51 protein-coding genes, 1 tRNA gene and 1 riboswitch (2 of these 53 cut by a window edge) are annotated in these 57671 nt (G+C 58.1%); of the genes, 15 read left to right on the forward strand and 37 right to left on the reverse strand.

Translation table 11 applies throughout. The features are described from left to right. The 20 genes from NHF56_RS13020 to mscL form a co-directional block, all read right to left on the reverse strand. Nucleotides 1–566, reverse strand: the 5' portion of a protein-coding gene (locus NHF56_RS13020; RefSeq protein ID WP_252805199.1) for a LuxR C-terminal-related transcriptional regulator. The gene continues 154 nt to the left of window position 1, outside the view; only the first 566 of its 720 coding nucleotides appear in the window; it begins with the start codon at nt 564–566; the stop codon falls past the left edge of the window. A 60-nt stretch (nt 567–626) separates the two neighbouring features. Beyond that, the gene (gene visN / locus NHF56_RS13025; protein ID WP_252805201.1) at nt 627–1358 is read right to left on the reverse strand and encodes a transcriptional regulator VisN; all 732 of its coding nucleotides are present in this window, start codon (nt 1356–1358) and stop codon (nt 627–629) included. A 242-nt stretch (nt 1359–1600) separates the two neighbouring features. Continuing rightward, on the reverse strand, nt 1601–3319 hold the full coding sequence (fliF, locus tag NHF56_RS13030; protein ID WP_252805203.1) for a flagellar basal-body MS-ring/collar protein FliF: 1719 nt from the start codon (nt 3317–3319) through the stop codon (nt 1601–1603). Between the two features lie 110 nt (nt 3320–3429). Further along, nucleotides 3430–3822 (reverse strand): hypothetical protein, encoded by a 393-nt coding sequence (locus tag NHF56_RS13035; RefSeq protein WP_252805206.1) that lies wholly within the window; start codon nt 3820–3822, stop codon nt 3430–3432. 24 nt (nt 3823–3846) lie between these two features. Further along, nucleotides 3847–4404 carry a chemoreceptor glutamine deamidase CheD gene (cheD, locus tag NHF56_RS13040; protein WP_252805208.1) on the reverse strand — a complete coding sequence of 186 codons (558 nt, stop codon included), beginning with the start codon at nt 4402–4404 and terminating at the stop codon, nt 3847–3849. Next, on the reverse strand, nt 4401–4790 hold the full coding sequence (locus NHF56_RS13045) for a response regulator (protein WP_252805209.1): 390 nt from the start codon (nt 4788–4790) through the stop codon (nt 4401–4403). Before NHF56_RS13045 ends, cheD begins: the two co-directional genes overlap by 4 nt. Beyond that, complete coding sequence (cheB, locus tag NHF56_RS13050; RefSeq protein ID WP_252805211.1) at nt 4790–5854, reverse strand: protein-glutamate O-methylesterase CheB; 1065 nt, start codon at nt 5852–5854, stop codon at nt 4790–4792. The genes NHF56_RS13045 and cheB overlap by 1 nt, the downstream gene beginning before the upstream one ends. Continuing rightward, nucleotides 5851–6753 (reverse strand): protein-glutamate O-methyltransferase, encoded by a 903-nt coding sequence (locus NHF56_RS13055; RefSeq protein WP_252805213.1) that lies wholly within the window; start codon nt 6751–6753, stop codon nt 5851–5853. The genes cheB and NHF56_RS13055 overlap by 4 nt, the downstream gene beginning before the upstream one ends. Next, nucleotides 6750–7217, reverse strand: coding sequence for a chemotaxis protein CheW (locus NHF56_RS13060; RefSeq protein WP_252805215.1), 468 nt, complete (start codon nt 7215–7217; stop codon nt 6750–6752). Before NHF56_RS13060 ends, NHF56_RS13055 begins: the two co-directional genes overlap by 4 nt. 15 nt (nt 7218–7232) lie before the next feature. Beyond that, nucleotides 7233–9533 carry a chemotaxis protein CheA gene (locus tag NHF56_RS13065; RefSeq protein ID WP_252805217.1) on the reverse strand — a complete coding sequence of 767 codons (2301 nt, stop codon included), beginning with the start codon at nt 9531–9533 and terminating at the stop codon, nt 7233–7235. A 17-nt stretch (nt 9534–9550) separates the two neighbouring features. Then, complete coding sequence (locus NHF56_RS13070) at nt 9551–9916, reverse strand: response regulator (RefSeq protein WP_252805219.1); 366 nt, start codon at nt 9914–9916, stop codon at nt 9551–9553. A gap of 13 nt (nt 9917–9929) precedes the next feature. Then, a complete protein-coding gene (locus NHF56_RS13075) occupies nt 9930–10211 on the reverse strand; it encodes an STAS domain-containing protein (RefSeq protein ID WP_252805221.1) in 282 nt (93 codons plus the stop codon). 58 nt (nt 10212–10269) lie between these two features. Next, nucleotides 10270–11886 carry a globin-coupled sensor protein gene (locus NHF56_RS13080; protein ID WP_252805223.1) on the reverse strand — a complete coding sequence of 539 codons (1617 nt, stop codon included), beginning with the start codon at nt 11884–11886 and terminating at the stop codon, nt 10270–10272. Nucleotides 11887–12340: 454 nt separating this feature from the next. Then, nucleotides 12341–13102, reverse strand: coding sequence for an ABC transporter ATP-binding protein (locus NHF56_RS13085; protein ID WP_252805909.1), 762 nt, complete (start codon nt 13100–13102; stop codon nt 12341–12343). Between the two features lie 5 nt (nt 13103–13107). Further along, nucleotides 13108–13881, reverse strand: coding sequence for an ABC transporter ATP-binding protein (locus NHF56_RS13090; protein ID WP_252805225.1), 774 nt, complete (start codon nt 13879–13881; stop codon nt 13108–13110). A 5-nt stretch (nt 13882–13886) separates the two neighbouring features. Further along, on the reverse strand, nt 13887–15041 hold the full coding sequence (locus tag NHF56_RS13095) for a branched-chain amino acid ABC transporter permease (protein WP_252805227.1): 1155 nt from the start codon (nt 15039–15041) through the stop codon (nt 13887–13889). 1 nt (nt 15042) lies between these two features. Beyond that, nucleotides 15043–16068, reverse strand: coding sequence for a branched-chain amino acid ABC transporter permease (locus NHF56_RS13100; RefSeq protein ID WP_252805229.1), 1026 nt, complete (start codon nt 16066–16068; stop codon nt 15043–15045). A gap of 79 nt (nt 16069–16147) precedes the next feature. Then, the gene (locus NHF56_RS13105; RefSeq protein WP_254007715.1) at nt 16148–17497 is read right to left on the reverse strand and encodes a substrate-binding protein; all 1350 of its coding nucleotides are present in this window, start codon (nt 17495–17497) and stop codon (nt 16148–16150) included. A gap of 130 nt (nt 17498–17627) precedes the next feature. Further along, nucleotides 17628–18794: a pyridoxal phosphate-dependent aminotransferase gene (locus NHF56_RS13110; RefSeq protein WP_252805231.1), complete on the reverse strand. Its 1167-nt coding sequence runs from the start codon at nt 18792–18794 to the stop codon at nt 17628–17630. 134 nt (nt 18795–18928) lie between these two features. Continuing rightward, nucleotides 18929–19351 carry a large conductance mechanosensitive channel protein MscL gene (gene mscL, locus NHF56_RS13115; RefSeq protein ID WP_252805233.1) on the reverse strand — a complete coding sequence of 141 codons (423 nt, stop codon included), beginning with the start codon at nt 19349–19351 and terminating at the stop codon, nt 18929–18931. A 227-nt stretch (nt 19352–19578) separates the two neighbouring features. Between mscL and NHF56_RS13120 the strand changes: the two genes are divergently transcribed. Then, on the forward strand, nt 19579–23070 hold the full coding sequence (locus NHF56_RS13120) for a PAS domain-containing hybrid sensor histidine kinase/response regulator (protein WP_252805235.1): 3492 nt from the start codon (nt 19579–19581) through the stop codon (nt 23068–23070). Nucleotides 23071–23084: 14 nt separating this feature from the next. Here the strand turns inward: NHF56_RS13120 and NHF56_RS13125 are convergent, their stop codons facing one another. The 4 genes from NHF56_RS13125 to NHF56_RS13140 form a co-directional block, all read right to left on the reverse strand. After that, entirely contained in the window at nt 23085–23366 is a 282-nt protein-coding gene (locus tag NHF56_RS13125; RefSeq protein ID WP_252805237.1) for a hypothetical protein, read from the reverse strand. A gap of 181 nt (nt 23367–23547) precedes the next feature. Next, entirely contained in the window at nt 23548–24042 is a 495-nt protein-coding gene (locus tag NHF56_RS13130; RefSeq protein ID WP_252805239.1) for a hypothetical protein, read from the reverse strand. A 252-nt stretch (nt 24043–24294) separates the two neighbouring features. Next, on the reverse strand, nt 24295–24579 hold the full coding sequence (locus NHF56_RS13135; RefSeq protein WP_252805241.1) for a hypothetical protein: 285 nt from the start codon (nt 24577–24579) through the stop codon (nt 24295–24297). Between the two features lie 103 nt (nt 24580–24682). Then, nucleotides 24683–25273: a bifunctional transcriptional activator/DNA repair enzyme AdaA gene (locus tag NHF56_RS13140; protein ID WP_252805243.1), complete on the reverse strand. Its 591-nt coding sequence runs from the start codon at nt 25271–25273 to the stop codon at nt 24683–24685. A 117-nt stretch (nt 25274–25390) separates the two neighbouring features. On the opposite strand from NHF56_RS13140, the gene NHF56_RS13145 reads away from it, so the two are divergent. Next, nucleotides 25391–26311 (forward strand): DMT family transporter, encoded by a 921-nt coding sequence (locus NHF56_RS13145; protein ID WP_252805245.1) that lies wholly within the window; start codon nt 25391–25393, stop codon nt 26309–26311. A gap of 59 nt (nt 26312–26370) precedes the next feature. On the opposite strand, the gene NHF56_RS13150 is transcribed toward NHF56_RS13145, so the two are convergent. The 3 genes from NHF56_RS13150 to NHF56_RS13160 all read right to left on the reverse strand — a co-directional run bounded on the left by NHF56_RS13150 (nt 26371) and on the right by NHF56_RS13160 (nt 31701). Then, nucleotides 26371–28584, reverse strand: a complete 2214-nt coding sequence (locus NHF56_RS13150; protein ID WP_252805247.1) for a 3-hydroxyacyl-CoA dehydrogenase NAD-binding domain-containing protein — start codon at nt 28582–28584, stop codon at nt 26371–26373. An 18-nt stretch (nt 28585–28602) separates the two neighbouring features. Then, complete coding sequence (locus tag NHF56_RS13155) at nt 28603–29811, reverse strand: acetyl-CoA C-acetyltransferase (protein WP_252805248.1); 1209 nt, start codon at nt 29809–29811, stop codon at nt 28603–28605. Between the two features lie 93 nt (nt 29812–29904). Then, nucleotides 29905–31701 (reverse strand): acyl-CoA dehydrogenase C-terminal domain-containing protein, encoded by a 1797-nt coding sequence (locus tag NHF56_RS13160; protein ID WP_252805250.1) that lies wholly within the window; start codon nt 31699–31701, stop codon nt 29905–29907. A 450-nt stretch (nt 31702–32151) separates the two neighbouring features. On the opposite strand from NHF56_RS13160, the gene NHF56_RS13165 reads away from it, so the two are divergent. The 3 genes from NHF56_RS13165 to NHF56_RS13175 all read left to right on the forward strand — a co-directional run bounded on the left by NHF56_RS13165 (nt 32152) and on the right by NHF56_RS13175 (nt 37775). Then, complete coding sequence (locus NHF56_RS13165) at nt 32152–35805, forward strand: peptidoglycan-binding protein (RefSeq protein WP_252805251.1); 3654 nt, start codon at nt 32152–32154, stop codon at nt 35803–35805. A gap of 234 nt (nt 35806–36039) precedes the next feature. Next, nucleotides 36040–36963 (forward strand): TSUP family transporter, encoded by a 924-nt coding sequence (locus tag NHF56_RS13170; RefSeq protein ID WP_252805252.1) that lies wholly within the window; start codon nt 36040–36042, stop codon nt 36961–36963. Beyond that, nucleotides 36963–37775, forward strand: a complete 813-nt coding sequence (locus NHF56_RS13175) for a TIGR02186 family protein (RefSeq protein ID WP_373456312.1) — start codon at nt 36963–36965, stop codon at nt 37773–37775. The genes NHF56_RS13170 and NHF56_RS13175 overlap by 1 nt, the downstream gene beginning before the upstream one ends. Here the strand turns inward: NHF56_RS13175 and pdeM are convergent, their stop codons facing one another. The 5 genes from pdeM to NHF56_RS13200 all read right to left on the reverse strand — a co-directional run bounded on the left by pdeM (nt 37776) and on the right by NHF56_RS13200 (nt 43427). After that, entirely contained in the window at nt 37776–38498 is a 723-nt protein-coding gene (gene pdeM / locus NHF56_RS13180) for a ligase-associated DNA damage response endonuclease PdeM (RefSeq protein ID WP_252805255.1), read from the reverse strand. 29 nt (nt 38499–38527) lie between these two features. Then, nucleotides 38528–41023, reverse strand: a complete 2496-nt coding sequence (locus NHF56_RS13185) for a ligase-associated DNA damage response DEXH box helicase (RefSeq protein ID WP_252805258.1) — start codon at nt 41021–41023, stop codon at nt 38528–38530. Between the two features lie 60 nt (nt 41024–41083). Further along, nucleotides 41084–41713, reverse strand: coding sequence for a YitT family protein (locus tag NHF56_RS13190; protein WP_252805260.1), 630 nt, complete (start codon nt 41711–41713; stop codon nt 41084–41086). 15 nt (nt 41714–41728) lie between these two features. Next, a complete protein-coding gene (locus tag NHF56_RS13195) occupies nt 41729–42385 on the reverse strand; it encodes a YitT family protein (RefSeq protein WP_373456305.1) in 657 nt (218 codons plus the stop codon). A 97-nt stretch (nt 42386–42482) separates the two neighbouring features. After that, complete coding sequence (locus tag NHF56_RS13200) at nt 42483–43427, reverse strand: methyltransferase (RefSeq protein WP_252805262.1); 945 nt, start codon at nt 43425–43427, stop codon at nt 42483–42485. A 150-nt stretch (nt 43428–43577) separates the two neighbouring features. Between NHF56_RS13200 and NHF56_RS13205 the strand changes: the two genes are divergently transcribed. From NHF56_RS13205 to NHF56_RS13215, 3 genes are all read left to right on the forward strand, one after another. After that, entirely contained in the window at nt 43578–43844 is a 267-nt protein-coding gene (locus tag NHF56_RS13205; RefSeq protein ID WP_252805264.1) for a DUF6460 domain-containing protein, read from the forward strand. A 3-nt stretch (nt 43845–43847) separates the two neighbouring features. After that, complete coding sequence (locus NHF56_RS13210) at nt 43848–44339, forward strand: CAP domain-containing protein (protein WP_252805266.1); 492 nt, start codon at nt 43848–43850, stop codon at nt 44337–44339. 116 nt (nt 44340–44455) lie between these two features. Next, a complete protein-coding gene (locus tag NHF56_RS13215; protein WP_252805268.1) occupies nt 44456–45775 on the forward strand; it encodes an MATE family efflux transporter in 1320 nt (439 codons plus the stop codon). Here NHF56_RS13215 and NHF56_RS13220 read toward each other — a convergent pair. Further along, on the reverse strand, nt 45760–46845 hold the full coding sequence (locus NHF56_RS13220; protein ID WP_252805270.1) for a quinone-dependent dihydroorotate dehydrogenase: 1086 nt from the start codon (nt 46843–46845) through the stop codon (nt 45760–45762). The genes NHF56_RS13215 and NHF56_RS13220 overlap by 16 nt on opposite strands. Next, nucleotides 46845–47195 (reverse strand): DUF952 domain-containing protein, encoded by a 351-nt coding sequence (locus NHF56_RS13225; RefSeq protein ID WP_252805272.1) that lies wholly within the window; start codon nt 47193–47195, stop codon nt 46845–46847. Before NHF56_RS13225 ends, NHF56_RS13220 begins: the two co-directional genes overlap by 1 nt. Before the next feature lie 111 nt (nt 47196–47306). Here NHF56_RS13225 and NHF56_RS13230 point away from each other — a divergent pair, with 111 nt between their 5' ends. The 4 genes from NHF56_RS13230 to NHF56_RS13245 all read left to right on the forward strand — a co-directional run bounded on the left by NHF56_RS13230 (nt 47307) and on the right by NHF56_RS13245 (nt 49745). Continuing rightward, nucleotides 47307–47726, forward strand: coding sequence for a hypothetical protein (locus NHF56_RS13230; RefSeq protein WP_252805274.1), 420 nt, complete (start codon nt 47307–47309; stop codon nt 47724–47726). 71 nt (nt 47727–47797) lie between these two features. Beyond that, the gene (locus NHF56_RS13235; RefSeq protein ID WP_252805276.1) at nt 47798–48442 is read left to right on the forward strand and encodes a response regulator; all 645 of its coding nucleotides are present in this window, start codon (nt 47798–47800) and stop codon (nt 48440–48442) included. A gap of 139 nt (nt 48443–48581) precedes the next feature. Further along, the gene (locus tag NHF56_RS13240) at nt 48582–49247 is read left to right on the forward strand and encodes a helix-turn-helix transcriptional regulator (RefSeq protein WP_252805278.1); all 666 of its coding nucleotides are present in this window, start codon (nt 48582–48584) and stop codon (nt 49245–49247) included. A gap of 84 nt (nt 49248–49331) precedes the next feature. After that, nucleotides 49332–49745 carry a tellurite resistance TerB family protein gene (locus NHF56_RS13245; RefSeq protein ID WP_252805280.1) on the forward strand — a complete coding sequence of 138 codons (414 nt, stop codon included), beginning with the start codon at nt 49332–49334 and terminating at the stop codon, nt 49743–49745. Here NHF56_RS13245 and NHF56_RS13250 read toward each other — a convergent pair whose 3' ends face one another. Continuing rightward, nucleotides 49746–50561, reverse strand: coding sequence for a transporter substrate-binding domain-containing protein (locus tag NHF56_RS13250; protein WP_252805282.1), 816 nt, complete (start codon nt 50559–50561; stop codon nt 49746–49748). It abuts the gene before it with no gap. Nucleotides 50562–50838: 277 nt separating this feature from the next. Between NHF56_RS13250 and NHF56_RS13255 the strand changes: the two genes are divergently transcribed. Continuing rightward, nucleotides 50839–52629, forward strand: coding sequence for a glycosyltransferase (locus NHF56_RS13255; RefSeq protein ID WP_252805284.1), 1791 nt, complete (start codon nt 50839–50841; stop codon nt 52627–52629). 35 nt (nt 52630–52664) lie between these two features. On the opposite strand, the gene NHF56_RS13260 is transcribed toward NHF56_RS13255, so the two are convergent. Next, nucleotides 52665–52738, reverse strand: a tRNA-Gly gene (locus tag NHF56_RS13260). A gap of 228 nt (nt 52739–52966) precedes the next feature. Here NHF56_RS13260 and NHF56_RS13265 point away from each other — a divergent pair. Continuing rightward, nucleotides 52967–55201 (forward strand): methyl-accepting chemotaxis protein, encoded by a 2235-nt coding sequence (locus NHF56_RS13265; RefSeq protein WP_252805286.1) that lies wholly within the window; start codon nt 52967–52969, stop codon nt 55199–55201. A 10-nt stretch (nt 55202–55211) separates the two neighbouring features. Here the strand turns inward: NHF56_RS13265 and NHF56_RS13270 are convergent, their stop codons facing one another. Then, the gene (locus NHF56_RS13270) at nt 55212–56306 is read right to left on the reverse strand and encodes a 2'-deoxycytidine 5'-triphosphate deaminase (protein ID WP_252805288.1); all 1095 of its coding nucleotides are present in this window, start codon (nt 56304–56306) and stop codon (nt 55212–55214) included. A 69-nt stretch (nt 56307–56375) separates the two neighbouring features. Next, nucleotides 56376–56454, forward strand: a riboswitch (SAM riboswitch). Between the two features lie 43 nt (nt 56455–56497). On the opposite strand from NHF56_RS13270, the gene NHF56_RS13275 reads away from it, so the two are divergent. Then, nucleotides 56498–57671, forward strand: the 5' portion of a protein-coding gene (locus tag NHF56_RS13275) for an O-succinylhomoserine sulfhydrylase (RefSeq protein ID WP_252805290.1). It continues 11 nt past the right edge of the window; 1174 of the gene's 1185 nt are visible here — the first part of the coding sequence; its start codon is at nt 56498–56500; its stop codon lies beyond the right edge, outside the window.

The following is a 57671-nucleotide window of genomic DNA, read 5'->3' on the forward strand; positions in this document are numbered from 1 at the left end:
GCCATCTGCAGACAGGCAATCTCGCGCTCCGACAGAAGCTCGGTCGCCTTGCTGTAGCGGACATCGCTTTGCAGGAGCGCGACCAAAACCCGGACGGCCTGCGTGTGAAGATCAAGGATCACATCGGCATTGAGGTCCAGATAGGCCGAGGTAAAAACCACGTAACCGTTTCCGGCAGCCCCCAGTTTCACCGGAAACGCAATTCCCGAAAATGGCAGCAGGCGCTCTTTCAGCCGTGCCACGAAATGGTTCATGTCGGGGGTTTCCGCCGTATTGGCATCCTCAGTCCCGTTCCACATCAGCGGCAGCGTTGACTGTTCCAGGTGGTTGGCAAGCTGCTCACCGTAGATGCCGATGATTTTGGCCGAGGCCGCTCCGCCGGCCGGAAAATTGTCGATCAGGGGCGTTATCTTGCCAGTGCCGCTTTGTGCGCCCCGACCCGTCTTGAAGATTGCGTGGTTGCGGGCTCCGGCCTTTTGCTGAAGCAAGAAAAGGTCATGCTGAATGTCGCGCGACACGGCATCATTGCCGGACCAAGGATGTGTCGGTTCTTTCATGCCCGGCATTGTGCGCACCCTTTTCTGTTGACCGAAAAGGCAGATAGAACGCCCGGGAGGCGCCTTCGCTCAAACAAGGTGGTTGCGAACGGCATATGCCACAGCCTCCGGGCGGTTTCGTGTTGCCGTCTTGCGCATGATACTCGTGATGTAATTGTTGATTGTATTACGTGATATGCCCAGTATTAGCGCGATTTCCTCGCTCGTCTTGCCTTCAGCAATCCAGTAGAGGCACTCGATCTCCCGGTCCGTCAGGTCCGCGTCCCGGTCGGTCGATGTCTTGCGGGAAACCACGATACTCATGAGGTAGGAGGCCAAAAGGCCTGCCTGGCGAATGCGTTCGGCAGATGCAATCACGTTTTCCGGCAGCAGGAATAGCAGCCTGTAGCGCATATGCCCAACCACGAAATCCACCCAGCAATGCTGGCGGCTGATGTTTTCCGGCAGTGCTGCACCATCGGGCAGAAGGCCAAAACCCGGCTGCAGCGTTGCGGTGCATTTCTCGATTTCGGTCGTTCGACCGCAGATCGCGAGAATCTCGCCATCGATCAGGCGAACGATATCAAATGGCCAATTGGAGGAGATGATATTTGCCAGGTTCTGCTCTGTCGCAAGGTCGTAACGCGCCAGAAGAAACGCGCTGGCACCGGCATAGGCTGTGATATCGGCGAGACCTGCACTGAAACCGCTTTCGTCACGCACCAGAGCCAACTGCGTGAGAAGTTGCTCCTGCGTCAAAAGCGCCGCCATCGATGCCTGTACAGGCGACGATTCGGCCTCTTTCGGGTTTTGGTACACCATTGTTACCGTATCCAGTTTCCTCGTACCCGGTTTCATACCGGGCATGTCGATCAGAATCTCTGGACCTCCCGCATCAGAAAGAACCATTCATAACAAGGACCGTCCGCATAATCCCCGCGGCATCTGAGCCGACTCCTTATTTGTAAGACAGTTTGTCTCAGAAGTGAAACAAACAATCGAACAGTTTCTCAAAAATAGGATTTTTTCGCCTTGTGTTTGAGGCAGCGCCGAGGCAACCCCAATCAAGCAGCGCGATCAACCGCCCATTTGCGCAGGATCTTGGCGGCGCGCTCTTCGCTGATTTCAACCATCTTTGACAGGCGGCGCTCAGGGCCTTGCTTGACCTTGCGATTGAAATCTGTCTGCTCATCATCGCCAACGCCAAGGATGTCGTCGGTGCTGTCAAAGCCAAAGTCTGCGCCGAAGCCTTCCATGAGCTGCCCGCCGGGGCCGCCCACTGCTGCGGGGGCAAAGTCGGGCAGTTCGAGACCGAGCGAATCCGACTCTCCATCAAGACCGGGAAGAGTGGCACCGCCGGCCGGTGCAAGGGCACCGCCACCCATGGAGCGCGCCAGCGGACGGAAGCCAAACCAGACGATGAGGAAGGCGACCGCAATGAATGCCAGGGCATTGATGATTGTACCCAGATAGCGGTTCATCATATCGCTGAAGCCGGATGCGGCCGCCTGCTGATCGAGAATTTCGCTTTCCAGGAAGTCCATGACCTGGATTTCCACCTGATCGCCGCGGTCGGCATTGATGGCGGCCGCCGTCTGAACGATTTTCTTCATCTCTTCGACATAGGCGTCGATAGCGGCCTGGTCGGCGTTTTCACCGATCAGCTTCAACAGACGCGCCTTGTTGACGACAACCGCGACCGAGATCTTCTCGACCGAATAGGTGTTGCGCGTCGTGGCAATCGTCTTGCTGTTGATTTCGTAGTTGGTAAGCTCTTCTTTCTTCTCGGCCTGATCGGCGGAGGTCGGACCACCGGCTCCACCCGCGCCTCCAGTCGGTGCCTGGGGAACGTTCTGCTCCACGGTCGTGGCAGCATTGGCTTCGGTGCTCTGCGACTTCTGTTCTTCCTTGGTCACACGCACCGAGCGCTCGACGCGGGATTCAGGATCGTAGATCGTTTCCTGTATCTGCTGGGCATCCGTGTTGAGCTTGGCAACCACACTGGCCCGGAAATTATCCATGCCCAGGAAGGGCGCAAGCGCCTTGTCGATATTGCTTTCGATGTCTTTCTGTACCTGCTGCTCGGTGCTGAGCGAGCGGCTTGCGCCGGAATTGCCATATTCCTCGCCGGACGCCAGAAGCTGGCCGGTGGAATCAAGCACTGTTACATCGTCGGGGCTGAGACCCGGAACGGAGGCGGCAACGAGGTGACGGATGGAAGCGGCCGATCTGCGACCGGTGTTGGTGCCGGCGCGGATCATGATGGAGGCGGTCGGCTTCTGTGCGCCGCGGCGGAAGCTGCCGGCATCGGGCAGAACGATGTGCACGCGCGCAGCGGTAATGCCGTCGATGGCCAGGATCGTGCGCGCAATTTCGCCTTCGAGCGCGCGCACCCGGGTGACTTCCTGCATGAAGGACGTCAGGCCGAGCGACCCGACCTTGTCAAAGAGTTCATAGCCGGATGTGGTGCTGTTCGGCAGGCCGCGTTCGGCAAGGAGAAGACGCGCCTGGGCGGTTTTGCCCACAGCAACCTGCACCGATGTACCATCTGCGCTTGTCTCAAAGGGAATTCCGGCTTCAGCCAGCGCAATGCTGATCTGGTTTGCGTCCGTCGTCTCAAGCCCCACATAGAGCGTTTCCATAGTGGGTTTGTTGAGATAGATGGCCGCGCCGAGAACGACGGCTATGGTCAGGACAGCAACGCCGCCCATGGCGGCCAGTCGCGCAGGCCCCAAAGCCGCGAGATTTCGCCCAACTGCCATCAATTGATTCAACAGATTCATTCTGCCCGCACCGCCGATATTCATTCCGCCGGATTGAAGCCTATTGAATGAAACTTGCGCGAACGTTTCGAACGTCCGGCATCATCAGAATTGAGGATCGTGCTCGGCGATCAAAAGAACTCGAAGTCGCCGGAAGCCTTCGTGATGGGTTGAGAATGGCCGTGCCGCACGTGGCCAGCGGCGAGCGCCTTCTGCATGTCCGCAAGCTTGACCAGGCTGAGCGCAATGGTGGTGTCAACCAACCACTCTTCTGGTATAGCAGCCGTAATTGTATCGATGAATTCTGCAAGTCCGCGCGTCTTTTGAACGGCGAGATCGATCCCCTGCAAAACCTTCATGCGATCTTCCTCAGCAAGCACGCCCGGCTGACCGGATGTTGCCAATTGTGGCTCAATGCGCTCGATCAGATAGGCAACGTCGTGCAATTCCGACACAATGCGCATGAGAACCTCCGGAAGAGCTTCTTCACCGGGTGTATCCGTGACTTCTTTTTCCAAACGCATGCGGGTACCCCTTTGATACAATTCTCAGAAAAACTCGATTGATGTGTCTTCGGTCCGCTTCGGTGCGGGTGCCGGACGCTGCTCCATGGCAACTGTGCGCTGTGTCTCTGCGCCGGTCAGTGCGTGCTGACGTGCGCGGCCGGAAATCGGCCAATATTCCAGCTTTCGGCCATGCTCACCGCCTGTGCTGGAGCCAACAAGCTGAATGCGTTCGTCGCGCAGGAACTGTTCCGCGAAGGCTGCGTTTTGCGCGCCAACATTGGAGAAACTTGCAATGGTCTTCGCGCCGCCGAAGATCTTTGCTTCCATCCGATCCTTGCGCGCGCCCTGCTTCAAGAGACCGTTGATGAGAAGTTCCATAAGGTGAACACCGTAGCGTGTCGCATCACCACCGGCTGCCAGCGCCTCGACGCTTCCAGGCAGCAGGAAGTGGTTCATGCCACCAACGCCGGCGATGGGATCACGGATGCAGGCTGCAACACAGGAGCCCAATATCGTGGTCAGCACGACGTCCGGGTCTGTCGAGACCTTGTACTCGCCCTGAATAATATTAACGCGCTTGGGCGCCAGTCCAATTGTCATTTCAGCGATCCAAACACGGCTTCGATCGCCGCCTTCATTTTTTCAATGGTAAAGGGCTTGGCCAAAACGTTGTTTGCACCAAGCTGCGCAGCCTTCTGAACCAGCGCGCGGTCGCCCTGGGCCGTCAGAATGATGAATGCCGCCTTTTTCGTCTGCGGGTTTGAACGAACCGCTTCGAGAAGTCCGAGACCATCCATCTTCGGCATGTTGAAATCCGAGATGACCAGGTGATGCGGGGCCTGGGACATGATCTTGTATCCCTGCTCCCCGTCACCGGCGACGGTGATCTGTTTGAAACCAAGCTGAGTCAGCGCATCACTCAACAACAAACGGCTGGTGACCTGATCGTCAACAACGAGAACTTTGATTTTTTCGGCGATGGACATTAGTCGCTCCCTTCTTTGCGGGCGGCAGTTATTTTTAAAATCTCTTCACCGATAAGGCCCAGGGGGAGTTGGCGCTCCACTGCCCCCAGTTCATAGGCCACTCTCGGCATTCCATATACGACACAGGTTTTCTCATCCTGCCCGATTGTTTTGGCTCCGGCATAGTGCATCTTCAAAAGGCCGGCCGCGCCATCGCGGCCCATGCCTGTGAGGATCACACCCACTGCATTACGCCCTCCGACCTCGGCAACCGAATCGAACAGAACATCCACCGAAGGGCGGTGTCCGTTGACCGGCTCCTTGTCCAGAAGACGGCAGCTTGGAGCAGACTGGTTGACAACCTGCAGGTGACGATCCCCGCCAGGTGCCAGATAAATCTTACCAATTTGTAACCGCGCCCCGTCAGTTGCCTCTTCAACAACCGGTGCACACAGGCGATTGAGCCTCTCGGCGAAGCTTTTCGTGAAAGTTGCCGGCATATGCTGAGTGATGACGGTCGGCGGGCAATTGACCGGAAAATTCTGCAAGACCTGGATCAGCGCCTCGACACCGCCCGTTGACGAACCAATGGCGACAATCTTGCGACCGACCTTGTAGTCGGATGTCTTGTTGGCATTTGCCGGCTGCGGTGCGGTCGGCGCTTGCTTGTAGCCGCCTGCGGGCAAATAACGTCCACGCGCGCGGGCTGCAGCTTTGACCTTCTCGGCAAGTCCGGCAAACGGTGCTGCATCGCCGGGTGCGGGTTTGCCAATGCAATCGAAGGCACCGATTTCAAGGGCTGCCAGCGTGGCATCAGCCCCGCGATGGGTCAGCGAAGAAATCATGATGACCGGCATCGGGCGCAGTCGCATGATCTTGTCCAGGAAATCCAGGCCGTTCATGTTCGGCATTTCAATGTCGAGCGTGACCACGTCCGGGTCGAGACGTTTGATCGCCTCGCGGGCTTCCATGGCATCGCCAGCCTGACCGATGACGCTCACTTCGGGGTCAGCATTCAAGACCGCCGAAATAATGCCGCGCATGGTCGGCGAATCATCAACAACGAGAACGCGGGCTTCCGTCATGACGCCCTCCGGCGACTGTTGTAACGATACGTCGTGACACCAATGTTATCGAATTGATCCTTGGCGGGGCCGGAAACGCGTTCGGAATGGCCAATGTAAAGGTGGCCGTTATCCGTCATCAGATCTGCAAAACGCTGCCAGATCTTCACCTGTGTCGGTTCATCGAAATAGATGACCACGTTGCGGCAGAAGATGATGTCAAACTTGCCCTTGAACGGCCACTGCGCCATCAGGTTCAGCTCGTTATACGTGATGAGGCGCTTGACCTTGTCATCAATCTGCCATTTGCGACGTCCGCCATCGTCCACTTCCTTGAACCATTGGCGGCGCATTTCCGGGCTCACAGTCTCGAGCGCAGTTGCATCGTAGGCACCCTGGCGAGCGACAGCCAGGATTTTGGGATCGATATCCGTTGCCAAAATGCGGAAATCGTAATCCATGACATTCGGAAACATCTGCAGGACGGTGAGCGCAATCGAATAAGGCTCCTGTCCATCAGACGAAGCCGCCGACCAGATACGGACCCTGCCGCCTCTCTTGGCGCGTTCAATCAGTTCGGGCAACACATCGGTGCGCATATGCTCGAAATGATGATTTTCGCGGAAGAAGCGCGTGAAATTGGTCGTCAGATGCGACAGCATCTCACGCCTCTCGGCAGCGCCGGCAGGCGAAGCCACGAGCTCGCAATATTCACGAAAGCCGCTCAGCCCCAGCCTGCGAATATGCTTCGAAAGGCGCGAATAGACGAGCGAAGCCTTGCTCTCATTTAGATAAATGCCGGCGTCGGCGTAGATCATTGCGGAAATTTCGGTCAAGTCACGCCGTGTCAGCGGGAATTCGCCGCTGGCCAGGCATTCGTTACCGTTCAGTCTTTGATCCGTCGCCAAAGAAGTGGTCATGCAGCTTCGCTTTCCGTCGCATCGATAAGAGCATCAAGCTCAATTAAACAAATCATCCGCTTCTCGATTGCCAGGATCCCGCGGGCATAAGAGCGCTCGAGATCGGAGGAAACTTCCGGCGTTGGCTGTATATCTTCATCAGTGACAGTTAATATATCGGATACAGCATCGACCAGAAGACCAGCAATTCTAGCACCGACCTGCACCACTATGATCACGTGGCGTGCGGTCGGTTCCGCTGGTTTCAAACCCAATCGTGCCGCAAGGTCGATAATCGGCAGGACAGCCCCCCGCAGATTGATCACACCTTTGACGAAACTGGGCGCGTGCGGCATCGGAGTGGCCTTCGTCCATCCGCGAATTTCGCGCACGCCCATGATGTTTACGCAAAATTCCTGATCGCCAATGCGAAAGGCAATCAGCTCACGCCCTCCCGCCATCAGATTTTTCGCAACACTCGTCATCCCAATACGCGCTCCTTACCCCGCAACAGAAAGTGCTGTGTCTGCCTTCAACGACTGGCCGCGCGAGGCCGCGACGACCGAGTCGACGTCGAGAATGAGGGCCACTCTGCCATCCCCAAGAATGGTTGCCGCGGCGATGCCGGGAACATGGGTGTAGTTGGCTTCGAGGCTCTTGATAACGACCTGGCGCTGGCCCTGGATCGCATCAACCATGAGCGCGCGCTGGCCGCCGCCTTCGGATTCCACCAGAAGCGCAACACCGTCGGTGGGGTTGGCATTTCCGGGACGGAAGTTGAGAATACGGCCGACATCCACCAGCGGGCAGAAGCCGTCGCGGATCGCGATAAGCCGCTGCGAAGCGCCGAAGGAGTGAACCGACGAGGCTTCGGGCTGCAGGGTTTCCACAATGGCGGTGAGCGGCACCACCAGCGTTTGACCGGCAACTGTCACCACCATGCCGTCAAGAACGGCAAGCGTCAGCGGAAGGCTCATGGTGAAGGTTGAGCCTTCGCCCGGCTTCGACTGGATGGTGATACGACCGCCGAGGGCCTGAATGGAGCGCTTGACCACGTCCATGCCCACGCCGCGTCCCGAAATATCGGAGATCTTGTCGGCGGTGGAGAAGCCCGGGTGGAAGATAAGGTTGTCGATTTCCTCATCCGAGAGCTGGGTTTCGGTATTGATCAGATCGTTGTCGATTGCCTTCTGGCGAACGCGTTCGCGGTTGATGCCCGCGCCATCGTCGGAAAGTTCGATGACGATTCGGCCCGACCGGTGTTTTGCCGAAAGCTTGACGGTGCCTTCGGGGTTTTTGCCCTTTTCGGCGCGCTTTTCAGGCATTTCCAGGCCGTGGTCCACGGCATTTCGGATCATGTGCGTCAGCGGTTCGGCAAGCTTGTCGATCACTGTCTTGTCGACTTCGGTGTTTTCGCCTTCCGTGACCAGACGAACCGATTTGCCCGTCATGTCGGCGATTTCGCGAACGATACGCGACATGCGCTGGAAGACCGGCTTCACAGGCTGCGCGCGGATGGCCATCACGCTGTCCTGGATTTCGCGGGTCAGTTGCTGAAGCTCTTCCAGGCCGGTGTTGATGGTGGTTGCGCCCGGCTGGTCGTTGCCCGTCACGCTTTGGGAAAGCATGGCCTGGTTGATCACAAGCTCGCCAACGAGGTTGATCAGGCGGTCCACACGGTCGAGATCCACACGGATGGTCTGATTGGCCGTAGCGTTCTGGCCAGTTGCTGCCTGTTCCTGGACCGGTGCAGCTTTGGCTGCAGCGGCCGGTGAGGCCTTGGCGGCGGGTGATGCCTTCGTCTCACTGGCGGCAGAGGCGGCCATATTCACCACATTGGCGGCAACCGATGCAGCTTCGACGGCATCCGCAATATCGGAATGGTCGTCATCGGCATCGCTTTCGCCATCGAGAATGGACAGATCGAACGGCACCGGCTGCATCGGCAGCTCTTCGCCATCTTCACCTTCTGCCGTTTCATGGGCCGTGATTTCAAGATCGCAGTCCCACTCGGCAAATTCGAATACGGTTCGGATACCCTCTTCGCCCTTGTCAGTCTTGATTGTGATGTTCCAGGAGAAGTAGGCGCCTTCCGGGTCCATCTGATCAAGGCCCGGCAGATCATCCATATTGCAATAGATGGTCATCTCGCCAATCTTGGAGAGATCGCGCAGGAGAAGCGTTGCCTCATTGCCCTTCGAATAGAGTTCGGCGCGCGGCTTGAACGAAACGTCGAAGCTGGGCGCTTCCACTTTCTCGGCCTCGCCTTCTTCGCCGCCGAAGTCGTCGAATGAAAACGGTACAGGCTGGAAACCGCTTTCATCGGTCGCAGCCGGTGCAGGCGCTGCAGCTTCCGCAGGAGCGGCGGGAGCTGCCGGTTCGGCTGCGGCCGGTGCATCTGCTGCACCGGAGGGCCGGCCACCTTTTGCCAGAGCGTCCAGATCTTTCACCAGACCTGACGTGCGCGACGATTCCACCGTTCCGCCGTCACGGGCCGCCACGGTGAGGTCGGCGAGCACGTCGGCCGACTTCAGCATGACTTTCATGACCTCTTGATCGGGGTCGAGCTTCCCGGATCGAACGCAATCAAGAGTGGTTTCGAAGACATGGGCGAAGGCTACCAGGTCATCCAGACCGAATGCGCCAGCGCCCCCTTTGATGGAATGCACCGCACGGAACACAGCGTTGACTGTTTCCGGGTCGCGATCCCCATCATTCATGCTCAGAAGACCGGATTCCAGTTCAGCGAGCTGTTCCTCGCATTCCTGGAAAAAGATCTCTTTGATTTCGTTCATATCCATAGGAATAATTCCCGTTTTTAGGCGGTTACACGTTCAATAGCGTCGATCAGTTTTGTGGGATCGAAAGGTTTGACGATCCACCCTGTCGCACCGGCCTGGCGCGCGCGGTTCTTCTTTTCCGCATCGCTTTCCGTGGTCAGAACCAGGATCGGGATTGCACGGTAACGGTCGTTCTTGCGAACGCCTTCGATGAAGCCGAATCCATCAAGGCGCGGCATGTTGATATCGGTAACAATCACGTCCGGCATCGCTTCTTCGAGAACTTCGAGACCTTCAATGCCGTCTTCGGCCTGGATGGTCTCAAAACCAGCGTTGTTAAGCGTGACGAGCAGCATGTTCCGGATCGTCCGGGAATCGTCGACTGTAAGTACTCTTTTTTTCATCGCTATTTTGCTCCTATGCGATCAATGGTTCGAAATTGACGCCGGCGAGTTGCATTGTCGCCTTGAACGCGTCTGAAACTTTTTCAAATTTGATGCTCTTCTTATCTTCTTCCCAGCTCTTGGCAGCTGCGAAGATCACCTGCATGCACTGAGCGCCTGCGCGCTGAACCGCGGAAGCATCGATGGTGACATCCTTGCCGCGCATCGACATCAGCTTTCCGTGGAGTTCTGAAGCTTCGTTAAAGTCCAGCACCGCGGCGAGCGTGATGCTATTTCCGGTATCCTTGCCAGCCATTCTTTCTTCCTCTTCTTTCCAGCGGTTTCAGGTTTCTCACCCGCACCTGCCAAAACCCTTATCCGGACAGCCCGGCGAGATAGGCCGATTCAATCAGCCTGCCGCCATCCACTTCCCGGTGTTCTTCCTTTTCAAGCTTTTCACGCTGCCGCGGCGGTTCGTAGTGAACCCGGCTCGGCTCGCGACGCTGCATGTGAAATGCGCGAATGGTGTTGCCAAGCTCCACGATCACCGTGTGCAGATCGTCCGTTTGCGATCCGATTTCTGCGGCCTGACGTGCAGCACCGGAGGTCAGATCGGACAGTGCGGTAAACTCCGACGTTGCCGCGCCGAGACCGTCCGCATGACGTCCGGTTTCCGCAGCCACTTCGGTAATATCTTCGCTGATTGCGCCAATCTTTTCGACCACGCCGCCGATGGCCGACTGGGTGCGCCCCACCTGTTCGACACCATGTTCGACCTGGCTCTTGGTTTCGCTCACCAGATCCTTGATTTCGCGGGCCGCATCGGCAGAGCGCTGGGCCAGCGCCCGCACTTCCTGCGCGACCACCGCAAAACCGCGGCCCGCATCGCCTGCGCGGGCCGCTTCGATGCCGGCATTCAGCGCCAGAAGGTTGGTCTGGAAGGCAATCTCATCGATCGCACCGATGATCTGGCCGATTTTTTCCGCCGATGCCTCGATATCCGACATGGCCTCGATGGCCGCACCTGCGGCGGCACCGGTTTCGACGGCGGCCTGTTTCGTCTCACCGACGGCTCGGACAGTTCCCGAACTGCGTGCGGCATTGGCCTTCACACTCTCCAGAAGCGCATTCAAGGACTGTGTATTGCCCTGCAGGCGGTCTGCACATTCGGCAGCCTGGGCGGAAAAACGGGCCACACGGTTGGCCGTGTCTTCAAACGTCGTCTGTGCATTTTCCTGCGCTGCATCGGCACCGTTTAGAGCGTCGCAAATCTTGTCGAGCGCGGCGTTCAAGAGAGACCCGACTTCCGCAAAGGCTTCAGGCGCATTTTCCGGCACGCGTGCCGTCAGATCGTTTGCCGCCAGCGCCCGCACAACGTTGGAGAAGGTGGAAAGCGCTTCGTCTTCCACCGTGGCGCGCATCTCTTTCAATTCGCGCTGATGGGTGAGACGCAATTCATTGAAACGCAGCGAAACCGCGATTTCGAGATCCACCATCACAGTTCGGATGACCGAGGCAATCAGTTCGTTCACATCTTCAGGAACAGCACGTCTTCTGGAAAACATGCCGCCTTGGCGCAGCTTGGAGAGAACGCCTGTCACCAAATGTTCAAGAACCACCGCGTGGCCGGAAATATGCCAGCGCGGATCAAGGCCCATGCGAATCTGTGCGTCGGAAAGGACCTTCACGCGTTCGGCATAGAGGCTGTCGAAACGGGCATCGCTCAGCACGTCCCAATGGGAGGCGAGCAGATCATGCAGGCGCTCTGTCTGGTTTTCACTCACAAACTGGCGTGCTGCATCGGGATAGGATTGATAACGGACGAAGAGGTCGCGCAATGCGTCACGAACATGCGGCAGCAGGTCCTGGCGACGGGCGCGCAGGGCGTCGCACTGGGCAGAATCCAGCCCGGCAAAACGCAGGCGGTCACGCAGGCTGCCTGCCTGTGGCCTTTTCGCCTGTTCGTTTTCTGCGCCGCTTTCCAAGTTCATTGCCCCCGAAAATTCTCGTTGCCAGCCTATGCCGGCGAGGAATAAGCGGTCTTCAGTTACGCAGTACGCAACGGGTCATTGCCCCGTTTTCACAACCTGAATTTCAGCAATGTTGTAAATCGCGCCGCCGCAAATGATCGACCTGCATCTACATTCCGGAGTCCCGGCGAAGCGGAGTGGCGTCATGCCTGGGAATAAACGAATGATCCCATTTCCCACCGACCTTAATATTTATGGTTAATTCCTTGCCTGAAGGTTAACGTTTCCTGCCCCGCAGTGAATATACCCTCAAGATTAGGGAGAACATTTCTATGCTCGATAGCGCGCAAACCCGCAAATTCTTGAATAATCTATAGATAATAAAATGTTAAAGGCGCCCAGTGTCATTAAGAGACAGCCCGGCGCCCATGTTGGAAATTCCTGTTTTGGGCGCAAGCAAACGCCTCATGAAATCTCAGATTGCGAGATATTCGTTTCGCAGATCTTCGTTGTCCAAAACCTCCTGAGCGCTGCCGCTGAAGACCACCTGGCCGGTATCCATGATGACGGCGCGGTCGGATAGCCTGAGGGCGGCCACCGCGTTCTGCTCCACGATCACTGTGGTAATGCCGATATCGCGAATCTGGCGGACAATCTTTTCGATTTCCTGCACGATGACAGGTGCCAGCCCCTCGTAAGGTTCATCCAGGAACAATATCTTGATATCGCGGGCGAGCGCGCGGGCGACTGCGAGCATCTGCTGCTCGCCGCCGGACATTGTTGTTGCTTCCTGCGAACGGCGCTCAGCCAGGCGCGGGAAATGATCGTAGATCTTTTCGAGCGCCCATCCCTTCTCGCCCGAGACCTGCGCCAGGATGAGGTTTTCCTCAACCGTCAAACCGCCGATGATGCGCCGGTCTTCCGGCACCAGCTGCACACCGGCCTTGGCTGCCTGGAATGCCTTCTTGTTGTGAAGCGGCTCTCCGTCGAGCCAGATCTCCCCGCTTTTCAAGGCGGGACTGTCGACGCGTGCCAATGTGCGCAGCGTAGAGGTCTTGCCGGCCCCGTTGCGTCCCAAAAGCGAAAGCACCTCGCCTTTCTTCACATCAAATGAGACACCCTGGACGATATAACTTTCGCCATACCATGCATGGATGTCACGCACACTGAAAAACGCCTGGTTTGCCTGTTCGGTCACAGCCCCGATCTCTCCCCTGAATTCGGCTATCTCCGGCATCGCGCTCATTGGTGCGCCTCCCCGAGATAGGCTTCCTTGACCTTCGGACTACCCCTCACCTCGTCGGGCAAACCTTCGGCTATTATCTTGCCTTGCGCAAGCACGCTAATCTTGTCGGCGAGCGAGAAGACCACGTGCATGTCGTGTTCGATAATGACCTTGGTCATGCCGCGCGATTTGATGCGCTTTAAAAGGTCAATCGTCATGTTGGTATCGTGGCGCGCCATGCCGGCCGTCGGCTCGTCGAGAAGCAGCAGCTTGGGCTTTTGTATCAGGCACATGCCGAGTTCGAGACGGCGTTTGTCGCCGCGTGACAGCGCACCTGCAAGGTCAAAGCGCCGTTCATAGAGGCCAACGTCCTGAAGCACATACTCGGCCTCGTCGCGCACTGATTTCTCAGCAGCCACCGCTCGAACCGCGTTGAACTTGAAGGCCCCGTCGCGCTTGGCAAAGGCCGGGATCATTACATTGTCGAGGAGCGTCAGGTCGGCAAAGATTTCCGGCGTCTGGAAAACGCGCGACACGCCCAGCTGGTTGATCTCATGCGGCTCGTGTTCATCAAGCACCTGGCCGTTGAACAGCACATGTCCGTTGTCAGGCCGGATGCGTCCGATGCAGACATTGAGAAGGGTCGATTTGCCCGCACCGTTGGGGCCGATGATGGCGTGCACCTTACCCTCTTCAACCTTGAGATTGACTTCGGTAAGGGCGCGCAGCCCGCCGAAGCTCTTGTTCACATCTGCAACGTGGAGAACGATGTTCTTTTCAGCTGTTGTCATGATCCTTACTCCGCCGCTTGAGGATGGCCGCTGACGGCAGCATTTCCATCGCCTTTGTTTCCACCCTTGAAGAGCGATGCGATCCGTCGCACGCCTTCCATGATGCCGCCGGGCAGGAAGATCACGATGAGCATGAAGACCACACCGAGCGTCAGGCTCCATCCTTCGCCGACAAACAGGCCGGATACCGTAACAAAGGCTTCACGAACCGGCTCAGGCAGAAACGAGTAGAACTGGTTCAGTGTGTTGTCGTTGAACGACGAGAAGATGTTCTCGAAATACTTGATGACCGCAGCACCGATGACAGGACCGACAAGCGTGCCGACGCCACCGAGAATGGTCATGAGAACGACCTCGCCCGATGCGGTCCACTGCATGCGCTCAGCCCCTGCCAGCGGATCGGTGCAGGCCATGAGCGCACCGGCAAGACCGGCATAGACGCCCGAAATCACGAAGGCGGCAATCAGATACGGACGGGTATTATAGCCTGTGTAGCGCATACGGTTCTGGTTCGACTTGATCGCCTTCAACTGAAGACCGAAGGGCGAACGGAAGATGCGCATCGAGATATAAAAACCGATGATGAGCAACACTGCCGTGAAATAGAAGCCGGAAAGCCCACCACCACTGACATCGATGCCGAAGAAGTTGGTGCGCGGCAGGCCTGCACCAGGCTCGATGAACATGTGATCGATCACGCGCGGGTCGTTCAGCGAAAGCTGGAGACCCGTTTCACCATTGGTCAGCGGGGTCAGAACGGAATAGGCGAGGTTGTAGCTCATCTGCGCGAAGGCGAGCGTGATGATGGAGAAATAAATACCCGACCGGCGCAGGCTGATAAAACCGATCACGGCAGCAAAAAAGCCGGCGAAGATGATCGCCAGTATCACGGCTGGGACGACATTCATCGTGAACAGCTTGAAGGACCAAACTGCTGCATAGGAACCGACGCCGAGAAAGGCTGCATGGCCAAAAGAGAGATACCCCGTGAGGCCGAACAGAATGTTGAAGCCGATGGCAAAGAGCCCGAAGATGCAGAATTTCTGCAGGATGGCCGGATAGGCAGCGCCAATTGGCTGGAAGAGAACCGGAGCGGCCAGAACGACACCTGAGAAGATGAGGAACATCGTCCAGTCCCGGCTTGAGAGATTGCTGAACATATTAGTCCTCCATTACGCCTTTGCGGCCCATGAGCCCGCGTGGCATCGTCAAGAGAATGACCACGGCGACAAGGTAGATGATGATCTGGTCAATGCCGGGAAAGATGCTCTTGACCTCGTTCATGGATGCGAATGACTGCAGAATGCCGAGAAGGAAGCCTGCAGCAACGGCCCCGCCAAGCGAGCCCATGCCGCCGACAACCACCACCACGAATGAGAGGACCAGGAAGTCCATGCCCATGTGGAAATCGGGCGGCAGGACCGGCGTGTACATGACGCCGGCAACCCCTGCTACGACGGCGGCGATACCGAAGACCACTGTAAAGCGGCGGCCGATATCGATGCCGAGAAGGCCGACCGTTTCGCGGTCACGCATGCCGGCGCGCACCACCATGCCGTAGGTTGTGAATTGCAGGAAGGCAAAGACAAGACCGATAACGGCAAGCGAGAAGAAGAGATAAACGAGACGCCACCACGGATAGGGGATCGCGTCGCCGAGGCCGAACAGCATGCCGACCTGCGCCGTGCCGCTGAACATGGCCGGAGCCGATTGCGGAATGGGGTTGGCGCCGAAATAGTGCTTGATGATTTCCTGAATGACGATGGCCAGGCCGAACGTCACCAGAATCTGGTCCGCATGCGGGCGATTGTAGAAGTGGCGGATCAGGCCGCGCTCCATCACAATGCCGATCACCAGCATGACTGGAATGGCCAGCAAAACGGAAACGGGAACCGAATAGTTGATGAGAACCGCGCCGAAATCGCCCAGGTAGGCTTCGACAACCGGCGTCCTGATCTCCATCGCCGTTCCCCAGGGGGTTTGCTGGGTCGGGTCGAGCGTTACCGTTTCAAGGGTGAGAAACTTGTTGAAGGTGACAGCGCAAAACGCGCCGAGCATGAAAAGCGCACCATGGGCGAAGTTCACCACACCCAATGTGCCAAAAACGAGGGTCAGACCGAGCGCGATCAGCGCATAGGCACCGCCCTTGTCCAGACCGTTTAGAATTTGAAGAATTAAAGCATCCATGCTCCGCCACCGGACCTTGTTCTGCTGGAGAAGAGAGCCGGGGCGTCAAAGCCCCGGCTGTGACCGAATGCGTGCTTTATCAGCCGCAGGTCTTGGCGTCGTATGGGCCGAGATCGCCACCGAAGATGGCTGGATCATAGGTCACTTCCGAAGCCGGTACGATCTTCTTGATTTCAAGCGTGTCGTACTTGTCTTTCGGGTTTTCCTTGCCCTGCACCACGAGAACATCGTGGAAGCACTGATGGTCGCTATCGCGGTAAAGCGTCTTGCCGTTACCGAGACCGTCGAACTCGAAGCCTTCGAGCGCCTTGATCACTTCGGGTGCGAAGAAGGTGCCGGCGCGTTCGCAGGCGTCGGCATAAAGGATCGCCTGGCTGTAAGCGACCTGCGCGGCCTGGGATGGCGGTGCGCCATATTCCTTGCCATAGGACTGGACGAAAGCCTTGGTGCCGGCAGTATCAAGCTGCCAGTTCCAGTTTTCCGTGCCGTAGATACCCTTGATGGCATCGCCCGCACCTTCCGCCATCAGCTCGGAGAACAGCGGAACAACGATTTCGAAGTTCTTGCCGTTGACCTGCTTCTCGCGCATGCCGAACTGAACGGCCTGGGTCAGCGAGTTGACCATGTCCTTGCCGTAGTGGTTGAGGATGAGCACGTCTGCGCCGGAGTTGAGAACCGGTGTGAGATACTGCGAGAAGTCGCCTGCACCCAGCGGCGTGCGAACGGCGTTGACCGTTTCCCAGCCTTGCGCCTCGGTGGCGTTCTTGATGGATTCTTCCTGCGTCCAGCCCCAGGTGTAGTCGGCTGTCAGGTGGTAAGCGCGGCGATCCTTGCCGTAAGCTTCTGCGAGAACCGGGCCGAGTGCCACACCCGACATATAGGCGTTGAAGAACTGGCGGAAACCGTAGCGCTTCTTGTCCTTGCCGGTCGTGTCGTTGGAGTGGGTGAGCGCTGCCATGAAGATGACGCCCATGTCCTGGCAAAGGCTCTGGACGGCAACGGCCACGCCGGAGGACGAGCCGCCGGTGATCATGATCGCACCTTCTTTTTCGATCATGCGCTTGGCGCTGTCGCGGGCAGCATCAGACTTGGTCTGCGTGTCACCGGTCACATAAGCAACCTTCTTGCCGAGAACGCCGTTGCCCTTCAAAGCCTTGGACGAAAACGTGGCAAGCGCGCCGCCATCGCCTTCACCATTGAGGTGCTTGACGGCCAACTGATAGGCCTTCAGCTCGTCAGCGCCTTCATCGGCGTAGGGGCCGGACTGCGGCACGTTGAAGCCGAAAACAACGGTGTCACCTGTCGGCATGTTGCACGACATGTCTTCGGCATAAGCGTTGCGGATAAAATGCGTCGGCGCGGCCAGAACCACGCCACCCATCGCGCCAGCCTTCAACAGGCCGCGACGGTTGATAATCAATTTTGACATCGAAATCCTCCCAAGCGTCGGATGTCCGTTCCCTCCTCCGGAACGTATCTAGATGCTAGCAAGTGCTTGGGAAGCCGCAATTATCCATAAGTGATAAGACAAAAGTCTAAAGCCGGCCGGACGCTGACACCTAAAGCGCGGCGATATAATCGGCCAATCTTTCCGCTGCTTTGCCGACAATTGCGGGGTCGCGCAGGAAACAGGCGCGGAAAAACGGACCCCCGCCCGGCCCGAAGGCAGAGCCCGGTGCCAAGCCCACGCCCGTCTTGTCGACAATGTCGAAAGCAGCTTTACGCGAATCGGTGATACCGTCGATTTTCAGGAAAGCGTAGATCGCGCCGTCCGGTTTCAGTGTTTCCACGCGGTTGGTCGCAATCAGCGTGTCGCAGAGAATATCGCGGGATTTGGCGGCTTTTTCATAATTGCGCTGGATGACGCTGTCGCCCTCATTCAACGCAATCGTTGCGCCGCGTTGGAGGAATTGCGCAACGCCGGAGGTGGAATACTGGATGAGGTTTTCAATCACCTGGCCCAGCGCTTCATGCGCCACGATCCAGCCAACCCGCCAGCCGGTCATCGACCAGTTCTTGGAGAAGGAATTCACGAAGAGAATGCGGTCTTCCGGCTCCATCACATCCAGGAAGGATGGCGCACGCTCGCCGGGATAGTAATAAAGCGCGTAAATCTCATCGGCGATAATCCAGATGCCGTGCTTGCGCGCCAGCTGCAGGATTGCCTTGAGATCGTCTCTTGTCGCTGTCCAGCTCGTCGGATTGGACGGGGTGTTGATGAACAAACCCCTCGTCTTCGGTGTAATGGCGGCTTCAAGCTTGTTGAAATCAAGTTCCCATTTGCCGCCGGAGAAGGACAGTTCCACCGGCACGGCTGATCCACCGCCCATTTCCATGGCAGCGGCAAAATTCGGCCAAGCGGGCGTCAAATAGATCATCTCGTCGCCCGGGCCGGTAACCGCCTGAACGGCAAGCTGAATTGCCTGCATGCCCGAGCCCACGACATAGCAGTTTTCCGGCTTCAGCGCTGCGCCGAACTTGCGGGCATAATAGGCGGCAATGGCCTCACGCAGTTCCGGGACGCCACGCTGCCAGGTATAGAATGTTTCACCACCCATCAGGGCGTCTGCGGCAGCACGGCTGATGAAATCGGCCGTCGGTTCATCACCTTCGCCAACCCACAGAGGCAGAAGACCATCGCGGCCGCGCGCATAACTGAACACTTCGACGATGCCGCTTTCCGGCGCTCTCACGGCACGAAGGCTCAGATCATCCGTCAGGCTCATTCCAATCTCCAGCATAAAAACAACAAAAGAGAGGGCCAAAACGGCCCCCTTACCCACCAACCTTATATGGTTTTCGGGCGCTTGTAATATGCGTTTTCTTTCTGGCCGATCAAAGTTTTTGACCGGTTGAAACGTCAGGCCTGCTGGCGCAGAAGATCGCGAATTTCGGCCAGAAGCTTGATGTCAGCGGGCGTTTCCGGCGGTGCCTGTTCAGCCTTTTCCACTTCCTTGACCGTCAGCCGGTTGATCCCCTTGACCATGAGGAAAATGATCCAGGCGAGAATGAGGAACTGGATCACAACCGTGATGAAACTGCCATAGGCAAAAACCGCGCCCTGTTCCTTGGCCTCTGCAAGCGTTGTTGCCGTGACTGACGAGGACAGGGGAACGAAAAGGTTGGAAAAATCGACGCCGCCGGTGACCGACCCGATCAGCGGCATAATAATGTCATCAACCAGCGAGGAAACGATCTTGCCAAAAGCGCCACCAATGATCACGCCGACAGCAAGGTCCATGACGTTGCCACGTGCAATAAACGTCTTGAACTCTTCAAACATCAAAATGCCCTCCAGCTTTTGAGACCGACCGCCTCGTTTATACATTTATATTGCTAATACGATTTGGCCTCGTCTGCGCAGTCTTATTTTGGCAATTCAGTATTATTTTCATGATCCGCACTCCAAGCGGTATCCCAACGTATATGTCTGCGTGGATTTTCTTCAGGCTGCATTTGGTCTAAGCTCAGCCTTCCGGAGGGGGAGGATAGACTGTGCCGGTGAGCCAGATGCTGCCTGGTTGGGCAATCTTTGCATCAGCCATAGCCTATTTGCTGCTGCTGTTTGCCGTTGCCAGTTTCGGCGACCGCAGGCTTGGGCGCGCACGCCTGTCATCAGCGCGCGGCCGCCCGATCGTTTATGCCCTCAGCATTACCGTTTACTGCACATCCTGGACTTATTTTGGCGGGGTGGGACTGGCGGCGGAGCGCGGTTGGGAATTTGCCGCCATCTATATCGGCCCGATCCTCATGTTCACGCTCGGGATGCCGTTGATCCGGCGCATCATCGAACTGGCGAAGGCCGAAAAAATCACCTCCGCCGCCGACTTCGTGGCCGCGCGCTATGGCAAGAACCCGACTGTTGCGCTGATCGTGGCGCTGATTTCGCTGGTCAGTGCCATTCCCTATATCGCGCTCCAGCTCAAGGCCGTTTCCTCTTCCGTTGCTGCCATGGTGCCAACGTCGGAATTTGCGGCCACGGCAGGAGAATTTTCCTTCTCCAGCCTGCCACTTCTGGTGACCATTCTTCTCGCCTTTTTTGCCATCATGTTCGGCACCCGCCACACCGATGCGACCGAGCACCAGGACGGACTCATCCTCGCCATCGCCATGGAATCGGTGGTCAAGCTGATGGCATTTGCGACAGCCGGTATCTTCGTCGTCTTCTTCCTCTACGACGGTCCAACTGCGCTCTGGTCTGTGGTCAGCCAGAACACTCTCGCTGTCGATGCAATGAACTACGAAACGTCGCTCAGCCGCTGGCTTCTGCTGATCACGCTTTCTGCCTTTGCGATCATCATGCTGCCGCGCCAGTTCCATGTGACTGTGGTTGAAAACCGCACAGCCAGCGAGCTGAAGATGGCGGGCTTCCTGTTTCCGCTCTATCTGATCGCCATCAATTTCTTCGTGCTGCCAATTGCGCTCGCGGGTGTCACCACGCTGGGCCAGGGTGGCGACACCGACCTCTATATCCTCAATCTGCCGCTTTTCGGCGGCGCACCCATTGTCTCGCTGATCACGTTCATTGGCGGATTTTCGGCAGCAACCGCGATGGTGATTGTCGCCTCGGTCGCGCTTTCGATCATGATTTCAAACGATATCGTTCTGCCCATTCTGTTGCGGCGGCGGCTCACCGGCACGCAAGGGCTGAGCGAGGACTACACCAAGTTTCTGCTGCGGGTGCGCCGCACCGCCATTTTTGGCGTGCTGTTCTTGGGTTACGCCTATTACCGGTCCACCGATGAAACGGCAGCACTCGCCTCCATCGGCACGCTCGCCTTTGCGGCCATTGCACAGATTGCACCTTCCATGCTGGGCGGGCTGATCTGGCACCGTGCCAATGCACGCGGTGCCATTGCCGGCATGGCGAGCGGCATCGGTGCCTGGGCCTATTTTCTGCTGCTGCCAAGCCTCGGTTACGGGGATGAAGCGCAGGCCGGCAGCCTGCTGGGGCAGCTGTTTCCCGCCATCCATTCGATCGACGATCCCTTCGTGGAAGCGACCTTTCTGGCGCTCTTTCTCAACGTGGCGGCCTATATCATTGGCTCCTTGAGCCGGCGACCACGCGCACTGGAAAGCATTCAGGCCGGCGTTTTCATCCGCCGTCAGTCGGGGCCTGCCGCCTTCTCACGCGGGTGGAAAAGCCGGGTCAGCCTTGGTGAGTTGAAGGCCGCCGTGGCCGGTTACCTGGGAGACGAGCGCATGCAGCGCTCATTTAGAACCTATGAACGGCAAAGCGGGCGCATGCTTTCCGATGACGACCCGGCGGACACACATGTTGTGCATTTTGCCGAGCAGGTTCTGGCCGGGGCCATCGGTTCCTCCTCTGCGCGACTGGTGCTTTCGCTGCTTCTGCAAAAGGTGGAGGAACCCTCCTCGGAGACTGCCTGGCTGCTGGGACAGGCGTCAGAGGCGCTGCTGCACAATCAGGACATGCTGCATACTGCGCTTTCGCAGATGGATCAGGGCATTGCCGTCTTCGACCTCTCCAATAATCTGATGATCTGGAACCGTCGTTTCCGGGAACTTCTTGATCTGCCGGAATTTGTCGGTCAGGTGGGCTTTCCGCTATCGGGCATTACGGAGGCGTTGCGCGAGCGTGGCGACGTCTCTTCCAGCGGTAGCGCCGATCCGCTCATCGATTTTCTGACCCCGAACCGGCCTTTCTCGCTCACCGTCGGGGAAAGCGGGCGGATCGTGGAGGTGCGCACAAACCCCATGCCGGGCAAGGGTATCGTGACCACCTATACCGATATCACCCAGCAGGTGGCGGCAGACAAGGCGCTGAAACAAGCCAATGAAACGCTGGAGCAGCGTGTTGCCGAGCGCACCAGCGAACTTGTGCGGGTCAACAGCCAGCTTGCGGATGCGCGCGCAGCCGCGGAAGAAGCCAATATCGGCAAAACGCGCTTCTTTGCCGCCGCCGGCCATGACATTCTCCAGCCGCTCAATGCAGCGCGGCTTTATTCCTCGACGCTGGTCGAAAAGCTCGGGCAATCGCAAGAGGGCGAGCTGGTCGAGAATATCGACTCCTCGCTGCAGTCGGTGGAAAACATCCTTGGTGCCGTCCTCGACATATCACGGCTCGACACGGGTGCGATGAAAGCGCGCTTCTCAACCGTTTCGCTTGATGACTTCCTGCGGCGGATCGAAACCGATTTCGCCCCCATTGCGCGCGAAAGGAACCTCAAGCTGCATGTCGTGCCCTCCAGCCTGCATGTGCGGACAGATCCGACGCTTTTGCGCCGCCTTGTGCAAAATCTGGTTTCCAATGCAATCAAATACACGGTGACCGGCAAGGTGGTGGTGGGCGTGCGCAGACGCGGCGATGCCGCCATCATACAGGTCAGCGACACGGGGATCGGGATTCCGGCGTCCAAGTTTCAGACTGTCTTCAAGGAATTTGCGCGGCTGAACGGCGGCATGAAAACCGCGGCCGGCCTCGGTCTTGGCCTTTCAATCGTTGACCGGATCGGGCGCGTCTTAAACCACAAGGTGGAGCTTGCCAGCACGGAAAACCGCGGCACGACATTCCGTGTCACTGTCCCGCTTGCCCAGGCGGAGAAACAAAAGCCGCCGGCGTCAGCGCTCCCCGTGCAGGCGGCAGCATCGGCGCTTGGCGGTCTTTCTGTGCTGTGCATCGACAATGAACTCACCATTCTCGACGGAATGTCGAAACTGTTGAGCGCCTGGGGTTGCACGGTTGCATGTAGCCAGTCACTGGCTGATGTTCACCGCCGACTGGCAAGCGGGGCGAAGCCTGATGTGATCGTCGCGGATTATCATCTTGATGATGGCACTGGTCTTGATGCGATCCGGCTTTTGCGTGACTACTATGGCGCAGAGGTTCCCGCGCTCCTCATTACGGCAGACCGCACGCCGGATGTGCGCGCTCGCGCGGAAGCCGACAATGTAACCATGCAAGGCAAGCCGGTGAAGCCCGCCGCATTGCGGGCCTATCTCATGCATATTGCAGCACAAAACCGCGTTGCTGCGGAATAGACCATCAGGCCGCGTCAGTCGTCGCGATACTTCTTTTCGTAGGGCATCATCATCAGCGCTGTGCCGATGGATACGGCTCCCAGCAGCATGGACAGCGGCATTCCAATGAGGAATATAGCCTTGAACAAAAGACCGCCACGCCCTGCGTGACTTGCAAGACCGGCAATATCGAACCAGAACAATGCGCCTGTAATGATGACGCCAACGGCCATGCCCAAGAGACCGTTCAGCGCCATGAATCGCAACATTGCGCGATGATCTTTGCGGGCTTCTTCCGGTGTCAATTTCGGTTTCATGCAAAACCTCGTCTGAACAATCGAGCTTACGATAACACGATCCCGCATCGCTTTCACGCATCAAACGCCAACCCTCATGCGGCCAAGAGTCACTACTTTTCGATCGACACTCAGGCTCTTTCGCAAACACAAAAAAGCGCGGGCAACTATGCCCGCGCTCTGATAGTTCGGCTGATCGTGATTATTTCACGTAAATGATCATCGATCCATCCGCCGCCTTTTTGGCAGCTACGACGTTTTCGAGCTCAACGCTGCGGTCCTGGAGGGCCTGCATGGCAGCCGGGTCGGCCTGAACCTGTGCATGTACCTCTTCCATCGCAGCCTCGTTGTCGTCACCCATCTTGATCTGGGCGGCCTGGTTGTCGGTCAAGGAGCTCACGCGAACGATGCGCACACCGTCGTCAGCTTCTGCGGTGGTGTTCATGCCATCCGTGCTCCCAGGGCCATTGGCCTCAACGGTGGCGTCATGGCCACGAACATCATTCAGCTTTTCTTCGGCAGTCTGTTCAGGCGCGACCACGTTTGTGTTCGCATCTTCAGTTGCCGGGCTGTTGGCTTCCAGCGTCGCATCATGGCCACGCAGTTCCTTCACGGCTTCATCGCCAGCGGCGAAAGATGCTGTTGCGGCGACGGTCGTAAACGCGGTTGCGAGAAGTGCCTTCCTAAACGTATGCATTGTTTTCTCCTTCCTGTTTCTTAGCTTCGCCATCCTCAGAGATGATGAAGTCAACTTGGCTTCAGTCACCCTTTTTTCGGATGGCCTGAAAGAGCTAACACAAGAAAAATATTGTCTTTTTTTCTTTTTCTTGCCTGTCTTAATGCTCCCAGAAGGAACCCGTGACCGGAAAGATTGTTCCGAAAAAAATCTCAGTATTCGAAAATGCTGAAATATAGCGCGTCCGCCGGAAGATAGCGGGCAGATCGGCGATCACTCGTCTTCGTGATATTTGGTGCCGTAGGGCATCATCATCAAAGCGCCACCGAGGGCCGAACCGCCGAAAAGAATGCACATCGGCAGCGTGATCAGAAAGACGGGCACGAATTTGTTGGACGCGCGCGTGGTGTGGGTCCTGAGGTTACCGATGTCAAAATAGAAAATGCTGGCGGATACAATGATGCCGGCAATCACGCCATAGACAAAATGGCGCGCCATAAAAAAGAGCATTGCATTGTGGTCCCTGCGCGCCTCCTCCGGCGTCAGTTTGGGCTTCATCCTCATCACCCCGAACATGTTCGCTTCGGGAATTATAGAACAGGTTCTCTTGCAAGTATACGCCGGCAAGCCCATCAGCATTCGCGATACGGCCGGTTTGCTCCTACATGGCGGGAAGGCTTGCTGCCGTCTTCCGCCGAATGGCTGTCGGCGGCCTTTTGTACGTTTCCAGAAACACGGCATTGAAACGCCGCAAGCTGCCGAAGCCGGCCTGAACAGCGATTTCGGTGATCGGCAGTTGGGTATCGCTCAGCAATTGTTTGGCGCGCTGCACCCGCGCCGTGCGGGCAACCTGTCCCGGCGTCGCGCCGAGATGCTTTTTGAAAAGCCGCGTCAGATGCCGTCCGCCGACGCCGACACGGGCTGCCAGTTCTTCCACCGTCGCACCGGGCTGGTCGAGCGCACCTTCGTCCTTGATCAAACGGGCGGCTTTTTCAACGATGGCGAGACTGCCCTTCCAGGCCGGACAAAAAGGCGCGGTTTCCGGCCTGCATCGCAGGCAGGGCCTGTAACCTGCCAGTTCGGCTGCTGCCGCACTCGGCAGAAATTCGATATTCTGCCGGTAGGGCTGACGCACGGGACAAACGCAGCGGCAATAAATGCCGGTGGTGCGCACACCGATGAAAAACCGTCCGTCAAAAGCGGGATCGCGCTTTATCCAGGCTTCTTCGCAAATGGAGATATCGAGTTTCATGCAGACATATTATACCACGCGGACGGGGCGAAGAAGAACCGAGTCCGAATCCGGCGAGCGCTTCGCGATGAGCCGCTGCATGGTCAACATCGCTCCGATGTTTCAGGATTTCAAAAAATGCAAAATCAAAATTCAATGAGCGCTCTGGACTGGTCGCTGCTTGCCACACTTTCCCTTCTCTGGGGTGGGTCTTTCTTTTTTACAGGAGTCGCGGTCAAAGAGCTTCCGCCCTTTACCCTTGTTTTCCTGCGCGTTTGCGGGGCCGCACTGATTCTCCATCTTGTCATTCTCCTGCGCGGACGGCGGATGCCGGGCTCACCCAAAATCTGGTTTGCCTTCTTCGTGATGGGCCTCATCAACAATCTCGTTCCGTTTTCGCTGATTGTGTGGGGCCAGACGCATATTGCTTCCGGTCTTGCCGCAATTCTCAATGCCACGACACCGCTTTCGACAGCCATCGTGGCGCATTTTCTGACATCCGACGAGAAGCTGCGACCCCATAAGTTGGCTGGCGTTCTGGTGGGGTTTGCCGGTGTTGCGGTCATGATCGGGCCGGAACTGTTGACCGGCTTTTCAACCAACATTCTGGCACAGGCCGCAATCCTGTTGGCTGCGCTTTCCTATGCTTTTGCCAGCGTGTTCGGCAAACGCTTCAAGACAATGGGTGTCCAGCCGATCCATACAGCCACAGGGCAGCTCACGGCGTCTGCCGCCATGGCCCTGCCGCTGGCCTTGCTGGTCGACAATCCGCTTTCGCTGCCCATGCCGGGCTTGGATATCTGGCTGGCCGTTGCCGGCTATATCATCCTCTCAACGGCACTTGCCTATATCATCTTCTTCCGCATCCTGGCCTCTGCGGGCGCCACCAACCTGGCGCTCGTCACCTTTCTCATCCCCGTTTCCGCCATTCTGCTCGGCGTGCTGTTTCTGGGTGAAGTGCTGGAGACAGAAGAAATCATGGGGATGGTGCTGATCGGCGTCGGGCTCGCGCTGATCGATGGGCGGATATTACGGTGGCGACGGGTGAATGCCGCATAGGGCGCACAAAAAAAGGGCTGCAACACGTGCAGCCCTTTTTCATTTAATGCTTGCCGCTATCAGGCAGCAGCCTTCGCCTGCCCGTAAGGATCAAACCGGCCATAGAAGGTTTCGCCCTTCGTCGCCATTTCCTTCAGGAGTGCTGTCGGCTTGAAGTGGTCGCCGTATTTGGCAGCCAGCTCTTCGCATTGTGCGACAAAGGCCTTCGCGCCCATGCCGTCAATGTAGGAGACTGCACCGCCCGTATAAGGTGCAAAGCCGAAACCGAGGATCGAGCCGACATCGGCTTCACGCGGATCGGTCACAATGCCTTCTTCCATCGTGCGGGCTGCTTCCAGCGCGATTGTGGTGAGGAAGCGCTTCTTGAGCACTTCTACGTCCAGCGTGTCAGCGTCCTGCTGCGGGAACAAATCCTTCAGGCCCGGCCAAAGATGCTTCTTGGCGGGCTTTGCCGGATAGTCGTAGAACCCCTTTCCGGCTTTGCGGCCCAGGCGTCCTTCACCTTCCACCATTTTGGTGATCAGTTCCATATGCGCCTTCGGCACCGATGCTTCGCCAAGATCGGCAATCATCGCCTTCATGATCTTGTAGGACAGATCAACGGCAGTTTCGTCGTTCAGCGCCAGCGGACCAACCGGCATGCCGGCCATCTTGGCGGAATTCTCGATCATGGCTGCCGGAACGCCTTCCACCAGCATGTTGTAGGCTTCGTTCATATAGCGCAGGACGCAGCGGTTGACGTAGAAGCCGCGGGTGTCATTGACGACAATCGGCGTCTTCTTGATCGCTGCAATGTAATCGAGTGCCACGGCCAGAGCCTTGTCGCCCGTCTTTTCGCCCATGATGACTTCCGTCAGCATCATCTTGTGCACCGGCGAGAAGAAGTGAATGCCAATGAACTGCTCGGGGCGCTTGGAGTTTTCAGCCAAACCGGTGATCGGCAGCGTCGAGGTGTTGGAAGCAAAGATCGCATCCGGCTTCAAAACGGCTTCCACCTGCTCTGTCACCGTCTTCTTGATACCGCGGTCTTCGAACACGGCTTCAATGACGAGATCGCAATCGGCGATATCGTTGTAATCCGCCGTGGGCGTGATCAGCGAAAGCAGCGCTTCGGCCTGTTCCTTGGAAACCTTGCCCTTCTTCACACCTTCGGCAACAAGGCCTTCAGATGTTGCCTTGCCTTTTTCCGCCGCTTCCATGTCGCGATCGATGAGGACTACCGGAATACCGGCAGCCGCGGTAACGTAGCCGATGGACGCGCCCATGAAGCCAGCGCCCACGATGCCGACCTTCTTGATGGATGACTTTTCAACGCCAGCCGGACGGCGCGCACCCTTGTTCAGCTCCTGCATGGAAATGAACAGCGAGCGGATCATCGAAAAGGCTTCCGTCGTCTGCAGGATATGCGTGAAATAACGCTGCTCGATCTTCAGCGCCATGTCGATCGGCACCTGCAGACCTTCATAGACGCATTTCACGATGGCGAGCGCTGCCGGATAGTTGCCGTAGGTTTCGCGGCGCAGAATGGCGTTGGCTGCGGAAAAGAGCTGAACGCCGCCTGGCGACCAGATGGCAGGTCCGGGTGCCTTGAAGCCCTTCTTGTCCCACGGCTGAACCGGATCGACACCGGCCTTCAAGAGGTCCTTGGCGGCAGATACGAGGTTTTCCGGTTCGGCGACTTCGGTCACCAGACCAAGCGCCTTGGCACGCGATGCGGAGAGCGAAGACCCCGTGGTCATGAACTGCAGGGCTTCCTGCGTGTTGATGAGGCGCGGCACGCGCTGCGTTCCGCCGGCACCGGGGAAGATGCCAACTTTCACTTCCGGCAGGCCGATCTTGACCTTGTCGGACTTGGCGGCAACGCGGGCATGGCAGGCGAGCGACAGTTCAGTCGCGCCGCCCATGCAGGTGCCATTGATGGCCGAAACCCACGGCTTGCCGTTGGTTTCAAGCTTGCGATAGAGCCAGGTCATACGGCCTGCTGCGTCGAAGAGTTTCTTCGTTGCGCCTTCGGGATCTGCCGCCTGCTCCTTTTCGATGACGGAGAACATGCCCTTGAGCATGGTCAGGTCCGCACCGCCGGAGAAAGACGATTTGCCGGAGGTAAAGACAACACCCTTTACGGCGTCATCAGCGGCAGTTGCATCAATGATCGCGTCCAATTCGTCCATCACCTCCTGGGTGAAGACGTTCATGGACTTGTCCTTCATGTCCCATGTCACAAGCGCAATGCCATCGGCATCGGTTTCAACGGTGAAATTGTTATAAGCCATTCTTCTCTCTCCCAAACCTTAAACGCGCTCGATGATCGTTGCGGTGCCCATGCCCGCACCGATGCAGAGCGTGACGAGACCGACGTTGAGGTCGCGGCGTTCCATTTCGTCCAGCGCCTGACCGAGGATCATCGCGCCGGTTGCGCCGAGCGGATGGCCAAGCGCAATCGCACCACCGGTGACGTTGATCTTGTCGTGCGAAATGTCGAAGGCCTGCATGTAGCGCAGCACGACGGCGGCAAAGGCTTCGTTCAGTTCAAACAGGTCGATGTCGGACAGGCTCATGCCAGCACGCTTCAAAAGCTTGTTGGTCACGTCCACCGGGCCGGTCAGCATGAGCGCCGGATCAGAACCGATATTGGCGAAAGCGCGGATTTTTGCACGCGGCTTCAGGCCCATCTTCTTGCCACCCTCTTCGGAGCCGAGAAGAACAGCAGCCGCACCGTCAACGATACCCGACGAATTACCTGCGTGGTGAACGTAGTTGATGCGCTCGACTTCCGGGTGCGCCTGAATGGCAACGGCTTCAAAACCGCCCATTTCGCCCGGCATCTGGAAGGACGGGTTCAGCGAGGCGAGCGACTGCATGCTCGTGTCGGCACGCATATGCTCGTCCTTATCAAGGATCGTCAGGCCGTTAATGTCCTTGACCGGAACAACGGACTTGTCGAAATAGCCGTTGGCCCAGGAATTGGCAGCGCGCTTCTGGCTTTCAACAGCGTAGGCGTCAACGTCATCGCGGGTGAAACCATATTTGGTGGCAATCAGGTCAGCCGAAACACCCTGCGGCATGAAGTAGGACGGAAAAGCAACGGAGGGGTCAAGCGGCCATGCGCCGCCGGACATGCCCATGCCGACGCGCGACATGGATTCAACACCACCGGCAATCACGATATCGTCTGCACCGAAGGCGATCTTGGACGCTGCCAGATTGACTGCGTCTAGACCGGAAGCGCAGAAGCGGGACAGCTGAACGCCGGGGGCCGAAAAGTCGTAACCGGCTTCAAAGGCTGCACCGCGCGGGATAACGGAACCGGCTTCCATGACCGGATCGACGCAACCGAAGATGATGTCGTCAACAGTGCTTGTGTCGAGGCCATTGCGATCGCGCACGGCTTCAAGTGTGTGAGCGGCGAGACGAACGGGCGGCACTTCGTGCAGCGCGCCGTCCTTTTTGCCGCGGCCGCGCGGCGTGCGCACGGTATCGAAAATAAAAGCTTCGGTCATAATGTCTCTCCCAAAAAAACGGCGTCCGCCGCTATCCCAAATTTAGAAACGGCAACGGGCCCTTCCAAGGGCCCGGCCTTATCATTTCGATCATCAGAAGGCTTCAGCAGCCAATTCCATCATCGTATCCGCACCGGTTTCGATGCGCGCCTTGCGCAGCGCCGTTTCCGGCATCAGCTTGTCCATGAAGAACCGCGCCGTGATGAGCTTGTTCTTCAGGAAGTCTTCGCGCGGCGAGCCGCCCTTGGCAAGCTCGTCATTGGCCACCTTGGCCATTCTGGCGTGCATGTAGCCCAGAACGACGAGACCGAAGAGGTGCATGAAATCCGTGGAGCCGGCACCGGCATTGTCGGGCTTGGCCATCGCATTCTGCATGAACCACATGGCAGATGCCTGTGCGTCGTTCAGGCCCTTTTTCAGCGCCTTGGTAAAACCACTCATGGCTTCGTCTTCACGGTTGGCTTCGCAGAAATCACCGATTTCCTTGAACAGAGCCATCACGGCACGGCCACCATTGGCCGGCAGCTTGCGGCCCACCAGGTCAAGCGCCTGAATGCCGTTGGCACCTTCGTAGATCTGCGTGATGCGGGCATCGCGAACGAACTGGCTCATTCCATGTTCTTCGATGTAACCGTGGCCGCCGTACACCTGCTGGGCGGCAACTGCGGTGTCGAAGCCCTTGTCTGTCATGACGCCTTTCAGGATCGGCGTCAGCAGCCCGATCAGATCGTCGGCAGTCTGACGGGCGGCCTCGTCTTCGGAACGGTGGGCAATATCGGACTGCAGCGCTGTCCACAATGCAAACGCACGACCACCTTCGTTGATCGCCCGCATGGTCATCAGCGCACGGCGGATGTCGGGGTGAACGATGATCGGGTCAGCCTTCTGCTCCGGCGCCTTCGGGCCGGAGAGCGAACGGCCCTGAATGCGCTCCTTGGCGTACATGACGGCGTTCTGGTAGGCGACCTCGCCCACCGAGAGACCCTGCAGGCCGACGCCGAGGCGGGCTTCGTTCATCATCACGAACATGGCGGCAAGGCCCTTGTTTTCCTTGCCGATCAGGAAGCCGGTCGCATCATCATAGTTCATCACGCAAGTGGCATTGCCGTGAATGCCCATCTTGTGTTCCAGCGCGCCACAGGCAACGCCGTTGCGCTCACCGACAGAACCGTCGTCACCCACCATGTATTTCGGCACGATGAAGAGCGAAATGCCCTTGGTGCCTTCCGGCGCGCCTTCGATGCGGGCGAGCACCAGGTGGATGATATTGTCCGACATGTCGTGTTCGCCGGCAGAGATGAAAATCTTCTGGCCGGAAATCTTGTAGGAACCGTCAGCCTGCGGCACTGCCTTGGTGCGCAGCAGGCCGAGATCGGTGCCGCAATGCGGTTCGGTCAGGTTCATGGTGCCGGTCCAGGTGCCGGCAATCATGTTGGGAACGTATTTTTCCTTCTGTGCCTGGTCGCCATGGGCCAGAATGGCCGCAATAGCCCCCTGCGTGAGGCCCGGATACATCATCAGCGCCAGATTTGCGGAAATGAGGTATTCGGAGACAGCAGTGTGAAGCACATAAGGCAGCCCCTGACCGCCGAATTCCTCCGGCATGGAAAGACCCATCCAGCCACCTTCACAATAGGTGTCGTAGGCCTGCTTGAAGCCTTTCGGGGTCTTCACCGAAGCATCTTCGGAACGCACACAGCCTTCCTGGTCGCCGGACAGGTTCAGTGGGGCCAGAATCTCTTCCGACAGCTTGCCGGCCTCGGTCAGAACGGCTTCGATCAGATCGGGTGAAGCATCGGCAAAACCAGGCAGATTGTTGTATTTTTCAATACCGAGAACATCATTGAGAACAAACAATGTGTCTTCAACCGGTGCCTTGAATACGGGCATTTGGATCTCCTCGCCAAAAGGTATTTTGAATTTCGTGCATGCTACATACAAAACTTTGACGTTTGCGTAAACGTCAAAAATGTCGCGGACCACGATTCTTGATGAACAGTACGTGAGAAACGACCCGTTTTCGGCGCGTCGGTAACCTTTACTACAGCAAAACGTTCACTCAGATGACAGCACAGGCAACGCTCCCGCCTCCCGCTCAAGGTTGCGTGATTTTTCGGTATTCGCGCATTTTCCGCCCTCGGGTTAACTGCTTATTTACCATGTTTCGCCGATTGTCGGTTTTGATGAAGCCTTGATTTGTGCAGCTTGCAGAGAGTGGCGCGTTCAGGGGGCGAGTGGGCGAATTCCGGGGGCAGGAGACAGCACTTCAGTGCAACACGCCGGAAAGCCGACAGGGTAAATCAAAAGACCGCAATTCCTGCGGTCGAAGTGAGCAAAACGATGAATGGCAGCAACCGCAATCCTCCACGCCAAGGCGAAAGACAGTCTCTCGATGCGTTGAACCGCACGATTGAAGGGCTGGAAGCGCGCATTGAAGGATTGATGGGTGCTGGCAGTTCCGAGCAGCGCGGAAAGTCTGGCCACGGTTATGACGAGCAGGTTTCCGGCATCCTCCAGCGCCAGCGTGCCATTGAAAAAACGCCCTCCAACTTTGCCGGCTACACAGCCCAACCGAGCAATGGAAGCCGGTCGCTCGCCGATGCGGTGCGCGCCCGCTTTAACCAGCCTGGTCAGCCCGCTCAGCCGGCCCGGCAGAGCAAGCCGGCGCCACAATATGCACCGCAGCGTGTCGCCACTCCCTCCACACATGATACAGGTGATATCGCCCGCGCGCTTCTTGGCCTGCGCGAGGAACTGAAGCGCGATATCAATGATGGCATGAGCCGTGAGATGGCGGCATTGCGCGCCGAAATCCGCGATATCCGTTCGCATTCCGCCGGTGACGACTATTCCGCCGGTCTGCGCGATGACATGGAGCGTCTGGCCGCCAGCATCGACGCGATCAGCCATCAGGCATCGCCGTCAGACGCGGCAACGCTGCGCGGCGAGTTTGACGCTCTGCGCAACATGATTGACGGTCTGGCGCGCCAGGATTCCGTCCGCAATGTCGAAGAGAAGCTGAGCCGGTTTAATCCGGAGGGCCTGGAAGACGAAATTCTCAGCCTTGCCGGGCGTATCGAAGACATCAAATCGCAACTGGGTGGCATGAATTCCGCGCCGGCCATTCAGGCGCTTGAAAACAAGCTCTATTCCATTGCAGAAGCAGTCGAGGCATTTGGCAAGCACCTGCCACCCGACCAGACGGCTTTCACCAATCAATTCTCCGATATCGACCAGCGTCTGGAAGAAATCGCCCATGCGATTTCGGCAAACGCGCATAATCAGAAGCAGAACGCGAGTTCCGATCATCTGAAAATGCTGGAACAGCGCATCGGCGACCTCGGTCAGCAGATCGACGACTGGATGTCCCCGCGCAAGCAGGACAGCATGATGCAGCGCCTGGAGGCGTTGTCGGCGAAGATCGAAGACATGACAACGGCGCGCACTGCCGCCCGCCTGGAAGAACAGCTCGATCAGCTGTCCTCCATAGTCGAACGCGCCCAGTCTGCCAGTGCACAGCCTGATCTGACGCAGGTTTTGTCGGAGATTTTCCATAAGATCGATGCGCTCGAGGCCGGCACGGTCAACAACGACCTGGCCGAACGCCTCGACATGCTGGCGCAACGGATCGAGGAAATCGAAATCCAGCCCGTTCAGCAGGTTAACGATGAAGCGCTGTTCAACCGTCTGGAAAGCCGTTTGAACGACATTGCCGCGCATCTGAACGAGACTGTCGCGCAGCCGGCCAGCGATACGGTGAGCCTGCAAAATCTCGAGGCGCAGATTGCCAATCTCTCCTCGCTGCTTTCGTCTCCGCCGCAGCAGGCCGGTCCGGAATATGGCCAGCTTGAAGGCCGCATGAATGCGCTTGAAGACTACATGGCGGCCAATGACGAGTATATCGTCGAAGCCGCCCGCCAGGCCGCAGAAGCCGTAGCGGAAGCCTATGCGCAGCGCGGCTCTGCACCCGCCGGCGGCGATGCCGACGGGATTGCGCAGATTTCGGCTCTTGCAAACGACCTGCGCACGCTCGAAGACCTGACCCGCTCATCCGAAGAGCGCAATCAGCGCACATTCGAAGCCCTGCACGACACGCTCGTCCAAATCGCCGAACGCATCGATCAGATTGGAACGGTGAGCGAGGCGCAGCGCGCTCAACCCGCACCGGTCCAGATGGCCGAAGCCGCTGCAGCGCCCGCCAAGCAGGCATCCGTTCAGGCGTCTGCCGCATCGGCTCCGGAACCGGCGATGCCACGTGCCGCCCAGTTGCGTGTCGATGAGGAATACCTACCGGAATCGGAAGACGACATTCTGATGGACGTTCCGGATCTCGACGATTTTTCCGATACCGTTTCCACCTCGGAACAGGACGAAAAGAAGGAAAAAAAGAGCCTTTTTGCGGAGCTCGGTCGCAAGCTCAAGCCGGGACAGAACAATGCCACGGCCAAGAAGGGCCGTGATATCATTGAGCCGACGCCGCCGCTCGATGCCAGCGAGTCCATGAGCCCAGAACTTGCCAACCAGCTTCTCGAGCCCGGCTCCGGCGCACCCGACATTCAGAAGATCCTCGAAAAGGTGCGTGCGACCCACGATCTCGACGGCCCCGACGATAACGAAAAGGCCGACTACATTGCTGCTGCCCGCCGTGCGGCCAAGGCGGCTGCCGAGCAGCTGGAAAACGAGCAAAAGCAAAACAGTGTGCTCAAGCCGAAAAAGCTGGCAAAGAAGCAGAAGGATAGCGCAAAGGCCGCTTCCGAACCGTCCAAGGTGCGCCGTCCGATCATGCTTGCAGCCGGCGCTGCTCTGCTGGCCATCATGTCCTACCAGCTGGTGGGTCCGTTGCTTGGCGGCGGTTCGAGTGAACAGGTTGCGGTTGAAAGCGACGCATCGCCGGTCGATGGCACCACCGCACCGCTAGCGGAAGACGCAGTTGCGGCAGATGCGCAGGCTGCATCAGAGGTTCAAGCTGCCGAGACACCGGCAGACACGGGTCAGGCTGTTGACAATGCGCTGGCGACCCCCGCGGTTGCCGATGACAGCGACAGCGATGTGAGCCCGGTTGAAACGATAAGAGCTGCACCGCAGACAAGTGCTGCCAGCGCCACGGATGCGATAGCGGAAACGGCTGCGCTTGCGCCGCTCGACATTCCGGCGACCGTTGGTCCCGCTTCGCTGGTTGACGCTGCAAAGGCAAACGACCCTCTGGCCCTTTATGAAGTTGGCTCGCGCTATACTGAAGGCCGCGGCGTGGAAGCAAACATGGCGACCGCAATGACCATGTTCGAGCGTGCCGCCGAACTTGGCTTTGCGCCCGCCGAATACCGCCTCGGCAACATGTATGAAAAGGGTGCCGGCGTCGCCAAGGACCTGACCAAGGCCCGCGACTATTATCAAAGCGCCGCCGACAAGGGCAATGTCAGCGCGATGCACAATTTGGCCGTAGTCTATGCCATGGGTGTCGATGGACAGCCGGACTATGAGCAGGCCGCCAAATGGTTCACCGACGCGGCCGATCACGGCGTGAAGGACAGCCAGTTCAACCTCGCCATTCTTTATGCGAAAGGCAGCGGTGTGCAGCAGGACCTTGGACAGTCCTACAAGTGGTTCGATATCGCTGCGCAGACGGGAGACGCCGACGCTGCGCAAAAGCGTGACGAAATCGCCAAGGTGCTGACGCCAGACCAGCTGAAAGCCGCCAAGAAGGCTGCAGCAGAATGGAGCCCACTGCCTGCCGACCAGGCTGCAAACGAGATCACGCTTCCCGATGAGTGGGCCGGTGAAAAGACCTCGACCGGCTCTGTCGACATGAAACGCGCCGTGCGCAACATTCAGGCGATTCTCAACAATAACGGCTTCGACGCCGGCACGCCCGATGGCATTATGGGTGCCAAAACGGTGAGCGCCATCAAGGCCTTCCAAACCTCAATCGGGCAGGAGCCGACGGGCGAGATCAACCAGGCGCTGGTTCGCGAATTGCTGGCGCGAAACAAGTAAGACGAGAGATTGTACACAATCGGTCCGCGTGCACCGTAAATTGACCAAATAGTGCGTTGACATATGGTCTTAGCGGTAGCACAAGGGTGGTCACGGTTGGCATCAGCCGGAAAATCCATACTGAGTAAAAGCCTCCTCCCGCGGCCTCCGCTTCGGGTGGCATTGCTCATAAAAATTTAGCGGAATTTTTCCATCGCGAAAATCGTGGGACAGTTCCGGCCTGAGGTTGTCCCCGTGTCACTTTACCTCCCGATTGCGGAAATGTCGGTCAACATCTTTGTCATTTTGGGCATGGGTGCGGCTGTCGGGTTCTTATCGGGCATGTTCGGTGTTGGCGGCGGCTTTCTCATTACGCCGCTTCTCATTTTCTACAATGTGCCGCCGGCCATTGCCGTTGCCACGGGCGCGAGCCAGGTTGTTGCATCGTCGATTTCCGGTGCCATCACGCATTTCAGGCGTGGATCGCTGGATTTCAAACTGGGAACGATGCTTCTGGTCTCCGGCCTCATCGGTTCCACAATCGGCATCGGTATCTTCGCGTGGTTGCGTGAGCTTGGCCTTCTCGACCTGCTCATTTCATTGGGTTATGTCCTGCTTCTCGGCATCGTCGGCTCTTTGATGCTCACGGAGAGCATCCGTGCCATCCGCCGCGCCTCCAAAAACGGCCCCACGAGCCTGCGCAAACCCGGCCAGCACAATTGGATCCACCGGCTGCCGTTCAAGATGCGGTTCAAGAAGTCCAAGGTTTATATCAGCGTCGTGCCGATCGCGGCGCTTGGGATGCTGATCGGCATTCTGACGTCTGTCATGGGTATTGGCGGCGGCTTCATCATGGTGCCGGCGATGATCTACCTGTTGAGAATCCCCACCAGCGTGGTTGTCGGCACATCACTCTACCAGATCGTCTTCGTCACGGCCTACACAACCATGATCCAGGCCACGGCAAACCACACGGTGGATATCGGCCTTGCGAGCGTCTTGATGGTGGCAAGCGTTGTGGGTGCGCAATACGGTGTGCGCGTCGGTCAACGCCTCAAGGCCGAACAGCTTCGTGCGCTGCTTGCGCTGCTGGTTCTTGCTGTTGGCGTGCGTCTTGCCATTGATCTCGTGATCGAACCGAAAGACGTTTACTCGATTGTCGAAGGGAGCAGCACATGATGCGTATCTGCTCTCCCATCGTCGCAACCACGTTTTTCCTTTCCGCCGGTTCTGTCTTTGGAGCTGAGCCCCTTTCCGGGCCGCCTGTCAATGTGACAAGCCTTCAGGAAACGATCGATATCGGCGTTTCAACCAATGAAATCGCGATCGCGTCCAATTTCTCCGGCGCGGACATCACGGTCTTTGGAGCCATCGGCAATACCGATCCCCTGCTTCAGGAAATCGGTCAGTATGACATCGTCGTCACCCTTGAGGGGCCGACCGAGGACATTACTGTTCACAAGAAAAGGCGGGTTTTCGGGATCTGGATCAATACAGAATCCATGCGGTTTCTCGATGTTCCGACCTCGTTTTCCATGGCCAGCACGCGCGCCGAGAGCAGCGCGCTTGTGCCGCTTCAATATGGCGACATAGAAGCCAATGTCGACAGCATCAACCTGCGGAAGGTGCGCTTCGGCGGCGGCTCAGTGGATGTTGACGCTTTCCGGGAAGCCTTGCGGCGTCAGAAAATCAACTCCGGTCTTTATCAGGAGCGCCCCGGCTCGATCCGCTTCATCAGCGGCAATCTGTTCCGCGCAACGCTGCGCCTGCCTGCGGATGTTCCAAATGGTGTCCACACGCTGCATGCCTATCTCTTCAAAAGCGGGCAGTTCGTCACGCAGCGCAACCTGCCACTGCGCGTGGTCAAGACCGGTGCAGAACAGGCAGTGACCGACGCGGCAATGAACCATTCCTTCTTCTATGGTGCGTTTGTGGTGCTGCTGGCCGGCATCACTGGCTGGCTCGCCTCGATCATCTTCCGCCGCGACTGATCAGCCGGAAAGATTGGCATAGGCGACAGCATACACCCTGTCGCGGCTCATCATATGCGCCACCAGCCGTTCTTTTGCGAAAAGGCCCTTGAAGGCGGCGTGCGTGAGATTTAAGCCGCCGGACATCACCCCGAATGAGGGCATGAGGAGGCGTGTTCCATCCGTTGCAAAACAGGGTCTGCGGACCGCCTTTTCGCGGCGGCGCACTGTTGCAGCGGGGTGAAGATGGCCGGCAACTTCACCGGCTGCCACTCCCCTCGACGGCTCATGGCGGAAGGTCAAGCCACCAAAGAGCAGGCTTTCCGCCACCGTTCCGGGCAGGTTGTCCACGCCCTCGGGGTCATGATTGCCGGTGATCCATATCCACTCGCGCCCCTGCGCCATGTTTTCGATCATCACGCGATAGGCATCCGGCATCAGGCTCGAACCGGGCTGATCATGAAAATTGTCGCCCAGCGAAATGACGATGGAGGGGTTATAGCGATTGATCACCGCATCCAGGATCTTCAGCGTTGCGCCGGTGTCATAGGGCGGCAGCAATCGTCCGCGGCGGGCAAAGGCGGCCCCCTTTTCCAGATGCAGATCGGACACGACAAGCAATCCCAGTGCGGGCGCATAAAGCGCGCCCATGGGGTCACACAGGCATTCGACCCCGTTGACCTCGGTGAGCGTTGCCGCGTTTGCATCAAACTCTGTCTGTTGCGCCAGCCTCAGCCGGTTCATTGTGTCCTCGTTCTCTTCGGGCCACCGGCCTAAACACTTGCCTGCATCGCATCCATGATCAGGTCTTCGGCAGCCTCCGCCAGCAGGCTTTCCTGCGCCTCGCCCTGCACCGTTTCGCGCCCGATTTCCAAAAGCACGGGAACGGCAAGCGGTGAAATCCGGTCAAGGGCCTTGTGCAGGATATGCCCCTTGATTCGGTTCAGCATAGCGCCGAGACGGGCAATATCCAACAGACCCGCCGCAGCCTCCTGCCGCGTTGCCTGCAAAAGAATGTGATCCGGTTCATGACTACGCAGCACGTCGTAAATCAGATCGGCGGAAACGGTCACTTGCCGTCCTGTCTTTTCCTGACCGGGATGGCGGCGCTCTATCAGGCCCGCTATCACGGCGCAATTGCGAAAGGTGCGTTTCAGCATCCAGCTTTCATTCAGCCATGCTTCCAGATCGTCGCCCAGCATGTCTTCGTCGAACAGTTCGGAGAGGCGGAGACGGCCTAAGCGGATCATCGCACCCATATCCTCCAGCCCCCAGATGGCCAGCGAATAATCGGTGGCCACAAAGCCCAAAGGTTTGGCACCCATTCGGTCCAGCCGCCGGGTCAGAAGCATGCCGCAGGTCTGATGCGCCAGCCGCCCCTCGAACGGGTAGATCACCATGAAAAAGCGGCTTGCGCGCGGAAAGGTCTCCACCAGCATCTGGTCACGCGCAGGCAGGACGGAAACCTCCTTTTGCACCTCCAGCCAATCGCGCACCTGCTCGGGCAGGCCAACCCATTGTTCGGAGCCGGACAAGAGCTTGCGCACGCCATCGGCCAGATAGGTGGAAAGCGGAAACTTGCCACCCGCATAGGCTGGAATTTTCGGGTCGGACGAATAGGCAGTACTGACCAGGCACTCGTTTTCCCGTATGCCCTCGAACCGCAGAACCTTGCCGCCGAACAGGAACGTATCGCCCTGGCTCAAGGCTTCCAGAAAATACTCCTCCACCTTGCCAAGCACCGCTCCACCGCGGCCGAGCGATCCGAGCTTGTTGCGCTTGACCAGCCGGACATTCAGCATGGGCATTTCAACAATCGTGCCGATGTTCAGCCGGTATTGCTGCGCTGTTTGCGGGTTGGCCACGCGCCAGGTTCCATCGGCTCTCTGGCGGATTTTGGCGTACCGCTCGTAACTCTTGAGCGCATAACCACCCGTTGCCGCAAAATCGAGTACGCGGTCGAAGGTTTCACGATCCAGCCATGAATAGGGTAGCGCGCTTGTGACTTCCTCATAAAGATCGTCAGCATGGAAGGGGTCGGCGCAGGCCATGCCCAGGACATGCTGCGCCAGCACATCCAGAGCGCCCTCGCCCGAAGGCGGGGTGTCCTGCGCGTTGATGTAGTTGGCATCCAGCGCTGCCTGGCATTCCAGCACTTCAAACCGATTGGCCGGCACCAGAATGGCGCGGCTCGGCTCATCCATGCGGTGGTTGGCGCGGCCGATGCGCTGGGCAAGCCGGCTTGCCCCCTTCGGTGCGCCTGCATGGATCACCAGATCGACATCGCCCCAGTCGATCCCAAGATCAAGCGTTGAGGTCGCCACCACCGCCCGCAATTTGTTTTCCGCCATTGCCGCTTCCACCTTGCGGCGCTGGCCCACATCCAGCGAACCATGATGGAGCGCAATGGGCAGGCTATCGTCGTTGATGGTCCACAGTTCCTGAAAGAGCAGTTCGGCCTGCGAGCGTGTGTTCACGAAAATCAGCGTCGTTTTATGCGCCTTGATTTCCTCATAGATCACCGGCACCGCGTAACGCGCCGAATGGCCAGACCAGGGGATGCGGTCTTCAGACCGCAGGATGGTGATCAGGGGTCGTGCGCCGCCTGCCGCAGTCACCAATGCCGCATGGTTCGGCCCATCGGCCTTTTGCGGCACCAGCCAGCTTTGCAGGTCCATCGGATCCGCAACGGTTGCCGAGAGGCCAATTGCCTTGAGGTCCGGCGCATGTTGCCTGAGCCGCGCCAGACCCAGCGCCAGCAGATGGCCACGCTTGGAGGTCACCAGCGAATGCAGTTCGTCCAGCACCACATATTTCAGATCGCGAAAGAAGCGCGCCGCATCATCGCTGGCAATCAGCAGAGCGAGCTGTTCGGGCGTTGTCAACAGAATATCCGGTGGACGCTGCTTCTGCCGCTGGCGCTTGTGCTGCGGCGTGTCGCCGGTGCGGTTTTCAATGGTGACGGCTAGGTTCATCTCGCGCACCGGCTTCATGAGATTGCGCTCGATATCGACAGCCAGCGCCTTGAGCGGCGAGATGTAAAGGGTGTGAATGCCGGTAAAGGCTGATCCCGGAGGAATAGGGCCGCGCGCTTCAAGATCGGTCAAAGACGGCAGGAAACCCGCAAGCGTTTTACCTGCACCGGTTGGCGCGATGAGAAGCGCGGATGCCCCACCGCGAACCTTTCCCAGAAGTTCCAGCTGATGGGCGCGCGGCTGCCACCCCTTTCCCGCAAACCATTGCCGGAAAGTCTCGGGTAGCAAATCCATCGCGCTTGCAGAATCATCACTCACGCAGGCGACGGTAATGCCAAAACGATCGGAACGGAACTATCGGGCGATATAACGGTCGTTGCGATGGTTGATCGCCAGGATAAAATTCATCACCACGGCACCGGCGACCGAGCAGATAATGATGTATGGCGTTGCAACAAGAAAGGAGAAGGCAAGTACGGTCAGGTCCAGCGCCAGCTGCACATAACCGGCCTTCCAGTTCAGGCGCTCCTGCAGATAGAGTGCCAGGATACCGAAACCACCGAGGCTTGCCCGGTGGCGGAATAGCGCCAGCATTGCCGCGCCGATGATCAAGCCACCGAAGAGCGCTGCCACGAGCGGCTCGATACTGGAAAAGGCAACATTACGGTGCAGCAGGTCGGAGAGCACAGAGGTCAGCGAAACGGCAGCAAATGTCTTCAACGTAAAGCCGAGCCCCAGCCGTTTCCACGCCAGATAATAGAACGGTAGATTGACGATGAAGAAGACTGTACCAAACGTGTAGCCGGTCAGATAATGGATGAGGAATGCAACCCCTGCCGTTCCACCCGTCAGCAAACCACCCGTTGAAAGAAGCAGCACGCCAAAGGAGGCCATGGCCGCGCCGGCGAGAATGCCTTGTGCATCCTCAAGGGCAGAATGCTGGTCAGAGGTGGATTTCAAATAATCGGAAAAGGGTTTGCTCATTCACTCAAATCAATTTCATCTAATAGCAATATAGCGGTCTGCACGGTGGTTGATGGCCACAAACATGTTCATCGTGACAGCGCCGATAACGGATGCCATTACCACACGCGGGTCAAGGAGCAGAAGCGCGATCACCAGGATAATCCCGTCAAAAATCATCTGGGTCAGGCCAGCGCGAAAGCCGGTCTTTTCCTGAAGATAGACACCCAGAATGCCGACACCGCCAAGGCTTGCCCGGTGACGGTAAAGCGCCAGAAGCCCGAACCCCAGCAGCAGACCGCCCAGGAAGGCCGACCACAGAGCATTGATATCGGAAATATGCAGAAAGCGGCTTTGCACGTCCGTCAGAAGCGAGGTGAGTGCGATCGCCACGAATGTCTTGATCGTAAAGACCTTGCCCACACGCCGCCAGGACAGAAAATAAAAAGGCAGGTTCACCAGAAAGAAGAGAGAACCGAGGCTGAAGCCGCTCGTGTAATGCACCAGGAAAGCAAGACCTGCCGTGCCGCCGGTCAATAGGCCAGCCTGATTGAGGAAAAAGAGCCCGAGCGACGCAACAATTGCGCCGAAGGCTATCCCTTGCACATCTTCAATCAGCGTGTGCCGTGAAGGGTTGTCGTTCCAGATTGTCAGTAGCTCATTCAGGTTCAGGTGCGGCATGGTGCGGTCCATTGGTTTGACTGACCACAATTGTGCAGCGCACCATGCCAAAGATCAAGGAAAATATGTAAGCATTGCTGACCTATTTTGGGCGCGCCGCGCAACAAAATTACGCATTGGCCATGTTCTGCGAAAGGAACAGAATTCCCTTCACCGGAGCCCCCGCATCCCAGCGGATATCGAGCTTTTCTGTCACCACGGGACGGAACCCGTAACGCACCGCCAGCGCTTCGATATAGGCGGGCGAATGGGCATAGCGCATGGAGGGCAGCAATGTGAAATCATCACCCGTCAGCGCCAGCTCAGCGGAAAATGCAAAATGGCCGAGCGGGTGCATGATCTTGCGCGCGAGCTGAAACAGCGGCTCAAGGTCACCCAAATACATCACAACATCGGCAGCCGCCAGAAGATCGGCGCGACCCGGCTGAAGCCCGTCGGTGAAGAGGCGTTCTTCATCGGCTCCCAGCGAAAGGTCGGCCTGAGACAGATAATCGTAGAGGCCCTTTTCTTCGGCCTTGGCGAGCATATTGGCCGAAAGGTCGAAACCTTCGAGCCGACGCGTGTGTTCGCGCACGCGCGCTCCAAAAAGGCCGGTTCCGCATCCGAGATCAACGGTGCAGGCAAATTGTTCGCCCGCACGCGCCTGCACCAGCTCTGCCAACTTCTCGGGTACGCGGTAATGCAGCTTGCCGAGAAGCGCATCTTCAAACCGGTCGGCATAATCATCGAAAAGCTGTTCGACATAGGAGACCGGCGGCTGATCGGGTACATCCAGCTCACCCAGGAGCGAAAGCTTCAGCACCGCGCCAAAAATGTCATCTTCGCTATTGGCCAAGACCTTGCGGAAGGCGTTTGCCGCTTCCGGCCTGTTGTTGCCCTTCTGCCAATATTCGCCCGCGAGAAACCAGCCCGCCGCCCAATTCGGTGCCATTTCAAGCGCCTGGCCCATCAGGTCGGCGGCTGAAAGAAAATCGCCGCTTTCGGCGAGCATACGTGCATATTCGGCCCGGCGGTCTGCGATCAGATCGCCGGAGGACAGAGCGTGTGTGTTCATGGGGTGCGTTTTCCGGTCGAGTGCCGCCTATATGCGCCCGTTTTGCCAAAATTCAAGCGAAATCTTCTGCTCAAAAGCCCGCATCCCTAAAACTTGCAGTCGCGTCACGAAACGCCTATTTGACAGGGACTGGATAAGGAGCACCGCCCCATGAGCGAGCAGGTCAACAAGTTTCTCGGCGATAGTCCCTTTCGCGTTCTCATCAAGCTGATTGCCGTGTCGATCTTTGTCGGCTTCATCATGAGCGCGTTCGGCTGGTATCCGATGGATATTTTCTGGACGATCCGGGATTTCTTCTTCGATCTGTGGCGGCAGGGCTTCCAGGCGCTTGGCGCCATCGGCGATTACTTCCTCCTCGGTGCGGCCATCGTCATTCCGGCCTTCATCATCATCCGCATCATGAATTACCGCCGATAATCCATGCATTTTGCCAGCCGCCGTAATTTTCTCATTCTGTCCGGCTTTGCTGCGGCTGCCGGGCTGTCATCCTGCAGTTCCATTTTCGATCTCAAACCATCGAAAATACCTGCTCAGGATGAGACCGAAGCGGCCCTGCCTCTGGTGAACGCGCTGCGCGCGAAAAACGATTTGCCACCACTGCGCTTTGATGCGGCCGCAGCCCGCGCCGCAGCCGATCAGGCTGTGCGCATGGCAGCGCATGGCAAGATGGAGCATAATATCGGCTTTGGCGCGGATTTCGCAAAACGCATGAAGGGCATGGATGTGACGCTTCCGGCGGCAGAAAACATTGCTACGGGTCAGGATAGCGTTGATCGCGCCGTTGATGCCTGGATCAACTCGCACAAACATCTCGTGAATATGCTGGGCAACTATAAGGGTCTTGGCGTGGCTGTCGCGCAAAACAGTGCATCGGGCAACCGGCCCTATTGGGCCATGGTGCTGTCCAACTAGAATCAGAAGCTCGAAGCGGGCCTCTGTCGGCCCAAGGCGCAATATTTACAAACGTCAGAATCGTGTATGAATAGCGCCGCGACTGATCCATTTCCCCATTGCTCCCCGAGGCGCCGATGACTGAAATGCCCTACCGGGTCACCCACCGGCTGGTTCTTTCCATTGCCATTCCCATGACCATCGGTTTCGTGACCACGCCCCTGCTCGGCTTGACCGACACGGCGGTGATTGGTCAGACAGGGCGGGCAGCCGATCTTGCGGGTCTTGGCGTCGCGGCGGTCATTTTCGATCTGGTCTTTTCGCTCATCAGCTTCATCCGCACCTCCACCACGGCCTTTGTCGCCCAGGCGCTTGGTCGGCGCGACGAAACCGAGCAGCAGGCGGTCTTCTGGCGCGCCTCGCTCTCCGGCCTCATTGGCGGTATTGCCATCATTCTCCTCGGCTCCGTCATCCTCTATCTCGGGCTCCGGCTGATTGCGCCCGAACCGGCGGCAGCGGCCGTCGCCAGCACCTATTTCTACATCCGCGTGCTGTCGAGCCCCTTCCGCTTCGTCAATGATGCGCTGCTTGGCTATGTGCTGGGTCGCGGCCATGGGAACTGGGCGCTTGGCCTGCAGATCCTCATCAACGGCACCAATATTGCGCTTTCGGTGCTCCTCGGCCTGACACTGGAATGGGGTGTGAGCGGGGTTGCATGGGGCACAGTGCTTGCCGAACTCACCGGTGCGCTGGTTGGTCTTGCCGTTGTCATTCCCGGTTTCCGTCGCATGGCAAACCCTGCCCTGGCGCAGATTTTCGAGCGAACAAAACTGCTCGCCCTCTTTGCCATCAACCGCGATATCATGATCAGAAGCCTGCTGCTCGTCGGCTCGTTCGCATTGATGACGCGGGCGGGCGCACAGCTTGGAACCGACATTCTCGCCGCCAATGCACTGCTGATGAATTTCTTCATGATTGCCGCCTTCTTCCTCGACGGCATGGCAGCGGCTGCCGAACAGATTGCCGGGCGAGCCGTTGGAGCGCTTGATCGCCCCTCATTCGGTGATGCGGTGCGGCTGACCCTTGTCTGGTCGCTTGGTCTATCCGCGCTGCTGGCCGTCGCCTTTCTTGCGCTTGGCGATGATGTCATCGCCTTTCTCACGACTGCTGAACATGTTCGTGCGGTGGCCGGAACCTATCTGCCCTGGATGGCGCTGACAGCGCTCACCGGCGCGCTGGCCTTCCAGATGGATGGCGTTTTCATGGGCACGGCATGGTCGGCGGAAATGCGCAACATGATGATCCTGTCCTTCATCGCGTTTTGCGCGGTCCTGTGGTTTGCCGCACCCATCTGGGGCAATCATGGGGTCTGGGCAGCACTCAACCTGTTTCTGGCCGCGCGCGGGCTCACACTCGCCGCCATTCTGCCCTGGAAGATGCGTCAGATATTTCCCTGAGCCCATTGATCGGTCTTGGTGTCGCGCAGCACGCTGATTGCGGAAAGCCCCTCGCGGTCTGCGAGAGAAGAGAGCCCCCGCACAATCGCTCCCGGCAGAGTAGGCCCTTCATACACCATGCAGGAATAAAGCTGCACGAGATCGGCACCCGCGCGGATTTTTTCAGCCGCCGTTTCAGCGTCGTGGACGCCGCCAGCACCGATGATCGGCATATCCTTGCCCACGCGCTTGCGCATCTTGGCAAGCACCGTGGTGGAAAGTGCAAAAAGCGGCTTGCCCGAAAGTCCCCCCGCCTCGCCAGCAAGCTTCGTATCCGAAAGCCCGTCCCGCTTGAGCGTCGTGTTGGACACAATCAGCCCGTCCAGTTTGCGGGCAAGCGCCACTTCGGCAATGTCGTCCAGTCCGCCTTCGGTCATGTCTGGCGCAATCTTTAAGAAAACCGGCACCGTCTTACCAGCCTTTGCGGCTTCCTCATCACGCGCGCCCAGCACTGCGGACAGCAGCGCATCCAGGCTTTCGCGGTCCTGGAGATTGCGCAGACCCGGCGTGTTGGGTGAGGAAATATTGGCGGTGAAGTAGCGCGCCACGCTGTAAAACGTGCGGATACCGGCGACATAGTCGGCCACCCGGTCTTCGCTGTCCTTGTTGGCCCCGATATTGACGCCGACCATGAGCGCCTTGTTCAGCCTCTTGAGGCGTGCAAGTGCGGCTGCATGACCTTCATTGTTGAAGCCCATGCGGTTGATCACCGCCATGTCTTGCGTCAGCCGGAAAAGGCGGGGCTTCGGATTGCCGTCTTGCGGCTTCGGCGTCAGGGTTCCAACTTCGGTGAAGCCGAAACCAAGCTTGAGGATTTCAGCGGGCACTTGCGCATTCTTGTCGTAGCCAGCGGCAAGGCCGAGCGGATTTTCAAAATGAAGACCGGCAACATCAACGGCCAGGCGCGGATCCGGCTTTGGTCCGCAAACCGGCAGAAGGCCGGATTTCAAACCGCTGATGGAAACGCCGTGGGCGGTTTCCGGATCAAGTGTGAAGAGCGCCTTGCGCGCAAATGTCGAGATCAGGCTCATCAAGCATCCAACTCTGGGAAGATATGTTTACCGTCGGTCCCAAGCGGGAGCGGCTTTTCCCACAACACTGCATCCAGCGGCAGTGCGGCATAGAGATGCGGAAAAAGATCGCCGCCGCGGGAGGGTTCATAGCGCAGCGCCTCACCCAGCATTGCGCCCTCAACGGCGACCAGAAGAAGACCATCCTGACCGACAAAGTGCAGCTCGGCGGTGCGTCTTGCCTGTGCGGCAGTGGAAAAATGGATGAACCCGTCCTGCAGGTCGATCGCCGCCCCCTCGAACCGTCCGGCATTGCGTGCCGCCTGCCAAAGCGTTTCCGGCACGATCTTGTAAATGCGCGTATCCGTCACCCTGAGCCCTTCCCTTGTCGTCAAGTCTCTGACCCAATCATGTTATAATCACGATCAGCGGCCTGCCGGGCATAAGCCATGGCAGGCCATGGTTGGCAAGAGGAGATATCCATGAAACCCCTGTTCTTTGGCACCGCATTCGCCGCACCCCTGCTCGGCGCGGTTTTGTTCTTCACCAGCTCTTCTCAGGCTCAGGAGATGGCGCGCTACCAGCTTCAGCCCACACCAGAAGGCTTGGTCCGGCTCGACACGCACACCGGTGAACTTGCCTATTGCCGGGAGGTTGCAGGTGCGCTTGAATGCACGCAGGCGCAAAGCGACGCGGCACTTCTCAAGCGGATTGAAGCGCTTGAGAAACGCATTGCCGTCCTTGAAAGACAAAGCCCCGCCGATGACCTGCCGTCTGATGCGGAACTTGAAAAAGGCTTTTCGATCATGGAAAAATTCATGCGGCGTTTCAAAGGTCTTGCCGAGGAGTTCAACGAGCAGGAAAAACAACCCAATCACGACACACTTCCGCAAAAGACCTGAACGTGTATATTATACGAAGCTCATGCGTTGAAAAGCGCATTGACGCTGCTCTTGGGAGGGGGCTCTTGGCAGTGGAACTCACTATAATCATAGCGGATGATCATCCGCTTTTTCGCGGCGCTTTGCGGCAGGCCGTGTGCGGGTTGGAACCGACGCCGGCCATCGTCGAGGCGGATGATCTGGACAGCGCCCGACGCGCCGTTGCCGAACATTCCGACGCCGACATTCTGCTTCTCGATCTTGCCATGCCCGGCATGAACGGATTGACGGGGCTGATCTCGCTACGTTCGGAATATCCCGGCCTTCCCGTCGTCATCGTTTCCGCCAATGAAGATCAGGCCACCATCCGCCGCGTCTTCGAACTCGGCGTTGCCGGTTTCATTCCCAAGTCATCGGGCATCGAGGACATTCGCGCTGCACTCACAAAAGTGCTCGAAGGTGGGGTTGCCGAACCGGAAGATTTCGTCGCCGGGCGCGACCATGACCCGGAAATCGAAGACCTTCTGCAGCGTCTGCAAACGCTGACCCCGCAACAGACCCGAGTTCTCGGCATGCTGTGCGAAGGGCTTCTCAACAAACAGATCGCCTATGAACTCGGCGTTTCGGAGGCCACCATCAAGGCCCATGTTTCGGCCATCCTTCTCAAGCTCAATGTCGACAGCCGCACCCAGGCCGTCATCCAGCTTTCCAAAATCACGCAATTGCAAAGCGCTTGAGATAAAATCCGCGGGCAGAACGCGCATTTTGTGAGGATTTTATTCCTGTTTGACTTTACTCGCCGTCCCGGCTTCGCTAGTGTCGCACCGTTCGCGCGCGCGCTTCGCCCGCACGTTTCAACACCGGGGCTACTGATCCATGATTTCACATGACGGCATATGGGGAGCCATCGACGCGCTGGCCGCACGCTACGATCTGTCGCCCTCCGGGCTTGCCCGCCGCGCCGGTCTCGACCCGACCTCGTTCAACAAATCAAAGCGGCTGAGTTCGGATGGCCGCCTGCGCTGGCCGTCGACCGAGTCGCTTTCCAAGATCCTGGATGCCACCGGCGCCAGTCTTGAGGAATTCATGGCGCTGGTTTCGCGCAACACGCCCAATGACGGCCTGCCGTCTGGCGCATTTCCGCCGCAACAGCCTTCCATTCCGCTGCTTGGCTTTGCCCAGGCCGGGGCCGGCGGCTTTTTCGACGATGGTGGTTTCCCCGCCGGTCAGGGCTGGGACGTGGTCGATTTCCCCACCTCGCCGGAAAAGAAGCCCGGCGTCTACGCGCTCGAGGTTCAAGGCGACAGCATGATGCCGCTTTACCGCGACGGCGATGTTCTCATCGTCGAACCCGGCGCGCAGGTGCGACGTGGCGACCGTGTCGTGGTCAAGACCCGCGAAGGCGAGGTCATGGCAAAGGTTCTCATGCGCCAGAGCCCCAAGACAATCGAACTCCTGTCGATCAATCCCGAACATGAAAATCGGGTTTTCGACATGCAGGATGTGGAATGGGTGGCGCGGATCATCTGGGCCAGCCAATAGGAAATTATTCCCGTTTTGCGATATCTTGAAGCCGCGGCCAAATCGCCCTATCTCCATCGTCAGCATCAATGAGAAACAGTAGACATGGCCAAACAGACGACAATCGAAGAAGCCCTCATCTATGTGATGATCATGACATCCGCCTCCGACCGCGCCATGAGCGATGCGGAACTTGCCCGTATCGGCAGGCTGACCCGCTTTCTCCCGGTCTTTGAGGATTTCGACGACGAGAAGCTGATTGAGGTTTCGCGCGATTGCACCACGCTGATCAACGGCCCGGAGGGGCTCGACATTCTCCTGGAGGTCATCAAGGACACGCTGCCCGAGCGGCTTTACGACACAGCCTATGCACTGGCCGTCGAAATCGCTGCCGCCGACCAGGTGCTGCGCGCCGAGGAACTGCGTGTTTTACAATTGCTGCGCGACCGGCTCGGCCTTGACCGGCTGATCACAACAGCCATCGAACGGGCCGCCATTGCCCGTTTCCGCAAAGCCTAATCAAAGCCCGGCGGGAAAATAGCGGATATAAAGCTCATCCAGCGTTCCGTTGGCGGCCAGCGCTACCAGCGCCGCATCGAAAGCCTTGGCGAGCGGCTGGTCCTTGCGGGTCATGATGGTCATGCCTTCGCCGAGGAAATAGCGCGAATAATAAGGCCCGCCCAGCGCCCGGCAGCATCCGTCGGCCGCCTTGCTGTTGCGCCAGAACTCAGCCTGCAGGCCTGAGGTGAAAGCGGCCGGAATATCCCCCGTTTTCAACGCCTCGAACATCAGTTGCCGTGTTTCAAATGGTTTTGCCTTCAGGGCCGGGAAGAATGCCTTGAGCATGCCCGCTTCGGCAGAGGTGGCAATCACCCCGATCTCGCTCTTTTTCAAGTCTTCGGGTTTTTCAACATTTCCGGCCTTTTCCGCATTTGCCAGAAAGCGCGCCGGCAGCGCCATATAGGAACGGCTGAAGTCGAAACGTTCGCGCAATTTCGCTGTCACCGCCACGCCGGCGATCACTGCTTCGCCTGCGCGTGCATCCAATGCGCCTTCGAGTTCACCAAATGGCAGCACCTGGATCTGGCACTTGTCTTCCACCTTCAACTCGCGGCAAATCGCCCGCACGAGATCGATATTGAAGCCGGAAAGCTTTCCGCTTGCATCGGCAAAACTGAAGGGCGGGAAATCCGCCGTTGTCAAAAAGCGGATCCGCGGGACATTGGAAATATCAGGAATGGCACGATGTTCCTGAACGTTGACTGTCAGCGGCAGACCATCGGCCCGTGCGACCGGACCCCCAAAAAACACGGAAAGCGCGAAAAAAACGATCATTTTAGTTAAAAACCCCTTAATTTTTAGAGGTTTCAATCGCGCAAAGCTTGCTATTCTTTCCAGCATATTTTGTTTCTTTTCCGTGAGTATTGCGTTGTTTTTCTTTACACGACAAAAAGCGCATCATCCCGCAAGCTCTGATCCGGCGAATCCCGCCGGCGACCTGTCTTTCAGACTAACAACGGCGCGGAAAAATAAACAAGGTCTCAAATCCGGACGCCCTTTTGCGTTTTTCAGGACTGATCGCTCCCACGTAGCCGATACCGACGCCCCTTTTTTGCTGGAGCGGCAGCTTCTCGCGCGGCTTGGCATCGGCAAACCACTGATTGAGGACGCTTCTGCAAGAGCCCGCTTGAATGGAACGGATATCGAATGCGAGTTGCTGGCGGGCGGGCAGATATCACCCGCGATCTATTATGAGGCGATGGCTGAATGTCTGGGCGTTCCGTTCATGGCCGATATCGCGCCTGAATGCGTCATTGACAACGAACATCTTGATACGCAGCTCATCGACCCGTCAATGCTGCGCGTCAGCCGCCCAACGGCAGCACCGATCATCGCCATATGTCCCAGGCTCGCGCACCTGCCAGCGCTTATCGAGCGTTGCGCTGAATCGGAGAATTTTCGCGAGGCACTCGCCGTTGCAGCACCCGACACGATCCGCGAAGCGGTCTGGCAGGCGGGATCAAACCGCCGGCTCGCTGCCTCCACCAACCGGCTCTTTGACAGAGCCTCCCACTTCAGCGCCCGCGTCACCTTCAGCGGTGCACAGGGTTTCGTGGCCGGTATTGCAACGACCGTTCTGGCCGGCATGTTGGTTTTTCAGCCAGACGTTACGCTTCAAGTCATGCACGTCGCGCTCGCGCTCCTTTATATGCTGTCGCTTTTCATCCGCATTCTGGCGGTGAGGCAAGGTCGCGCAGTCCCGCCGCCTCTGCCTACTGGTGATGCCCCCTTGCCGGTCTACACCATCCTCGTTGCCCTCTACCGGGAGGAAAATATCGTTCCCCAGCTTGTCCATGCGCTGCGGCGGATCGACTGGCCGGCATCACGGCTCGACATCAAATTGGTCTGCGAGGCCGATGATGCGCCAACGCTTGCCGCCGTGCGGCGACACGCGACTGCCCCGCAATTTGAAATCGTCGCGGTTCCACCATCGCTGCCGCGCACCAAGCCCAAGGCGCTCACCTATGCGTTGAATGCAGCGCGCGGCGAATTCCTCGTCATCTACGATGCCGAGGACCGGCCCCATCCGCTGCAACTGCGCGAGGCCTTTGCACGTTTTGCCGCCGGCGATGAAAGGCTTGCCTGCCTGCAGGCACCGCTCGTCATCGCCAATGCGGGCAATCACTGGATCAGCGCTCTTTTCGCGCTTGAATATTCAGCCCTCTTCCGCGCCATACTGCCACGTCTGGCAAGCCTGCGGCTGCCCATGCCGCTTGGGGGAACATCCAACCATTTCAAAACCGCAGCGCTTATCGAAGCCGGCGGGTGGGACCCTTACAATGTGACCGAGGATGCCGATCTTGGAACCCGCCTCAGCCGGCTCGGCTGGCATTGCGGCATGCTCACCCGTCCCACGCTGGAAGATGCACCCGAAGCTTACCGGATCTGGCACAATCAGCGCAGCCGCTGGTTCAAGGGCTGGATGCAGACCCTGCTGGTGCATCTGCGCAATCCGGTTCAGCTCATGCATGAAATCGGGCCTATCCCAGCCCTCACCTTCGTTGGCACCACAGGCGGCATGCTGTTCACCGCCATTGCCCACCCCGCACTCATTCTCACGCTGGCGGCAACCTCATTGTCGACCGAGGGAATGAGCGCCTGGGAAACCTTCCTTTACGTTGTCGACCTGTGCAATCTTTTCGGCAGCTACGCCATCTTTGCAGCACTCGGGCGGCTGCATATGACTGAGCGCGAACAGCAAACCGTGAGGAGACGCTGGATTGCCATTCCCCTTTACTGGATCATGATCTCGCTGGCGTCGTGGAAAAGCATATTCGAACTCTGGGCAAGACCCCATTTCTGGCAGAAAACACCCCATACGCCCGCAAAGAAAGCAGGTTGAGCCAAACGGCCAAGGTTTCGCGCATTTGGAAAAAATGGAGCGGGTGAAGGGAATCGAACCCTCGTATTCAGCTTGGGAAGCTGCTGCTCTACCATTGAGCTACACCCGCATCTGAGATGCTTTTCCATTCATCAAAGCCGGCGGCTTGTCAAGCGGTTCCGTTGGAGGGGGCGAAGACGGCTGCGGATCAGACCGCGCAGATCGTGCTCACCCAGCTCCACAACCTAAAATTCACTATTGCTAATAAAGACACCGTTAACCTTGCACCCGCAACTTCCAGCTGTCCCCGTCACATTGCCGTCGCGCAGATCGAAACAAGACGTTCAGGTGGAGTAAAATGTCGAATATTTCCGTGGGAACACGTTTCTGGATCGCTGTCCTCATTCCGTTGGCCATGGCGGTTTCGCTTGCCGGCTGGACCTTGGTCAATCTCAATAAAAATCGCGCACATATGAACGAGGTCGTTCAGGTCAGCGCATTTGTTGGCGATGTGGGCGCGGTGATGAAACACCTGCAGGTGGAGCGTGGCACCACCGCCGGCTTTATCGGTTCGGCAGGTGCTCAGATGGGCGACCAGATGCTCAAAGCCCGCGCCGGTACCGACGACATTCTCAAGAGCCTGCCGGTTCTCACCGCCGGGCTCGAGGCTCTTCACAACAACAACATCACGAAAGACTGGCAGTCCATCGTCACGAAGATCGCCTCACTTCAAGAGATTCGCAGCAGGGTGGATACACTAACGATCCCGGGTGCTGAATCGTTTGCCTATTACACCGGCATTATCGGCGACATGCTGGCGCTGAACCGAACCATGGCCGTGAAGGCAGCCGAGGGCAGCGTCGCCTTCAAACTCTCGGCCATCGTCGAGCTCATGAAGGCTGCTGAACTGGCCGGCCAGGAGCGCGGTCAGGGCGCCGGCATCATCGCGTCCGGGAAATATGCGCCCGGTCAATTCGACGCATTTTCCAAGTTCGGCGGCGCGCAGGCTTCCTTTCTTTCCAATTATGTTGACCTGCAGGATGCTCAGGCTGCCGACGCGGCAGAGGCTACGCTTCGATCGGACAGCGTTTCCGCATTTGAAAATATGCGCAAACAGCTGATCCGCATGGGTGATACCGATGCGGTCGAGGGTCTGGATGCCAGCCAGTGGTTTGCGGCGGCAACCGAGCGGATGGGCCAGATGGGCGGTCTGCTGAACACGTCGCTCAAGGACGTTGCCGCGCTTGCGCAGGACCATGCCAATGCCTCGCAATCCTCCCTCATCACGCTCGGGTCGGTGCTGGCGCTTGCAGTCGCCATTTCGATCCTTATCCCGGCTTCCATGGCCTTCACGGTTCTGCGGCCACTCAAGACACTCACCCGGACTATGCGCGATCTTGTCGACGACAAATGCGATGTGGAGGCTATTCCTTCGCTCGGCAATGACGAGGTGGGCAGCATGGCCAGCTCGGTGCGCGCCTTCGTTTACAAGACGCAGGAACGCATTGAACAAGAGCGCCAGGCCGAACTTCTTCTGGCCCGCGAGAAGGCCGAAGAGGAAGAGGCACAAAACGCCGAGCGCGCACGCATCGCCCAGGAGCAGGAAAATGCCATCGACGCGCTTGGCCGCGTGTTGGACGAACTCGCAAAGGGCAATTTCGAAAGCCGTATGTCGGACACCGAAATCTCCGAAACCTTCAAGCTCATGGTCAAGCGTTTCAACACCGCTTCGGAAATGATGCGCGAAGCAATGGCGGAGGTTCGCAGCACCTCGGTATTCGTTACCAGCAGCGCCAACACGCTGGCGGTCAATGCCGATGAGCTTTCGGTGCGCACGGAAGAGCAGCAGCGTTCGCTGGAACACAGCTCTGGCGCGTTACGCGCGCTCACCGAAAGCATCAAGTCAACCGCAAACAATGCCAAGCGCGCGCTGGAGGCTGCTGCCAGCAGCAAGAACCAGGCAGAGCGCTCCGGTGAAGTTGTTCGCAACGCCGTGGATGCCATGGGCGCGATCAACCAGTCCTCGGAGCAAATCGGCCAGATCATTGGTGTGATTGACGATATCGCCTTCCAGACCAACCTTTTGGCGCTTAATGCCGGCGTTGAAGCGGCCCGTGCGGGCGACGCCGGAAAGGGCTTTGCCGTGGTCGCCCAGGAGGTTCGCGAGCTTGCCCAGCGCTGTGCGGATGCTGCCAAGGAGATCAAGGCACTGATCTCGGTCAGTTCGGATCAGGTCAAATCCGGTGTCTCGCTCGTCGAACAGTCCGGCGAAGCACTGAATGCCATCATCGCGCATATCAACGAGACCAATGGCCTTGTCGATCTGATTGCGACAAACACGACCGAACAGTCCGCGCAGCTGAGCGAGGTTAACGGTGCTGTTCATGAAATCGAGAAACTGACCCAGAAGAATACTGAAATGGTGATTGGCAATTCGCTGGCCATTCACGAACTGACGGAAAAAGTGAACCAGCTGAACAACCGGCTTTCAAGCTTCAAGACGCGCGATGCCCTTGCGTCGAAAGACTATAAGGGGCCGGAGCGCCGCGGTCTGAAACACTATCTCGATGCACAAAAGGCCAGAGTTGCCTGATTGGGCTATCTCAAACCTTGAAATGCTTTGAAAGCTTCAGGCCCTGCGCCTGATAATTGGAACCGAGGCCGGTGCCGTAAAGGGCTTCCGGCCTCTCCTGCATGTGTTCATAGACAAGCCGCCCGACGATCTGCCCATGCTCGAGAATGAAGGGCACTTCGTGGCTGCGCACTTCAAGCACCGCGCGGCTTCCCGAGCCGCCAACGGGAGCGTGGCCAAACCCCGGATCGAAGAAGCCGGCATAGTGCACACGGAATTCACCCACCAGCGGATCAAACGGCGTCATCTCAGCGGCATATAGCGGCGGCACATGCACGGCTTCGCGCGACACCAGAATGTAGAATTCGTCCGGGTCGAGGATCAGCTCGCGTCGCCCGCGGCCATAGATCGGCTCCCAGAAATCGAGGACATCATGCGCGCCCTTGCGGTCCACATCGACCACGGATGTGTGATGCTTGCCGCGATAGCCCACCAGCCCATCTTCACCGGTGCCTTCCAGATCAATGGAAAGCGCAATACCGCCGCCGGAGACGTTCGGCATCTCAGAGGCAACCAGCCCTTCGCTTGCATGGAGCGCCATCACTTCGCTTTCGCTCAACAGCGCATTGCCGCTGCGGAAGCGGATTTGCGACAGGCGCGAGCCCTTGCGCACAACCACAGGAAAAGTGCGCGGCGAGATTTCGAGATAGAGCGGCCCTTTGTAGCCAGCCGGTACCTTGTCGAATTCCTGCGCCCGATCCGTCATCACACGGGTGAAGATATCCAGCCGCCCGGTCGAGCTTTTCGGGTTCGTAGAGGCGGAAAGATTGGCCGGCAGGTCCACGCTTTCCATCAGCGGCACGATATAGACGCAGCCGGTTTCCAGCACCGCACCCTCGGAAAGATCGACCACATGCAATTGCAACCGCTCGAGCTTGTCTGCCACCAGATGCTGCGGGCCCGGCATGAAAGCCGCCCGCACGCGAAACGCCTTCGCGCCGAGGCGCAAATCCAGACTGGCGGGCTGGATCTGGTCCTTGTCGAGCGGCGCTTCGCTTTGCAGGCGTCCGCTGTCAAACAATTGCTTGATGGCCCGGTCGGCCAGAATTCCGGTTTCGCGTATCATGGTGTCTTCCTCTGGCGAGACAAAACCAAACTCGAATGATTGACGCAAGCACGCTCAAGCAGTAAAGACCCTTTATCCCGTGGTGATTTGGCCGGTCGGCTTGCTGCCACGTTAAACAAGTAGCTAAAGAGGCCGGGGCGATGAGCCGGTCCTTTTGCGACCGGCTTTTTTGTTATGAGATTGGAACGCACATGAGCAAGAACTGGCAACCGGCAACGCAACTCGTACATGGCGGAACGCTGCGCTCGCAATTCGGCGAAGTATCGGAATCGATCTTCCTTACGCAAGGTTTTGTCTACGAAACGTCGGCGGCTGCAGAAGCCCGCTTCAAGGGCGAAGATGACGGCTTCATCTATGCCCGTTATGGCAGCCCCACCAATGATATGTTCGAAAAGCGCATGTGCATGCTGGAAGGCGCGGAAGATGCGCGCGCCACAGCATCCGGCATGGCCGCCATTTCCGCCGCCATCCTCTGCCAGTTGAAGGCCGGCGATCATATCGTGGCCGCCCGCGCGCTGTTCGGTTCCTGCCGTTACATTGTCGAAACGCTGGCCCCGAAATACGGTATCGGCTGCACACTGGTTGACGGTCGGGATCTGGCCAATTGGGAAGCGGCCATCCGCCCCAACACCAAGGTCATGTTCCTGGAAAGCCCGACCAATCCGACGCTCGAAATCGTCGATATTGCCGGTGTCGCCAAGCTCGCCAAGCAGATCGGTGCCAAGCTTGTCGTCGACAATGTGTTTGCAACGCCTCTGTTCCAGAAGCCGCTGGAACTCGGTGCCGATGTCGTTTGCTACTCTGCAACCAAGCATATTGACGGTCAGGGCCGCAGCCTTGGCGGCGTCATCCTTTCCTCCAAGGAATGGATTGACGAGAACCTGCACGACTATTTCCGCCATACCGGACCGGCCATGTCACCGTTCAATGCGTGGCTTCTGCTGAAAGGTCTTGAAACCATGCCGCTGCGCGTGCGCCAGCAGACGGAAAATGCAAGCCGCGTGGCCGATTTCCTGGCTGAGCACAAGGCCGTTGCCCGCGTGATCTATCCCGGCCGCGCCGACCATCCGCAGGCCGATATCATTGCCAAGCAGATGACGGGCGGTTCAACGCTGATCTGCTTCGAGTTGAAGGGCGGCAAGGAAGCAGCCTTTGCCATGCAGGATGCGCTGGACATCATCACGATTTCCAACAACCTGGGCGATGCCAAGAGCCTGATCACGCATCCGGCCACCACCACGCACAAGAACCTGACCGACGAAGCCCGTGCAGAGCTCGGAATTTCGCCCGGCACCGTTCGCCTGTCGCTCGGCATCGAAGATGGCGGCGATCTGCTTGGTGATCTCGAGCAGGCCCTTTCGAAGG

Origin of the sequence: Rhizobium sp. L1K21, assembly GCF_024055895.1 — a bacterium.
Taxonomy (GTDB): domain Bacteria; phylum Pseudomonadota; class Alphaproteobacteria; order Rhizobiales; family Rhizobiaceae; genus Ensifer_A.

Excerpts from the sequence above, each read along its gene's own strand:
- NHF56_RS13055 (WP_252805213.1), bottom strand. The coding sequence starts at position 6,753 with ATGACCACTTCTTTGGCGACGGATCAAAGACTGAACGGTAACGAATGC.
- NHF56_RS13270 (WP_252805288.1), bottom strand. The coding sequence starts at position 56,306 with ATGATACGCGAAACCGGAATTCTGGCCGACCGGGCCATCAAGCAATTG.
- NHF56_RS13135 (WP_252805241.1), bottom strand. The coding sequence starts at position 24,579 with ATGAAGCCCAAACTGACGCCGGAGGAGGCGCGCAGGGACCACAATGCA.
- NHF56_RS13250 (WP_252805282.1), bottom strand. The coding sequence starts at position 50,561 with ATGATCGTTTTTTTCGCGCTTTCCGTGTTTTTTGGGGGTCCGGTCGCA.
- mscL (WP_252805233.1), bottom strand. The coding sequence starts at position 19,351 with ATGTTTGAAGAGTTCAAGACGTTTATTGCACGTGGCAACGTCATGGAC.
- NHF56_RS13075 (WP_252805221.1), bottom strand. The coding sequence starts at position 10,211 with ATGGCTGGCAAGGATACCGGAAATAGCATCACGCTCGCCGCGGTGCTG.
- NHF56_RS13090 (WP_252805225.1), bottom strand. The coding sequence starts at position 13,881 with ATGACAACAGCTGAAAAGAACATCGTTCTCCACGTTGCAGATGTGAAC.
- NHF56_RS13155 (WP_252805248.1), bottom strand. The coding sequence starts at position 29,811 with ATGACCGAAGCTTTTATTTTCGATACCGTGCGCACGCCGCGCGGCCGC.
- visN (WP_252805201.1), bottom strand. The coding sequence starts at position 1,358 with ATGGTGTACCAAAACCCGAAAGAGGCCGAATCGTCGCCTGTACAGGCA.
- NHF56_RS13175 (WP_373456312.1), top strand. The coding sequence starts at position 36,963 with ATGCGTATCTGCTCTCCCATCGTCGCAACCACGTTTTTCCTTTCCGCC.
- NHF56_RS13210 (WP_252805266.1), top strand. The coding sequence starts at position 43,848 with ATGCATTTTGCCAGCCGCCGTAATTTTCTCATTCTGTCCGGCTTTGCT.
- NHF56_RS13190 (WP_252805260.1), bottom strand. The coding sequence starts at position 41,713 with ATGAGCAAACCCTTTTCCGATTATTTGAAATCCACCTCTGACCAGCAT.
- NHF56_RS13120 (WP_252805235.1), top strand. The coding sequence starts at position 19,579 with ATGCTGCCTGGTTGGGCAATCTTTGCATCAGCCATAGCCTATTTGCTG.
- NHF56_RS13045 (WP_252805209.1), bottom strand. The coding sequence starts at position 4,790 with ATGTCCATCGCCGAAAAAATCAAAGTTCTCGTTGTTGACGATCAGGTC.
- NHF56_RS13080 (WP_252805223.1), bottom strand. The coding sequence starts at position 11,886 with ATGAACTTGGAAAGCGGCGCAGAAAACGAACAGGCGAAAAGGCCACAG.
- NHF56_RS13035 (WP_252805206.1), bottom strand. The coding sequence starts at position 3,822 with ATGCGTTTGGAAAAAGAAGTCACGGATACACCCGGTGAAGAAGCTCTT.
- NHF56_RS13105 (WP_254007715.1), bottom strand. The coding sequence starts at position 17,497 with ATGTCAAAATTGATTATCAACCGTCGCGGCCTGTTGAAGGCTGGCGCG.
- NHF56_RS13230 (WP_252805274.1), top strand. The coding sequence starts at position 47,307 with ATGAAACCCCTGTTCTTTGGCACCGCATTCGCCGCACCCCTGCTCGGC.
- NHF56_RS13125 (WP_252805237.1), bottom strand. The coding sequence starts at position 23,366 with ATGAAACCGAAATTGACACCGGAAGAAGCCCGCAAAGATCATCGCGCA.
- NHF56_RS13215 (WP_252805268.1), top strand. The coding sequence starts at position 44,456 with ATGACTGAAATGCCCTACCGGGTCACCCACCGGCTGGTTCTTTCCATT.
- NHF56_RS13195 (WP_373456305.1), bottom strand. The coding sequence starts at position 42,385 with ATGGACCGCACCATGCCGCACCTGAACCTGAATGAGCTACTGACAATC.
- NHF56_RS13265 (WP_252805286.1), top strand. The coding sequence starts at position 52,967 with ATGTCGAATATTTCCGTGGGAACACGTTTCTGGATCGCTGTCCTCATT.
- NHF56_RS13205 (WP_252805264.1), top strand. The coding sequence starts at position 43,578 with ATGAGCGAGCAGGTCAACAAGTTTCTCGGCGATAGTCCCTTTCGCGTT.
- NHF56_RS13070 (WP_252805219.1), bottom strand. The coding sequence starts at position 9,916 with ATGAAAAAAAGAGTACTTACAGTCGACGATTCCCGGACGATCCGGAAC.
- NHF56_RS13130 (WP_252805239.1), bottom strand. The coding sequence starts at position 24,042 with ATGCATACGTTTAGGAAGGCACTTCTCGCAACCGCGTTTACGACCGTC.
- cheB (WP_252805211.1), bottom strand. The coding sequence starts at position 5,854 with ATGACGGAAGCCCGCGTTCTCGTTGTTGATGATTCGCCGACCATGCGC.
- NHF56_RS13060 (WP_252805215.1), bottom strand. The coding sequence starts at position 7,217 with ATGACGAGTGTTGCGAAAAATCTGATGGCGGGAGGGCGTGAGCTGATT.
- NHF56_RS13185 (WP_252805258.1), bottom strand. The coding sequence starts at position 41,023 with ATGGATTTGCTACCCGAGACTTTCCGGCAATGGTTTGCGGGAAAGGGG.
- NHF56_RS13220 (WP_252805270.1), bottom strand. The coding sequence starts at position 46,845 with ATGAGCCTGATCTCGACATTTGCGCGCAAGGCGCTCTTCACACTTGAT.
- NHF56_RS13065 (WP_252805217.1), bottom strand. The coding sequence starts at position 9,533 with ATGGATATGAACGAAATCAAAGAGATCTTTTTCCAGGAATGCGAGGAA.
- NHF56_RS13110 (WP_252805231.1), bottom strand. The coding sequence starts at position 18,794 with ATGAGCCTGACGGATGATCTGAGCCTTCGTGCCGTGAGAGCGCCGGAA.
- NHF56_RS13145 (WP_252805245.1), top strand. The coding sequence starts at position 25,391 with ATGCAAAATCAAAATTCAATGAGCGCTCTGGACTGGTCGCTGCTTGCC.
- NHF56_RS13240 (WP_252805278.1), top strand. The coding sequence starts at position 48,582 with ATGATTTCACATGACGGCATATGGGGAGCCATCGACGCGCTGGCCGCA.
- NHF56_RS13150 (WP_252805247.1), bottom strand. The coding sequence starts at position 28,584 with ATGGCTTATAACAATTTCACCGTTGAAACCGATGCCGATGGCATTGCG.
- NHF56_RS13085 (WP_252805909.1), bottom strand. The coding sequence starts at position 13,102 with ATGCCGGAGATAGCCGAATTCAGGGGAGAGATCGGGGCTGTGACCGAA.
- pdeM (WP_252805255.1), bottom strand. The coding sequence starts at position 38,498 with ATGAACCGGCTGAGGCTGGCGCAACAGACAGAGTTTGATGCAAACGCG.
- NHF56_RS13200 (WP_252805262.1), bottom strand. The coding sequence starts at position 43,427 with ATGAACACACACGCTCTGTCCTCCGGCGATCTGATCGCAGACCGCCGG.
- NHF56_RS13160 (WP_252805250.1), bottom strand. The coding sequence starts at position 31,701 with ATGCCCGTATTCAAGGCACCGGTTGAAGACACATTGTTTGTTCTCAAT.
- NHF56_RS13245 (WP_252805280.1), top strand. The coding sequence starts at position 49,332 with ATGGCCAAACAGACGACAATCGAAGAAGCCCTCATCTATGTGATGATC.
- NHF56_RS13095 (WP_252805227.1), bottom strand. The coding sequence starts at position 15,041 with ATGTTCAGCAATCTCTCAAGCCGGGACTGGACGATGTTCCTCATCTTC.
- cheD (WP_252805208.1), bottom strand. The coding sequence starts at position 4,404 with ATGACAATTGGACTGGCGCCCAAGCGCGTTAATATTATTCAGGGCGAG.
- NHF56_RS13165 (WP_252805251.1), top strand. The coding sequence starts at position 32,152 with ATGAATGGCAGCAACCGCAATCCTCCACGCCAAGGCGAAAGACAGTCT.
- NHF56_RS13140 (WP_252805243.1), bottom strand. The coding sequence starts at position 25,273 with ATGAAACTCGATATCTCCATTTGCGAAGAAGCCTGGATAAAGCGCGAT.
- fliF (WP_252805203.1), bottom strand. The coding sequence starts at position 3,319 with ATGAATCTGTTGAATCAATTGATGGCAGTTGGGCGAAATCTCGCGGCT.
- NHF56_RS13100 (WP_252805229.1), bottom strand. The coding sequence starts at position 16,068 with ATGGATGCTTTAATTCTTCAAATTCTAAACGGTCTGGACAAGGGCGGT.